55 protein-coding genes and 1 tRNA gene (1 of these 56 only partly in view) are annotated in these 55,076 nt (G+C 62.9%); 23 read left to right on the plus strand and 33 right to left on the minus strand.

The genetic code is table 11. The features are described 5' to 3' along the window. Positions 1-26: the 3' portion of a PleD family two-component system response regulator gene (locus AC1DYJ_RS12665; RefSeq protein WP_477281235.1), read on the plus strand. 1,348 nt of this gene lie to the left of the window's left edge; the window shows 26 of its 1,374 coding nt (coding positions 1,349-1,374); its start codon lies off the left edge, out of view; it ends in the stop codon at positions 24-26. Positions 27-434: 408 nt separating this feature from the next. On the opposite strand, the gene rpmG is transcribed toward AC1DYJ_RS12665, so the two are convergent. From rpmG to AC1DYJ_RS12705, 8 genes are all read right to left on the minus strand, one after another. Then, entirely contained in the window at positions 435-602 is a 168-nt protein-coding gene (gene rpmG / locus AC1DYJ_RS12670; RefSeq protein ID WP_006201775.1) for a 50S ribosomal protein L33, read from the minus strand. Positions 603-756: 154 nt separating this feature from the next. Beyond that, positions 757-1,215, minus strand: a complete 459-nt coding sequence (locus tag AC1DYJ_RS12675; RefSeq protein ID WP_477281237.1) for a YqfO family protein — start codon at positions 1,213-1,215, stop codon at positions 757-759. A gap of 113 nt (positions 1,216-1,328) precedes the next feature. Next, on the minus strand, positions 1,329-2,507 hold the full coding sequence (locus AC1DYJ_RS12680) for an MFS transporter (RefSeq protein WP_477426091.1): 1,179 nt from the start codon (positions 2,505-2,507) through the stop codon (positions 1,329-1,331). 38 nt (positions 2,508-2,545) lie between these two features. Then, the gene (locus tag AC1DYJ_RS12685; RefSeq protein ID WP_477426093.1) at positions 2,546-3,286 is read right to left on the minus strand and encodes an NUDIX hydrolase; all 741 of its coding nucleotides are present in this window, start codon (positions 3,284-3,286) and stop codon (positions 2,546-2,548) included. An 86-nt stretch (positions 3,287-3,372) separates the two neighbouring features. Next, a complete protein-coding gene (locus tag AC1DYJ_RS12690; RefSeq protein WP_477281243.1) occupies positions 3,373-3,825 on the minus strand; it encodes a DUF983 domain-containing protein in 453 nt (150 codons plus the stop codon). Next, positions 3,825-6,131 (minus strand): ribonuclease R, encoded by a 2,307-nt coding sequence (rnr, locus tag AC1DYJ_RS12695; RefSeq protein ID WP_477281245.1) that lies wholly within the window; start codon positions 6,129-6,131, stop codon positions 3,825-3,827. Before rnr ends, AC1DYJ_RS12690 begins: the two co-directional genes overlap by 1 nt. Before the next feature lie 4 nt (positions 6,132-6,135). Then, positions 6,136-8,772 (minus strand): type I DNA topoisomerase, encoded by a 2,637-nt coding sequence (gene topA, locus AC1DYJ_RS12700; protein WP_477281247.1) that lies wholly within the window; start codon positions 8,770-8,772, stop codon positions 6,136-6,138. Between the two features lie 334 nt (positions 8,773-9,106). Beyond that, the gene (locus AC1DYJ_RS12705; RefSeq protein ID WP_477281249.1) at positions 9,107-9,484 is read right to left on the minus strand and encodes a COG4315 family predicted lipoprotein; all 378 of its coding nucleotides are present in this window, start codon (positions 9,482-9,484) and stop codon (positions 9,107-9,109) included. Positions 9,485-9,702: 218 nt separating this feature from the next. Here AC1DYJ_RS12705 and AC1DYJ_RS12710 point away from each other — a divergent pair, with 218 nt between their 5' ends. The 3 genes from AC1DYJ_RS12710 to glmU all read left to right on the plus strand — a co-directional run bounded on the left by AC1DYJ_RS12710 (position 9,703) and on the right by glmU (position 12,862). Next, positions 9,703-10,452, plus strand: a complete 750-nt coding sequence (locus tag AC1DYJ_RS12710) for a cytochrome c biogenesis CcdA family protein (RefSeq protein WP_477281251.1) — start codon at positions 9,703-9,705, stop codon at positions 10,450-10,452. Between the two features lie 545 nt (positions 10,453-10,997). Continuing rightward, positions 10,998-11,276, plus strand: a complete 279-nt coding sequence (locus AC1DYJ_RS12715) for a hypothetical protein (protein ID WP_477281253.1) — start codon at positions 10,998-11,000, stop codon at positions 11,274-11,276. Between the two features lie 212 nt (positions 11,277-11,488). After that, on the plus strand, positions 11,489-12,862 hold the full coding sequence (glmU, locus tag AC1DYJ_RS12720) for a bifunctional UDP-N-acetylglucosamine diphosphorylase/glucosamine-1-phosphate N-acetyltransferase GlmU (protein ID WP_477281254.1): 1,374 nt from the start codon (positions 11,489-11,491) through the stop codon (positions 12,860-12,862). Positions 12,863-12,874: 12 nt separating this feature from the next. On the opposite strand, the gene AC1DYJ_RS12725 is transcribed toward glmU, so the two are convergent. After that, positions 12,875-13,237, minus strand: a complete 363-nt coding sequence (locus AC1DYJ_RS12725) for an ADP-ribosylation/crystallin J1 (protein WP_477281256.1) — start codon at positions 13,235-13,237, stop codon at positions 12,875-12,877. 212 nt (positions 13,238-13,449) lie between these two features. Here AC1DYJ_RS12725 and glmS point away from each other — a divergent pair, with 212 nt between their 5' ends. Continuing rightward, positions 13,450-15,273 carry a glutamine--fructose-6-phosphate transaminase (isomerizing) gene (gene glmS / locus AC1DYJ_RS12730; protein WP_477426095.1) on the plus strand — a complete coding sequence of 608 codons (1,824 nt, stop codon included), beginning with the start codon at positions 13,450-13,452 and terminating at the stop codon, positions 15,271-15,273. Positions 15,274-15,416: 143 nt separating this feature from the next. Here the strand turns inward: glmS and AC1DYJ_RS12735 are convergent, their stop codons facing one another. Further along, positions 15,417-16,511 carry a hypothetical protein gene (locus AC1DYJ_RS12735; protein WP_477281260.1) on the minus strand — a complete coding sequence of 365 codons (1,095 nt, stop codon included), beginning with the start codon at positions 16,509-16,511 and terminating at the stop codon, positions 15,417-15,419. Between the two features lie 78 nt (positions 16,512-16,589). Here AC1DYJ_RS12735 and AC1DYJ_RS12740 point away from each other — a divergent pair, with 78 nt between their 5' ends. Continuing rightward, positions 16,590-17,348 carry a DUF502 domain-containing protein gene (locus tag AC1DYJ_RS12740; protein ID WP_477281262.1) on the plus strand — a complete coding sequence of 253 codons (759 nt, stop codon included), beginning with the start codon at positions 16,590-16,592 and terminating at the stop codon, positions 17,346-17,348. Here the strand turns inward: AC1DYJ_RS12740 and recG are convergent. Continuing rightward, positions 17,300-19,408, minus strand: coding sequence for an ATP-dependent DNA helicase RecG (gene recG / locus AC1DYJ_RS12745; RefSeq protein WP_477281264.1), 2,109 nt, complete (start codon positions 19,406-19,408; stop codon positions 17,300-17,302). The genes AC1DYJ_RS12740 and recG overlap by 49 nt on opposite strands. Positions 19,409-19,722: 314 nt before the next feature. Between recG and AC1DYJ_RS12750 the strand changes: the two genes are divergently transcribed. The 4 genes from AC1DYJ_RS12750 to AC1DYJ_RS12765 all read left to right on the plus strand — a co-directional run bounded on the left by AC1DYJ_RS12750 (position 19,723) and on the right by AC1DYJ_RS12765 (position 26,039). Further along, positions 19,723-20,010, plus strand: coding sequence for an FAD assembly factor SdhE (locus tag AC1DYJ_RS12750; protein WP_477281266.1), 288 nt, complete (start codon positions 19,723-19,725; stop codon positions 20,008-20,010). Between the two features lie 129 nt (positions 20,011-20,139). After that, entirely contained in the window at positions 20,140-23,634 is a 3,495-nt protein-coding gene (gene mfd, locus AC1DYJ_RS12755; RefSeq protein ID WP_477281268.1) for a transcription-repair coupling factor, read from the plus strand. A gap of 137 nt (positions 23,635-23,771) precedes the next feature. Continuing rightward, a complete protein-coding gene (locus AC1DYJ_RS12760) occupies positions 23,772-25,145 on the plus strand; it encodes a class II 3-deoxy-7-phosphoheptulonate synthase (protein WP_477281270.1) in 1,374 nt (457 codons plus the stop codon). Positions 25,146-25,334: 189 nt separating this feature from the next. Further along, positions 25,335-26,039 (plus strand): hypothetical protein, encoded by a 705-nt coding sequence (locus AC1DYJ_RS12765; RefSeq protein WP_477281272.1) that lies wholly within the window; start codon positions 25,335-25,337, stop codon positions 26,037-26,039. Between the two features lie 11 nt (positions 26,040-26,050). Here the strand turns inward: AC1DYJ_RS12765 and AC1DYJ_RS12770 are convergent, their stop codons facing one another. From AC1DYJ_RS12770 to AC1DYJ_RS12780, 3 genes are all read right to left on the minus strand, one after another. Beyond that, the gene (locus tag AC1DYJ_RS12770) at positions 26,051-26,815 is read right to left on the minus strand and encodes an RES family NAD+ phosphorylase (protein WP_477281274.1); all 765 of its coding nucleotides are present in this window, start codon (positions 26,813-26,815) and stop codon (positions 26,051-26,053) included. Further along, positions 26,775-27,158 carry an antitoxin Xre/MbcA/ParS toxin-binding domain-containing protein gene (locus tag AC1DYJ_RS12775; RefSeq protein WP_477281276.1) on the minus strand — a complete coding sequence of 128 codons (384 nt, stop codon included), beginning with the start codon at positions 27,156-27,158 and terminating at the stop codon, positions 26,775-26,777. The genes AC1DYJ_RS12770 and AC1DYJ_RS12775 overlap by 41 nt, the downstream gene beginning before the upstream one ends. A gap of 105 nt (positions 27,159-27,263) precedes the next feature. Then, positions 27,264-28,334 carry a GGDEF domain-containing protein gene (locus AC1DYJ_RS12780; RefSeq protein ID WP_477281278.1) on the minus strand — a complete coding sequence of 357 codons (1,071 nt, stop codon included), beginning with the start codon at positions 28,332-28,334 and terminating at the stop codon, positions 27,264-27,266. Positions 28,335-28,654: 320 nt separating this feature from the next. Between AC1DYJ_RS12780 and AC1DYJ_RS12785 the strand changes: the two genes are divergently transcribed. From AC1DYJ_RS12785 to AC1DYJ_RS12795, 3 genes are all read left to right on the plus strand, one after another. Further along, positions 28,655-29,074 (plus strand): GFA family protein, encoded by a 420-nt coding sequence (locus AC1DYJ_RS12785; protein WP_477281280.1) that lies wholly within the window; start codon positions 28,655-28,657, stop codon positions 29,072-29,074. Positions 29,075-29,153: 79 nt separating this feature from the next. Beyond that, on the plus strand, positions 29,154-29,513 hold the full coding sequence (locus AC1DYJ_RS12790; RefSeq protein WP_477281282.1) for a diacylglycerol kinase: 360 nt from the start codon (positions 29,154-29,156) through the stop codon (positions 29,511-29,513). A 40-nt stretch (positions 29,514-29,553) separates the two neighbouring features. Beyond that, positions 29,554-30,147, plus strand: coding sequence for a hemerythrin domain-containing protein (locus AC1DYJ_RS12795; protein WP_477281284.1), 594 nt, complete (start codon positions 29,554-29,556; stop codon positions 30,145-30,147). Between the two features lie 7 nt (positions 30,148-30,154). Here AC1DYJ_RS12795 and AC1DYJ_RS12800 read toward each other — a convergent pair whose 3' ends face one another. Beyond that, the gene (locus AC1DYJ_RS12800; RefSeq protein WP_477281286.1) at positions 30,155-30,760 is read right to left on the minus strand and encodes a DedA family protein; all 606 of its coding nucleotides are present in this window, start codon (positions 30,758-30,760) and stop codon (positions 30,155-30,157) included. Continuing rightward, the gene (locus AC1DYJ_RS12805) at positions 30,757-31,320 is read right to left on the minus strand and encodes a DUF1003 domain-containing protein (RefSeq protein WP_477281288.1); all 564 of its coding nucleotides are present in this window, start codon (positions 31,318-31,320) and stop codon (positions 30,757-30,759) included. The genes AC1DYJ_RS12800 and AC1DYJ_RS12805 overlap by 4 nt, the downstream gene beginning before the upstream one ends. 101 nt (positions 31,321-31,421) lie before the next feature. On the opposite strand from AC1DYJ_RS12805, the gene AC1DYJ_RS12810 reads away from it, so the two are divergent. The 6 genes from AC1DYJ_RS12810 to AC1DYJ_RS12835 all read left to right on the plus strand — a co-directional run bounded on the left by AC1DYJ_RS12810 (position 31,422) and on the right by AC1DYJ_RS12835 (position 38,476). Continuing rightward, positions 31,422-32,135, plus strand: a complete 714-nt coding sequence (locus tag AC1DYJ_RS12810) for a DNA-3-methyladenine glycosylase I (RefSeq protein WP_477281290.1) — start codon at positions 31,422-31,424, stop codon at positions 32,133-32,135. 99 nt (positions 32,136-32,234) lie between these two features. Next, positions 32,235-33,917: an NAD+ synthase gene (locus AC1DYJ_RS12815; RefSeq protein ID WP_477281292.1), complete on the plus strand. Its 1,683-nt coding sequence runs from the start codon at positions 32,235-32,237 to the stop codon at positions 33,915-33,917. 35 nt (positions 33,918-33,952) lie between these two features. Further along, positions 33,953-34,837 (plus strand): SPFH domain-containing protein, encoded by an 885-nt coding sequence (locus AC1DYJ_RS12820; protein ID WP_477281294.1) that lies wholly within the window; start codon positions 33,953-33,955, stop codon positions 34,835-34,837. 13 nt (positions 34,838-34,850) lie between these two features. Then, complete coding sequence (locus tag AC1DYJ_RS12825) at positions 34,851-35,801, plus strand: diacylglycerol kinase catalytic domain-containing protein (RefSeq protein WP_477281296.1); 951 nt, start codon at positions 34,851-34,853, stop codon at positions 35,799-35,801. Between the two features lie 70 nt (positions 35,802-35,871). Continuing rightward, on the plus strand, positions 35,872-36,282 hold the full coding sequence (locus AC1DYJ_RS12830) for a GNAT family N-acetyltransferase (protein ID WP_477281298.1): 411 nt from the start codon (positions 35,872-35,874) through the stop codon (positions 36,280-36,282). Positions 36,283-36,670: 388 nt separating this feature from the next. Next, positions 36,671-38,476 carry an ABC transporter ATP-binding protein gene (locus AC1DYJ_RS12835; RefSeq protein WP_477281300.1) on the plus strand — a complete coding sequence of 602 codons (1,806 nt, stop codon included), beginning with the start codon at positions 36,671-36,673 and terminating at the stop codon, positions 38,474-38,476. Positions 38,477-38,523: 47 nt separating this feature from the next. Here AC1DYJ_RS12835 and AC1DYJ_RS12840 read toward each other — a convergent pair whose 3' ends face one another. The 7 genes from AC1DYJ_RS12840 to AC1DYJ_RS12870 form a co-directional block, all read right to left on the minus strand. Then, complete coding sequence (locus tag AC1DYJ_RS12840) at positions 38,524-38,937, minus strand: GFA family protein (RefSeq protein ID WP_477281301.1); 414 nt, start codon at positions 38,935-38,937, stop codon at positions 38,524-38,526. Positions 38,938-38,963: 26 nt separating this feature from the next. After that, positions 38,964-39,428: an SRPBCC family protein gene (locus tag AC1DYJ_RS12845; RefSeq protein ID WP_477281303.1), complete on the minus strand. Its 465-nt coding sequence runs from the start codon at positions 39,426-39,428 to the stop codon at positions 38,964-38,966. Next, positions 39,425-39,745, minus strand: a complete 321-nt coding sequence (locus tag AC1DYJ_RS12850; RefSeq protein WP_477281305.1) for an ArsR/SmtB family transcription factor — start codon at positions 39,743-39,745, stop codon at positions 39,425-39,427. The genes AC1DYJ_RS12845 and AC1DYJ_RS12850 overlap by 4 nt, the downstream gene beginning before the upstream one ends. A gap of 1,075 nt (positions 39,746-40,820) precedes the next feature. After that, positions 40,821-41,318: an NUDIX hydrolase gene (locus AC1DYJ_RS12855; RefSeq protein WP_477281307.1), complete on the minus strand. Its 498-nt coding sequence runs from the start codon at positions 41,316-41,318 to the stop codon at positions 40,821-40,823. A gap of 208 nt (positions 41,319-41,526) precedes the next feature. After that, on the minus strand, positions 41,527-42,027 hold the full coding sequence (gene gpt / locus AC1DYJ_RS12860; RefSeq protein WP_181061551.1) for a xanthine phosphoribosyltransferase: 501 nt from the start codon (positions 42,025-42,027) through the stop codon (positions 41,527-41,529). Positions 42,028-42,113: 86 nt separating this feature from the next. Further along, on the minus strand, positions 42,114-42,947 hold the full coding sequence (locus AC1DYJ_RS12865) for a universal stress protein (RefSeq protein WP_477281309.1): 834 nt from the start codon (positions 42,945-42,947) through the stop codon (positions 42,114-42,116). Positions 42,948-43,046: 99 nt separating this feature from the next. Continuing rightward, positions 43,047-43,787 carry a competence/damage-inducible protein A gene (locus AC1DYJ_RS12870; RefSeq protein ID WP_477281311.1) on the minus strand — a complete coding sequence of 247 codons (741 nt, stop codon included), beginning with the start codon at positions 43,785-43,787 and terminating at the stop codon, positions 43,047-43,049. A 164-nt stretch (positions 43,788-43,951) separates the two neighbouring features. On the opposite strand from AC1DYJ_RS12870, the gene AC1DYJ_RS12875 reads away from it, so the two are divergent. Continuing rightward, the gene (locus AC1DYJ_RS12875) at positions 43,952-44,920 is read left to right on the plus strand and encodes an alpha/beta fold hydrolase (protein WP_477281313.1); all 969 of its coding nucleotides are present in this window, start codon (positions 43,952-43,954) and stop codon (positions 44,918-44,920) included. Between the two features lie 98 nt (positions 44,921-45,018). Continuing rightward, positions 45,019-45,288 (plus strand): hypothetical protein, encoded by a 270-nt coding sequence (locus AC1DYJ_RS12880; RefSeq protein ID WP_477281315.1) that lies wholly within the window; start codon positions 45,019-45,021, stop codon positions 45,286-45,288. Between the two features lie 75 nt (positions 45,289-45,363). Here the strand turns inward: AC1DYJ_RS12880 and AC1DYJ_RS12885 are convergent, their stop codons facing one another. From AC1DYJ_RS12885 to AC1DYJ_RS12900, 4 genes are all read right to left on the minus strand, one after another. Then, positions 45,364-45,603, minus strand: a complete 240-nt coding sequence (locus AC1DYJ_RS12885; protein ID WP_097575240.1) for a DUF2188 domain-containing protein — start codon at positions 45,601-45,603, stop codon at positions 45,364-45,366. 42 nt (positions 45,604-45,645) lie between these two features. Beyond that, positions 45,646-45,924 carry a DUF982 domain-containing protein gene (locus tag AC1DYJ_RS12890; RefSeq protein ID WP_477281745.1) on the minus strand — a complete coding sequence of 93 codons (279 nt, stop codon included), beginning with the start codon at positions 45,922-45,924 and terminating at the stop codon, positions 45,646-45,648. Positions 45,925-45,997: 73 nt separating this feature from the next. Beyond that, positions 45,998-46,312 (minus strand): SH3 domain-containing protein, encoded by a 315-nt coding sequence (locus AC1DYJ_RS12895; protein WP_477281318.1) that lies wholly within the window; start codon positions 46,310-46,312, stop codon positions 45,998-46,000. Positions 46,313-46,436: 124 nt separating this feature from the next. After that, positions 46,437-47,534 carry an NADH:flavin oxidoreductase/NADH oxidase gene (locus tag AC1DYJ_RS12900; RefSeq protein WP_477281320.1) on the minus strand — a complete coding sequence of 366 codons (1,098 nt, stop codon included), beginning with the start codon at positions 47,532-47,534 and terminating at the stop codon, positions 46,437-46,439. A 145-nt stretch (positions 47,535-47,679) separates the two neighbouring features. Here AC1DYJ_RS12900 and AC1DYJ_RS12905 point away from each other — a divergent pair, with 145 nt between their 5' ends. Next, positions 47,680-48,258: an NUDIX domain-containing protein gene (locus tag AC1DYJ_RS12905; protein ID WP_477281322.1), complete on the plus strand. Its 579-nt coding sequence runs from the start codon at positions 47,680-47,682 to the stop codon at positions 48,256-48,258. An 18-nt stretch (positions 48,259-48,276) separates the two neighbouring features. Here AC1DYJ_RS12905 and AC1DYJ_RS12910 read toward each other — a convergent pair whose 3' ends face one another. Then, positions 48,277-49,725 (minus strand): aromatic amino acid ammonia-lyase, encoded by a 1,449-nt coding sequence (locus AC1DYJ_RS12910; protein WP_477426097.1) that lies wholly within the window; start codon positions 49,723-49,725, stop codon positions 48,277-48,279. 289 nt (positions 49,726-50,014) lie between these two features. Between AC1DYJ_RS12910 and AC1DYJ_RS12915 the strand changes: the two genes are divergently transcribed. Continuing rightward, the gene (locus AC1DYJ_RS12915; protein WP_477281326.1) at positions 50,015-50,989 is read left to right on the plus strand and encodes an ATP-grasp fold amidoligase family protein; all 975 of its coding nucleotides are present in this window, start codon (positions 50,015-50,017) and stop codon (positions 50,987-50,989) included. Positions 50,990-51,056: 67 nt separating this feature from the next. Here AC1DYJ_RS12915 and AC1DYJ_RS12920 read toward each other — a convergent pair whose 3' ends face one another. From AC1DYJ_RS12920 to AC1DYJ_RS12940, 5 genes are all read right to left on the minus strand, one after another. Beyond that, positions 51,057-51,263, minus strand: coding sequence for a hypothetical protein (locus AC1DYJ_RS12920; protein ID WP_477281328.1), 207 nt, complete (start codon positions 51,261-51,263; stop codon positions 51,057-51,059). Between the two features lie 1,122 nt (positions 51,264-52,385). After that, complete coding sequence (locus AC1DYJ_RS12925) at positions 52,386-52,895, minus strand: hypothetical protein (protein WP_477281329.1); 510 nt, start codon at positions 52,893-52,895, stop codon at positions 52,386-52,388. A gap of 245 nt (positions 52,896-53,140) precedes the next feature. Beyond that, a tRNA-Leu gene (locus AC1DYJ_RS12930) sits at positions 53,141-53,226 on the minus strand. Positions 53,227-53,361: 135 nt separating this feature from the next. Beyond that, complete coding sequence (locus tag AC1DYJ_RS12935) at positions 53,362-54,021, minus strand: outer membrane protein (RefSeq protein WP_477281331.1); 660 nt, start codon at positions 54,019-54,021, stop codon at positions 53,362-53,364. Positions 54,022-54,134: 113 nt separating this feature from the next. After that, on the minus strand, positions 54,135-54,986 hold the full coding sequence (locus tag AC1DYJ_RS12940; RefSeq protein WP_477281333.1) for an alpha/beta fold hydrolase: 852 nt from the start codon (positions 54,984-54,986) through the stop codon (positions 54,135-54,137). Between the last annotated feature and the right edge of the window lie 90 nt (positions 54,987-55,076).

Raw genomic sequence — 55,076 nt, forward strand, 5'->3', positions numbered from 1 at the left:
ACCGCGTCGTCGCCAGGGCGGCGTAGGCTAGACCCCCGATTATGCAGTCAATCAGACAGGGTTAGGAATTTACCTTAATCCAAGCGATTCGGGAGGCTTGGTTAAGAAACTATTGATTTTCAACCATTGTTGCGCAAATGTGCAGTGCAAGAAACAGAGGCGATGCGGGCACGAGGGTAGACAGCCGCATCGCTCCGCCGAATACCCCATGATGCTCAGGTCCGCCGCATCTCCTGGGTCCGTGGGGTCGGCCGGCCGGCGCTGGCACATAGTGGCCTCCTCGTACCGCTGCCATACGCCGACCGGCCCCCTTTTTTGCCAAAAATCACTTGAACCCTCCGCATCAGGCTGCGGAGGCTTCTGGCTTTTTAAGAGCCCCAAAACAAAAACGCCGCCCCAAAGGACGGCGTTTTAAAGACGTGTAGAAAACCAGATTACTTGATCTTGGTTTCCTTGAATTCGACATGCTTCTTGGCGACCGGGTCGTACTTGCGGAACGACAGCTTGTCGGTCTTGGTACGGCTGTTCTTGCTGGTCACGTAGAAGAAACCGGTGTCGGCGGTCGACAGAAGCTTGATCTTGATGTTTGCGGCTTTGGCCATTTTCTCAGTCCGTTATGTTCGTGGGGTTTTGGCCGCTGGAGCGGGGGAAAACACCCGGACGCGGGAAACTTGGCGCGACACATAAAGAACGTGCCCGGAAAGTCAAGCCCGGCGCGCTCGCTGCGACCCACCCCAGCCGCCCTTTGGCTTGAAATCACGCGCTTTGCGCTATCGGCGCTGCCGCTTTCTTCCAGTCGCCGGTGGTGTTCCACCAGCGATTCGGATTGGTGCGGTCGTCCAGGCCCTTGGAGCGGCTGGCGAGGATCGGCTGGATGCGGATGACCGGCTCCTCGTAGGAATGCGCCTGGAAAATCGCCTCGACGACGCGGGCGGCGAGCATCTGGTCATCGGGCAGTTCGAACGAAACCTCGACCGTGCCGGGGCGGCGGCGCAATTCGGTCTCGGAACCGGCGGCAGCACCTTCAACTGGCCGGTAGCGTTCTATGCCGTGCGCCGTTTGATAGGCGTTACGGTCGTATTTGCCCATGGCGAGCGGGGCGATCGCGACCACGGCGTCCATGATGCGGTCGACGTCGGCCGCCGGGGCCTGGAAGCTGACAAGCAGCAGAAGCGTCATGCGCAGAGATGTGGTTTCAAAGCCGCTGTCGATCATCGCCGTATCCTCAAACTCGGGTGTTTTGGGACACCCTTTTAGCTGAGGCCTGCTGACACGGTTCTGTCAGCAGCCATGTCTTTGCGTCGTGAAAAGGGGCTTGCCGCCGCGGGCTACAGCAGGAGCTTGCGGATCAGCCTGACGCTGACCAGGGCGATGTAGGCGCCGAAGAACAGGCCGAGCGACCAGCCGAAGCCGGAGGGCCCGAAAGCATCCATGCCGATGCCGATCGCCTGTGGTCCGAGCACCATGCCGACGCCGTAGCAAAGCACGAAGGCGGCGTTGGCCGAAGCCAGTTCATGGCCGGAAAGCTGCGAGCCGAGATGGGCAAGGCCGATCGTGTACATGGCGGCGACGACACCGCCCCAGACGAACAGAAGGGCCGCCATCAGGTGCCAATTCTGGGCGAAGAACGGCATGAAGATGGTGCCGGCAAGCCCAACGGTGGCGCAGGCCAAAAGCAGATAGCGGCGGTCGCTGACGCGGTCGCTGATCATGCCGATCGGGATCTGCAGCAGCACGTTGCCTAGACCGATCATGGTGAGCAGCAGGGCTGCATCCGCCTCGGAATAGCCGATGCGGCTGCCGTAGACCGGGAACAGCGCAAAGCCGCCGGTTTCGACCGCGCCGAACACCAGCACGGCGGCGGTAGCTGTCGGCACCAGCCAGATGTAGCGCAGGAAGTGGCTTGTCTCGCCGTCGACCACAATCGTGGGGCTCTCGTTGCGCGCCGCCAGCACCGGAATCGCTGCCAGCGCCACCAGGACGATGATGACGCCGAACGGCCTGAAGCCGGTGCTGCCGATATGGGCGAAGATCCACGGCCCGGCGGCAAAACCGAGCGACAGCACGGTGGCGTAGATGCCGAGCACCAGGCCACGCCGGCGCGGCGGCGCCGAGGTGCTGATCCAGAATTCCGACAGGATGAACAGCACCGTGAGCGCAATGTGCAGCACGATGCGCAGCGGGAACCACATCCAGAAATCGGGTGCGAAATGGAAGCCGACAAAGGCGAGCGCGCCGGCGGCGATCATGGCAACCATCGTCCAGGCGACGCCGAAGCGCATGGCCAGCGGGGTGGCCAGCGGGGCGCCGGCGATCGAGGCGAGGCCGGCGACCGCGGTGTTGAGGCCGATCATCGAAGCCGAATGGCCGCGCGACTCCAGAATGACGCTGAGCAGCGGCATGCCGAGGCCGATGGCGATGCCGACGACGCTGATGGACGAGATCGCAGCCACCATCGGTAGCCAGTGTACGCGTTCGTCGCCCTCTTCTTGGGTATCGACCGTCATGGGATGCCTAAATACTCGATGCTACAGAATTTCGGGGGCTAAAGAATTTCGCGAACGAAGCGGTTGCGGACAAGCCGATAGAACGGCACGGTCCCACCGGGGTGCAGGCGCGGATCGTCGGCAAGCCGCTTTTCCAGATCCTGCAGGATCGTCCGGGTTATGTCGGGAATATCGGCCTCTCTGGCCTTGGTCAACGGCAACCAGACCAGCTCTTCCAGCTCATTGGTCGGGCCGCCATCCGGCAGTTCGACGGCGACGGCGCTGCGCCAGGCGCTGAAGAAGCGGGTGTCGAAACGACGCACCCGATTGGGCGGGGTGATGGCGCGGGCAATGAAGCGTAGTGGCGCCAGCGAAGGCTGCACGCCATGTTCGACAAAGCCCTGCCAGTCGCGCTTGTCGGTGGCGAAGACGCCTTTCTTGCCGATGAGCAGGCCGGCTTCCTCATAGGTCTCGCGGATGGCAGAGAGCGCGATGGCGCGGGCCCGCGACGGGCTGATGCGGCCGACGCTGGCGGTGAGTTTGGTTTCTTCCTCGGGATAAAGCGGGGTGGCGACGGCGATGCGGCTGTCGGCCGGATCGGTGCGGCCGCCGGGGAAGACGAATTTGCCGGGCATGAAGGCGTGGCCGGCATGGCGCCGGCCCATCAGCACCAGAATCTCGTCGCCCTTGCGGTCGAGCAGGATCAAGGTGGCGGCATCGCGAGGACGTATGGGCTGGCCGCTATGGGCGGCCGCGCCACGGTCCATCCTGCTGACTTCCGCCTTGGTCATACCTTCCATGCGCTGGACCTAGCGGAAACTTCTGGCAAACGAAAGTGGCCTTTCACGGTCGGCATGTTGCGCCAGGCGGCGTTGCCCGACGTGGGTCAGGTTCCGGGACGTGACTCGGTCCCGTCCTTTTCGCCGCCGAAGCCGTGCATATAGAGCGCCCATTGCAGTCCGATGACGGCGCCCTTGACCGGTTGCAGCAAGACGAGAGACAAAACGATGGTCAGCGGCACCCAGATGGCGATGTGCTGCCACATAGAGAGCGTCGAGGTCGCCTCGACAGCCATGAAGGCGCCAAGCACGATGTGGCCGACGATGACGATGACGAGATAGGCGGGCAGGTCGTCGGCGCGGTGGTGGTAGAGCTCCTCGCCGCAGACGCTGCATTTGTCGACGCTCTTGGTGAAGCCGATAAACAATTTGCCTTCGCCGCAATGCGGACAGCGGCCAAGCGCACCGCGCTTCATCGCCGTCCACAGCGGGCGGGCGACCCGGCCCGAATGATGCTCGCCGCCGAAAACCTGTTCCTGGATACCCAGTTTGGTTGCCATTATCGTCTCCTGCCGCGCGACCCCGGGCGCGATTGCGACGCGCGGGCGCGGCCTTTTGCCTTGTGAAACGACCTCTTGGAGCCGGGCAGGGGCTTCGGGTCGGTCAGCATTTCGAAACGCATCGCGCCGGCCATCGGCGCCACCTCGATCAGGCGAACCTCGACGCGGTCGGCAAGCTGATATCCCTTGCCGGTGCGCTCTCCGAACAGCGATCGCGCGGTTTCGTCGTATATATAGTAATCGCCGTTCAGACTTGACACCGGGATGAAACCATCCGCGCCAAACTGCGGCAATTGGACAAATAGTCCTGATTTGGTGACACCGGAGATGCGCGCGTCAAACCGGTCGTCGATGCGCTCGGCGAGATAGGCGGCGATCAGCCGGTCGACCGTGTCGCGCTCCGCCGCCATGGCGCGGCGCTCGGTGCCGGAGATCAGCACCGCCACGTCTTCCAGCCGCGCCTCTTCATCCTGCGTCAAGCCGCCCGGGCCAAGCCCGAGTGCGGCAATCAGTCCGCGATGCACGATCAGATCGGCATAGCGGCGGATGGGTGAGGTGAAATGCGCGTAGCGCTTCAGGTTGAGGCCGAAATGGCCGATGTTCTTGGGCGAATATTCAGCCTGGCTCTGCGAACGCAGCACCACTTCGTTGACCAGGGCCTCATTGTCGCCGCCGCGCACGCGATCGAGAATGCCGTTGAACTGGGCGGGCCGCATCTGCGCGCCGCGCGCCAGCGACAGGCCGAGCGTTTGCAGGAATTCGCGCAGCGATTCCTGCTTGGCCAGCGATGGTGCATCGTGGACGCGGTAGACCAGCGCCTGTTTTTTCGCCTCCAGCGTCTCCGCGGCGGCGACATTGGCCTGGATCATGAACTCTTCGATCAGCTTGTGGGCTTCGAGCCGTTCTGGGACGATGACGCGGTCGACCGTGCCGTCCGGCTTGAGCATGATCTTGCGCTCCGGCAGATCGAGCTCCAGCGGCTGGCGCCCGTCGCGGCCGCGCTTGAGGATCGCGTAGGCGTCCCACAGCGGCTTCAGAACGGTGTCGAGGATTGGGCCGGTCTTGTCGTCGGGCACGCCGTCGATAGCGGCCTGCGCCTGCGGGTAGGCGAGTTTGGCCGCCGACTTCATCATGATGCGGTGGAAAGTGTGGCGCAGCTTGCGGCCGTCGGCCGAAAAAGTCATGCGCACGGCAAGCGCCGGCCGGTCCTGGCCTTCGCGCAGCGAACAGAGATCATTGGAGATGCGCTCGGGCAGCATCGGCACGACGCGGTCGGGGAAATAGACCGAATTGCCGCGCTTCAGCGCCTCGCGGTCGAGCGCGGTGCCATAGCGGACATAGGCCGCGACATCGGCGATAGCGACGGTGGCAATTACGCCACCGGGGTTCTTCTCGTCGAGGTCGGCCGTGGCGAACACAGCATCGTCATGGTCCTTGGCGTCGGCCGGGTCGATGGTGACCAGCGGCAGGTCGCGCCAGTCCTCGCGGTGATCCATCGTGGCCGGCTTGACCGCTTCGGACTCGGCGATGACGTCGGCCGGAAAGATGTGCGGAATGTCGTGGGCATGGATGGCGATCATCGAGACCGCCTTTTCGCTGGTCAGCGAGCCCAGCACCGCCAGCACTTTCGCGCGCGGCAAACCGTAGCGGGAGGCCCGCGCCGGTTCGACCTCGACGAGGTCGCCATTCCTGGCGCCGTTCTGGAATTCCTTGTCGACGATCAGTTCGGGCTGGCGGCGTTCGACCGGCTCGATGAGGAAGGTGCCATCCTGGAGGATGCGAAAGACGCCGAGCACGGCATCGGTCCGCTTCTCGAAAATCTTCATCACCCGGCCGGTATAGGCGGGGCCGGTCGGCTCATCGGTCGGGAAGGTTTTTGCCAGCACGCGGTCGCCGATGCCGGGCTGCGGGCCATTGCCGCCGCGCGAGACGCGGATCGAGACGACGGGCGGTTCGCCCGGGCCGACGGCCTCGGCCGGGTGCGCCAGCAGAATGCCATCGCCGTCGCGGCCGAAAATGTCGAGTACGGCGACATGCGGCAAGGCGCCGACGCGGGCGAGCCGCTTGCGCTCCTTGGTCAACACACCTTCGTCCTGCAGGTCGCGCAAAATGTCCTTCAGCCAGATGCGGTCGTCGCCGCGCAGCGCGAACGCCTTGGCGATGTCGCGCTTGCCCGCGCGGTCGGGATTCTCGGCGATGTAGCGCAGGATTTCGTCACGCGAGGGCCGGTAGTCGTCCTTGACCTTGGCCCTGGTGTCGGCGGTACGCGGATCGCCGTGGCTTCTACCGGTGATCCTGCGCGCCACGCTGCTATCCCTTTTTCTTCGCCGCCGGCTTTTTGGTTGCCGACTTCTTGGCTGTGGTTTTCTTGGCTGCAGGCGCCTTGGCCGCTGCGGCCTTACGGAACGGCTTCTTGCCGCCACCGCCCTTCGCTTCCTTCTCGGCGATCAGCGCCAGCGCGTCCTCGACGGTCACCGACTGCGGATCCTTGCCCTTGGGCAGCGTCGCATTGACCTTGCCGTAGTTGACGTAGGGTCCGTATTTGCCGTCGCGCACGACGATCTTGCCGCCGCCATCGGGATGGTCACCGAGCTCCTTAAGCGCTGCGGCCGTGCCGCCATTGCGGCCGCCCTTGCCCTTCAGCTGCTTCTCGGCGATGACCGAGACAGCGCGGTTGAGGCCGATCGAGAACACGTCCTCGATGCTCTCGACATTGGCGTAGGTGCCGTCATGCAGCACGAACGGACCGTAGCGGCCGAGCCCGGCCGAAATCATCTTGCCCGACTCCGGATGCTTGCCGACATCGCGCGGCAAAGAGAGCAGGGCAAGTGCCTTCTCGTGGTCGATCGAGTCCGGCGTCCAGCCCTTGGGTAGGCTGGAACGTTTCGCTTCCTTGCCGTCGCCGCGCTGGATGTAAGGGCCGAAGCGGCCAGAGCGCAGCGTGATTTCCTCCGCGGTGTAAGGGTCCTTGCCCAGCACCTTGGTACCGTCCTCGCCGCCGCCATTCTCGCCATTCGGGTTGGCGGCGTCGCCGAGCTGGCGGGTGAAGGAGCATTCCGGATAGTTCGAGCAGCCGACAAAGGCGCCGAACTTGCCGAGCTTCAGCGACAGATTGCCGGTGCCGCATTTCGGGCAGATGCGCGGGTTGGAACCGTCTTCACGCGCCGGGAACACCAGCGGCGCCAGTTCCTCGTTCAGCGCATCGAGCACGTCGGTGACGCGCAGTTCCTTGATGTCGGCGACTGCGCCGGAAAAGTCCTTCCAGAAGTCGCGCAGCACGTCCTTCCAGGCGAGCTTGCCGTCGGAAATCTCGTCGAGCTTTTCTTCCAGCGAGGCGGTGAAGTCATATTCGACATAGCGCTCGAAGAAGCTTTCGAGGAAGGCCGACAGCAGCCGGCCCTTGGCCTGCGGCACCAGCCGGCGCTTGTCGATGGTGACGTAGTCACGGTCTTCCAGCGTCTTCAGGATCGCGGTGTAGGTGGAAGGACGACCGATGCCGAGCTCTTCCAGCTTCTTGATCAGCGACGCCTCGGAATAGCGCGGCGGCGGCTCGGTGGTGTGCTGGGTGGCGTTGATGGCCTGTCGCGCAAGCTGCTCGCCGGCGCGAATCTCGGGCAGACGGCGGTTTTCCTCGTCCTCAGCGTCGTCGTCCTTCTGGTCGGTGTAGGCGGCGATGAAGCCGTCGAAGCGCACGACCGAGCCGACGGCGCGAAGTTCCGCCGTGCGGGCGCCGTTGACCGCCTCGATCTCAACCGTGGTGCGCTCGATCTCGGCCGACTGCATCTGGCTGGCGATAGCGCGCCTCCAGATCAGCTCGTAAAGCCGCAGCTGGTCGGAATCGAGATACTGCCTGACCGAAGCCGGCGTGCGCATGAAATCGGTCGGGCGGATCGCCTCGTGCGCTTCCTGGGCGTTCTTGGCCTTGGTGGTGTACTGACGCGGCTTTTCCGGCAGATATCGTGCGCCGAATTCCTTAGCGATGGCGTCACGTGCGGCATCGATCGCCTCCGGCGCCATCTGCACGCCGTCGGTTCGCATATAGGTGATCAGGCCGGTGGTCTCGCCGCCGATCTCCATGCCTTCATAGAGGCGCTGCGCCACCTGCATGGTGCGCGTGGCCGAAAAGCCGAGGCCAGAGGAGGCCGCCTGCTGCAGCGTCGAGGTGGTGAAGGGCGGGCCGGGATTACGCCTTGTCGGCTTGGCTTCCACCGACAGCGCCTTGAAGGTCGCGCCCTCGAGCATGCCCTTGATGTCGTCGGCCTGCGCCTTGTTGGCGATGTCGAGCTTCTGCAGCTTTTTGCGCTCGAAAGCGGTCAGCCTCGCCTCGAAAGTGTCGTTGCGCGGCGTGCCGAGCAGAGCGGCGATCTGCCAGTATTCCTCGCGGATGAAGCGTTCAATTTCGGATTCGCGGTCGCAGACCAGGCGCAGCGCCACCGACTGGACGCGGCCGGCCGAACGGGCGCCCGGCAATTTGCGCCACAGCACCGGCGACAGCGTGAAGCCGACGAGATAGTCGAGCGCCCGGCGGGCCAGATAGGCATCGACCAGCGGTCCATCGATCTGGCGCGGATTGGCCATCGCTTCCAGCACCGACGATTTGGTGATGGCGTTGAAGACGACGCGGCTGACTGGCTTGTCCTTCAGCGCGCGCTTCTGCTTCAGCACTTCCAGCACGTGCCAGGAAATGGCTTCGCCCTCGCGATCCGGGTCGGTGGCGAGGATCAGGCCGTCGGCGTCCTTGACCGCCTTGGCGATGTCGGCGAGGCGCTTGCCCGATGCGGTGTCGACCGCCCAGGACATGGCGAAATCCTCGTCCGGACGCACCGAGCCATCCTTGGCCGGCAGATCGCGGACATGGCCGAACGAGGCCAGAACCTTATAGTTCTTGCCGAGGTATTTGTTGATTGTCTTTGCCTTGGCCGGCGATTCGACGACGACGACGTCCATGAGTTCTCATATCAGCTGTGGTGCGGCAGAAGGATTCCGCTGCGCGCGACGAAATCTCGTTCTATTTGCCGCTCACATGGCCGCGCTTTTGCATCCGGTCAAGGGGAGGCGGCCAAATTGCCGGCACGTCGGCAGCAATACACTCTAAGAGTGTATGGAGAAAATCACAGAATTCGAGGACATGCGGTTTGGGCGCCAAGTGTTGCGCAAACGACTCGGGATGGCGCGCTTGTCGGTCCTTGCGAGGTGCGGCAAAACGAAACCGGCTGCCGGGTCGTTTGGAGCCGGCAGCCAGCTGAGTCCCACCGATCGGCGGGAGCAGAGGTTCGAAAGATCAGTCGGCCTTGACGATATGCCAGACTTCGCCGACGCCGTCGCCGGTGACGTCACCAGCCTTCTTGTCCTTGATGAAGGTGTAGACCGGCTTGCCGTCATAGGCCCACATCTTGGTGCCGTCGGTGCGGTCGACGATGGTCCATTCGTCGTCCGCCTTCGCGCCGTCCTCGGCCTTCAGCGGCGGCCAGTTGGTGGCGCATTTGTCGTAGCAGTTGGTCTTGCCCTTCTCGTCCTTGTCATAGGTGTAGAGCGTCATGCCATTGGCATCGGTGTAGATCTTGGTGCCGTTGACTTCGGCTTCCTTCCACGCTTCGGCGGCAAAGGATGCGGCGGTGCTGAGCAAAAGCGCGGCCAGGCCAACAGTGATCGTTTTCATGGAAATCTCCCTGGGCTATCCGAAGAAGCGCGCAGAAATCGCGGCTTCGCTCTGTGAACGCTTGGCGAGGGACGTTTCTTCCCTGGCCTGGTCATCTGACGATCGGCCGGTAACAATTCCTCCGGCGGGGTCGTACCTGTAGCCAAATGCCACACGATGGTGATTGGCGAACATGGTTTTGCGTCGCTATATCGGCGCAACGAATCTGGAGTTTCGGGATGGCATTGGACATCGGCTATGTCAGCGCGGTCGGGGCGGGGGCGCTTTCGTTCCTGTCGCCTTGCGTGCTGCCGCTGGTGCCACCCTACCTCTGCTACATGGCCGGTGTGTCGGTCGACGATTTTCGCGGCGATGATGCCGGCGTCACCGCCAAGGCCGGCGCGCGCGGGGCATTGCTCTATTCCTCGATCGCCTTCGTGCTCGGCTTTTCCACGGTCTTCGTAGCACTCGGCGCCGGCGCCTCGACAATCGGCCACTGGCTGCGCGTCTGGCAGGAGCAACTGGCGATGGCCGCCGGCGTGCTGATCATCCTGATGGGGCTGAATTTTCTCGGCATCCTGCGCATTCCGTTGCTGTCGCGCGAGGCGCGCTTCCAGTCACAGGGCAAGCCGGCCAGCATGGTCGCCGCCTATGTCATGGGCTTGGCCTTCGCCTTCGGCTGGACGCCCTGCATCGGCCCAGTGCTCGGGCCGATCCTGACGCTGGCGGGCGGCAGCGAGACGGTGGGCGAGGGCGCCCTTCTGCTTGCCGCCTATTCGCTTGGCCTCGGCATCCCGTTCCTGATCGCCGCCTTGTTCTCCGGCGCTTTTATGCGCTTCCTCGGCAAATTCCGCGTCCATCTCGGCCGTGTGGAAAAGGCAATCGGCGCTCTGCTGGTCGTCGCCGGCGTGTTTTTTCTCACCGGTGGAGTGCAGACGGTGTCCTACTGGCTCTTGGAGAATTTTCCGGTGCTGGGACGGCTGGGATGATTTTTGTCTGATGCCGAGCCAATTTTCGTGTTCGAAGTCGTTGCAAATCAAAGCGTTGTAGTCGGCAGGTACGAGGTTGGCGCCTGGTCGCGCCTCTAGATTCGCGCCGAGCGCATTGCGGCCTGAACCAGGATCCGCCCTGGCATTCGGTTGCGGGGATGATGATGCATCGCTCGAAGGGTTGGCGCAGGACGCGCGGGCACTTTCCCACAGTGGAACAACGGCCAAAACGAAACGCGCCCGTATGAAACGCCTGAGGCCGGGTGTGCCTCGTAATAGGTCGGATTTTGCCGGCACGACGCTTGCACTGTGGTGGTCGACGCAGACTGCGGGGGCAACATTGTTGGGATGTGCTCCAAGCCCGCGTCGACCGAGGCGGCTGATGCCGCCTCGGTGCCCCGTACAGCACAATGGACGGGGGCCGGAACCTACCAGAACGGGCAATCGATGTTATGCGCGTCCTTATGTTTCGCACGCCTGAATGAAAAGGAAAGATTTTCAGTTGGATTTGATTCAAATTAATGCGGCGAGCCATTAGGGCCGGTGTGAAAGCCTTCTACTTCGCCAGAACGTTGGGTGCTGAGCAGGCTATGTACTTTCCGCAATTTCTGGTGGGCATGTTTGCGACGTCGCTCGGCGTGGCGATCTGGGCTTACATAGTGACCGGTTCCATCTGGAGTGCGTTCGGTTGGACTTTGCTCGCCCTGATTATCCTACAGGTCGGGTACATCGGTCTGGTATTTCGCCTGATCTACCAGCGGGTTTCACCACGCGGCGAGGCAAGCCCCGCGCCGCCGTACTATGGAGACCGTGTCCGGCACTAGCCGCTCTCGCCGTCACAAGAGCTTGTCGAGTGCCGGTATCCTGATCCGGCCGGTGTCGGGACGATGATGAGCACCGGGATACGAACCCATGACCTGCTGAATTGAAACTCAGCTGCCCTACCGTCTCACCGGAATTTAACCGCATTGGTGCAGCATGGCGCCAGATGCTACCACTCTCCGATTCCTGATCCCTTCCATACGGTTGTCCTTCCATGAGCCAGAGATCCTGCCTGTCCGTCATCCTCGCCGCCGGCGAAGGCACGCGCATGAAGAGTGCGCTGCCGAAGGTGCTGCACCAGATTGCCGGGCTGCCGATGGTGGCGCATGTGGTGAAGGCGGCGGAAGCCGCCGGCGCTACCAGCCAGGCGCTGGTGATTGGCCATGGCGCCGACGAGATGCGCAAGGCAGCCGCGAAATTCGCGCCCACGGCCGAAACGTTCGTGCAGGAGAAGCGCCTTGGCACCGCGCATGCCGTGCTGGCCGCGCGCGAAGCGATATCAAAGGGTTATGACGATGTGCTCGTGATGTTCGGCGACACGCCGCTGATCGATGCCGAAGCGCTGACGAATGCGCGGCAAAAGCTGGCCGACGGTGCCGCTGTGGTCGTCGTCGGCTTTCGTCCGCCCAATCCGACCGGCTATGGCCGATTGATCGAAAAGGACGGCAAGCTCACCGCCATCCGTGAGGAAAAGGATTGTTCCGCGGAGGAGAAAAAGATCGGCTTCTGCAATGCCGGCATGATGGCGGTGGCCGGCGCTCATGCGCTGAAACTGCTCGATGAAGTCGGCAACAAGAACGCCAAGGGCGAATATTATCTCACCGACATCGTCGAGATCGCCAGCGCGAAAGGCCTGGATGTCGTCGCCACCGAAGCTAGCTTCGAGAGCGCGCTCGGCATCAACAACCGTGCTGAACTGGCGCAGGCGGAAGGCATCTGGCAGCAGCGCCGCCGGCATGAGGCGATGCTGTCCGGCGTCACGCTGATCGCGCCGGAGACTGTCTATTTCTCGCACGACACCGAGATCGGCGCCGATACGGTGGTCGAGCCGAATGTCTGGTTCGGTGCCGGCGTCAAGATTTCTACCGGCTCCACCATCCATGCCTTCAGCCACCTCACCGGTGCCACCATTGCCTCGAATTGCGAGGTCGGCCCGTTTGCACGGTTGCGGCCGGGCGCGGATCTCCGGAACAAGGCCAAGGTCGGCAATTTCTGCGAGGTCAAGCAGGCGACGGTCGAGGAAGGCGCCAAGGTCAACCATCTGACCTATATCGGCGATGCCCGTGTGGGTGCGGGCGCCAATATCGGCGCCGGCACCATCACCTGCAACTATGACGGCTATTCGAAGTTCTTCACCGACATCGGCGAGGGTGCTTTTGTCGGCTCGAATTCGTCACTGGTTGCGCCGGTCACCATCGGCAAGGGCGGCTACATCGCCTCGGGCTCCGTCATCACCGAAAGCGTGCCCGACGACGCACTGGCCTTCGGCCGCGCCCGCCAGAAGACGATCCCCGGCAAGGGCAAGGAAATACGCGAGCGCTTTGCGTCAGCTGCGGCGGCGAAAAAGAAGGCCGCCGCCGACCACTAGGGACCTTGGCAATCAGTCGTCCGCTTCTTTGCCGAAGCTGGCCGTCACTTCGATCTTCCCGACGATCGCCTTGTTGAAATCGGCGAGGTCTTCGGCCGGAATCCAGTATTCCAGATGCGCCCTGCTGCCGGCATGTTCGACCTTGTAACGGTCGAGGAAGCTTTTCAGCACGTCGAACCGGGTAACGAAGCCCGAGCCGCTCGCCGGCACGTTCCAGTCGCGCGCGATCTGCGTCGCATAGGCCTCGGTCAGAACCGGATAGAAGATCGGCTGATCGGGCAGGCGCGGCGGGAATTCGCGCATCCCCGACGCCTCGATCAGTTCCAGTTCCTTCGGTCCAACAGGACGCCAGAGTGTGACGGTGGCTTGGCTCATCATGGCCGGACCTTAGCCAGATATTGCGAAAACGAGAACCAGACGCCTGAAAAATCGAGCAATTGCAGTAACCGGATTGCAAGAGCGGCCTGTCATGGTGCATCGGGTTGAGAAGCGTTCCGTTACATCGGACGAAACGCAAAGTGACTTTCGCGGCGGGCCGGCAATCCCTAGATAGCGCTGGTTTTCCATCGGGAATCGGGGGCAGGCGCATGTGCGGTATCGTCGGAATTGTCGGCCAGCAACAGGTCGCGCCGCTCATTGTCGACGCGCTGAAGCGGCTGGAGTATCGCGGTTATGACTCGGCAGGCGTCGCCACGGTCGAGAAAGGCGCGCTCGGCCGCCGCCGCGCCGAAGGCAAGCTGATCAACCTCGAACGCCGGCTGAAGGACGAGCCGCTCGACGGCACGATCGGCATCGGCCACACACGCTGGGCAACGCATGGCGTGCCCAACGAGATCAACGCGCATCCGCATTTTTCCGACGGCGTTGCCATCGTCCATAACGGCATCATCGAGAATTTCGCCGAGCTGCGCGACGAACTGATCCGCGACGGCTACGCCTTCTCGTCGCAGACCGACACCGAGGTGGTGGCGCATCTGGTGGCGCGGGAACTCGCCAAAGGGTTGAAGCCGATCGAGGCCGCGCACCAGGCGCTGAAGCGGCTCGAAGGCGCCTTTGCGCTGGCGATCATGTTCACGGGCGATGAAGACCTCATTGTCGGCGCCCGCAACGGCCCGCCGCTGGCCGTCGGCCATGGCGATGGCGAGATGTTTCTGGGCTCGGACGCCATCGCGCTCGCGCCCTTCACCAATTCCATCACCTATCTCGAAGACGGTGACTGGGCGGTGGTGCGCCGCGGCGGCGTGACCATTTTCGACATTGACGGCAACAAGGTAGCCCGCAAGCGCCAGCAGTCGCTGTCGACCAGTTTCATGGTCGACAAGGGCAACCGCCGCCACTTCATGGAAAAGGAAATCCATGAGCAGCCGGAAGTGATCTCGCACACGCTGGCGCATTACGTCGATTTCGTCTCCGGCGTTTCGAAGCCGTTGGAGCTGCCGTTCGACTTCGCCAAGATCGGCCGGCTGGCGATCTCGGCTTGCGGCACCGCCTATCTCGCCGGGCTGATCTCGAAATACTGGTTCGAGCGCTATGCGCGGCTGCCGGTCGACATCGATGTCGCCTCGGAGTTCCGCTACCGTGAAATGCCGCTGTCGGACAAAGATGCCGCCTTCTTCATCTCGCAATCGGGCGAAACCGCCGACACGCTGGCCTCGCTGCGCTACTGCCGCAAGGCCGGGATGAAGATCGGCGCCATCGTCAATGTTCGCGAATCGACCATGGCGCGCGAATCCGATGTCGTGTTGCCGACATTGGCCGGCCCGGAAATCGGCGTCGCCTCGACCAAGGCGTTCACCTGCCAGCTTTCGGTGCTGGCTTCGCTTGCGGTGCGTGCCGGCGTGGCGCGCGGCACGATCTCGAAGGACGAGGAAAAGGCGCTGGTGCGCGCGCTTTCGGAGGCGCCGCGCTACGCCAACCAGGTGCTGAAGCTCGAAGAGCAGATAGAGCGCATTGCGCGCGAAATCTCGCGCTACAAGGACGTGCTCTATCTCGGCCGCGACACCAACTTCCCGCTGGCCATGGAAGGCGCGCTAAAGCTCAAGGAAATCTCCTACATCCACGCCGAAGGCTACGCCGCGGGCGAGCTGAAGCACGGGCCGATTGCGCTGATCGACGAGAATATGCCGGTCATCGTCATTGCGCCGCATGACCGCATTTTCGAAAAGACCGTGTCGAACATGCAGGAAGTGGCAGCGCGCGGCGGCAAGATCATTCTGATCACCGACGCCAAGGGCGCGGCGCAGGTCAGCGTCAAGACGATGGAGACGATCATCCTGCCCGACGTGCCCGAAATCATCTCGCCGATCATCTACGCACTGCCGATCCAGATGCTGGCCTACTACGCCGCCGTCTTCATGGGCACCGACGTCGACCAGCCGCGCAATCTGGCGAAATCGGTGACGGTGGAATAGCTTTTCGGCACGGTGACAAGGTTGCGGATGACGCCAACGCTTCCTCTTCGTCATCCTCGGGTCTGCGCCGCGTCGCTTCGCTCCTTGCTCCGCCCGTGGATGACGAAGGGGGAGGTATGCTCACCCGCCAGTAGAAATTCGGCTCAATCGGGCTGGTGCCAATGGGCTTGGTCGCACTGGGCGCCGTAGCCGACGACCGGGGGGAAACCGTCCTCGCCGGTCGTGCTGACCGAGAGTTCCATGGCGTCCTTGCGATAGTAGAAATTGCAGAAATTGAAGCCTGTTCCCGAACAGATGTCGATCTCGACGATGCCTTGCTTGCTGAGTTCCAGTTCCAGGCCGTATCGCCCCTCGTCGGTGGCGAGATTCTTGGGATTCTTGAAGGGAGCCCAGCCTGCCGAGATCAAGGACTGGCGCGCCTGGTCGATCGGTTTGCCATAGACATTGGGCACCTTGCCCAGGCCCTGGCAAACCGCATCTTCAGCGGCGACCGGAACGACCTCGAGGCTTTTGCCGTCGACATGGATATCCGCGACGGGCATGGCAACCAATCCGCCATCCAAGATGCGCAAGCCCTCCTGCAGCACCGCTATGCTGCCGATGGTCTGTTTGGCGCCCTTGGCGGCGTAGGCCAGAGCGATCAACTGCCGGTCCGAGAAGATGGCAACATTGCCCTTGTCGATCTCGCAGGCGCCACTGGTGGAGGGGGCGAACTGACCGGCGAAACTCACGGCCTGATAGGCGCCGAGCGGCACTTCCGCCGTGACGCCCCAGCCCAGCGCTGCAACAGCCTGTCCGCCCGCCGTCTTTGGCTCGGTCAACTTCCAGTCGCAGCCCTTTTGCGATGCGGCGGAGGCCGGCGCCTTTGGAAGGTGATCAAGCGTGACGAACTCGATGCCGGCAACGTTCGACTTGGCCGAAACGCCATCATTAGGCTGTTGCTGGGCATGGGTAATACCCGCCATGCCAGTCAGAGCGAACACAAGAATCAATCTGAGCATGGGCTTCCCCGTTTCCTGTCCCGGACTGACCGTCGCTCCGGATTTTGTCAACGGCGCGCCCGAAACAGGGTGAATTTCCGCAGGCCCGTGGCCTGAAACCGGGCGCTGAGGCTGGAAAATCGGACCGCTCCAGCGCCGCGGCACAATTAAAAACTTCGCAGTTCCAAAGCGCCTTCGGGTTCGAAGAGCCGCTGTGATGCAAATGCAATCACCGCGGCTCTTTTTCTGCCTGGGCATGATCTTTTTCCGAAAACCAGTTCCCACTTTTCGGGATCATGCTCTAATGTTGCGCTGCAACCCGCGCGCCGGTGAACCATGTCCGATGCTCCCAGAACTTCCGGCATGACCCGGCTGAGGAATTATTTCCTCACAGGTTTTATCGTCTGCGCGCCGCTGGCGATCACCGCCTATATCGCCTGGTCGTTCATCGGCTGGGTCGATTCCTGGGTAAAGCCGTACATTCCGGCACGCTACAGCCCCGACACCTATCTGCCGTTTACGGTTCCCGGTTTCGGCCTGATCGTGGCGCTCATCCTGATCACGCTGATCGGCTTCATGACGGCCAACATTGTCGGCCGCGCCATCGTCAATTTCGGTGAGCGGCTGCTTGGCCGCATGCCGCTGGTGCGCGGCATCTATGGCTCGCTGAAGCAGATTTTCCAGACGGTGCTGTCGAACAAGGGCGACATGTTCCGCCAGGTCGGCCTCGTGGAATATCCGCGCAAGGGCGTCTGGTCGCTGGTCTTCGTCGCCAGCGAGAAGGAGACCGAGATCAACCAGAAGCTCGACCAGGAGGGCGACCCGATGATCGCCGTGTTCATGCCGTGCACGCCGAACCCGACCACTGGTTTCCTGATGTATGTGCTGAAATCCGACATCGTGCTGCTCGACATGACGATCGAGGACGGTGCCAGGCTGATCGTCTCGGCCGGGCTGGTGGCGCCCGAGGTCAAGCCGAAAATGGTGACGGTGAACGGTGAGCCGATCGACGGAGACCTCGCCAACCCGCCGCTTGGCGCCCTGGCTCAGCCGGCGCGTAAAAGCCGCACAGCCTCGTCGCGGCCGAACAAATAGAGCAGCAGGCGCAGCGCTTCGCCGCGTTCGGATTGCAGCTCCGGATCGCGCGACAGCACCAGCCTTGCATCGTCGCGGGCCGCTTCGAGCAGGTCCGCATGCGCCTCGATGCGCGCCACCTGGAAGCCCGGCGTGCCGGACTGGCGGGTGCCCAGCAACTCGCCTTCGCCGCGCAGCTTCAGATCTTCTTCGGCGATCAAAAAGCCGTCCTCGGTCTCGCGCATCACCGACAGCCGGCGCTTTGCCGTTTCGCCGAGCGGGTCCTTGTAGAGCAATACGCAAGATGAGGGTTTATCGCCGCGCCCGACGCGGCCGCGCAGCTGGTGTAGTTGTGCGAGGCCAAAGCGCTCGGCGTGCTCGATGACCATGATCGTGGCATCGGGCACATCGACGCCGACCTCGATTACCGTGGTGGCGATCAGGATGCGGGTTTCGCCGGCCTTGAAGGCGCGCATCGCCTCGTCCTTTTCCGCGCCCTTCATGCGGCCGTGGACGAGGCCGATGCGGTCGCCGAACAAGGGTTGCAGCGAGGCAAAACGGTCCTCGGCCGACATCAGCTTGATCTCTTCGGATTCCTCGACCAGCGGGCAGATCCAGTAGATTTTCTGGCCGTCAGCGACGGCGTCGAGCATGCGGCCGACCAGTTCGTCGAGCCGTTCGAGCGGCAAAGTGACGGTGCGGATCGGCTGGCGGCCGACCGGCTTTTCCGTCAGCTTGGAGACGTCCATGTCACCGAACGCGGTTAGCACCAGCGTGCGCGGAATCGGTGTTGCCGTCATCACCAACATGTCGGGGGCGTCGCCCTTGGCGGTGATGGCAAGCCGCTGGTGGACGCCGAAGCGATGTTGCTCATCGACCACGGCAAAGACGAGGTCGTGGTAGGCCACCGTTTCCTGGAACAGCGCATGGGTGCCGACGACGATGTCGATCTCGCCGCTGGCCAGACCGGCCAGCGTTTCGGTGCGCTCGCGGCCCTTCTCGCGGCCGGTGAGGATGGCGACGCGCAGGCCGGCCTGTTCGGCCAGCGGCGTGATCGTCGCCAGATGCTGGCGCGCCAGGATTTCGGTCGGCGCCATCAACGCCGCCTGGCCGCCGGCCTCGACAGCGCGCGCCATGGCCAGCAGCGCCACCACCGTCTTGCCGGAGCCGACATCGCCCTGCAGCAGCCGCAGCATGCGTTCGGGGTCGGCGAGATCGGCGTTGATTTCGGCGAGCGCGAATTCCTGGCTGCCGGTCAATGAATAGGGCAGGGCCGCGCGTAACTTCTCGACAATGCGGCCGTCGCCGATCAGCGGCCGGCCCGACAGGCGGCGCACCTTTGTCCGCACCAGCGCCAGTGAGACCTGGCCTGCCAGCAACTCGTCATAGGCAAGGCGGCGCCATGCCGATCCCTCGATGGCGACATCGATCGGGTCCGCGGGATAGTGGATGCGGGCAAGCGCATCGGCGAAGGCTGGAAACGTCTGCTTGCGCATGAAGGCGTCGTCCTGCCATTCCGGCAATTCCGGCAACCTTCCGAGCGCCTGGCCGATGGCGCGCCGCAACACTTTGCCGGACAGGCCGGCGGTGAGCGGATAGACCGGCTCGACCAGCGGCAAGCTCTCCGTGTCGCCGGCGAGCGCAATATGGTCGGGATGGACCATGGTCGGGCGGCCGTTGAACCACTCCATGCGGCCGGAGACGGTGACGTGTTCGCCCACCGGCATCGCCTTTTCGAGATAGGCTGCATGGGCATGGAAGAAGGTCAGGCCGATCTCGCCGGTGTCGTCATGGGCGTAGACGCGGTAGGGCACCGAGCGGTTGCCGCGCGGCGGCGGCTGGTGGCGATCGATGCGAACGTCGAGCGTGACGATGGCGCCGGCAGGCGCAAGCGCGATACCGGGACGGTTGCGGCGATCGATGACGGTGTGCGGCAACACGAACAACAGGTCGCCGGCGCGCGCCGGCCGATCGCCGAGATCGGCCGCCACCACCTTCTCGATCAGCGCGCCGACTTTGGGGCCGACACCGGCAAGGGAGGTGATGGGGACGAAGAGTGGGTCGAGGAGAGAAGGGCGCATTTCCTTACCCTCCCCCCTGTGGGGAGGGTCGATCCGCGAAGCGGATCGGGGTGGGGGTCGGTGCGCGCCTATCTTCGGAAGAAAGAGGCGCACCAGCGCCGCACCCCCACCCCGTCTCACCCGCTTCGCTTCGCGAAGCGTGCTCGCCGACCCTCCCCATAGGGGGGAGGGTAAAGCGCGGGCGATGTCCGCCACCGATCTTGTCAGGAATGTTCTTCACACCCGGGATGTTTAGCCGCCCACCGGCCTGTTGCAAGGCTGACACCGCCCTCTATCCACGCTATATGCGCCGCACCAAGTGAGGATGCGGCATCATGACCGGGACGAAACGATCAAGCGAGGGGCTGGATGTCAGGCGTCGCAAGCTGTTGTTTCGCTCCTGGCATCGCGGCATGCGCGAGATGGACCTTATCCTCGGCACCTTTGCCGACAACGAGATCGGCGCCTTGACCGGCGATGAAATCGACCAATATGAGAGGCTCCTCGACATTCCCGACACCGAATTCCTGCCCATGGTGACCGGCGAACGCCCGGTTCCCGGGGATATCGACTGTGCCGTCCTGCAAAAGATCCTGGCGTCGCGCCGGACCATGACATTCTGAACACAAGCAATTCCAGGAAAAGTGCGAAGCGGTTTTCCGTTCGGAATTGCGACAACTTAAACAAGCAATTCCAGGAAAAGTGCGAAGCGGTTTTCCCACGGGAATTGCGACAACCAAGACCGTGCAATTATGAGCCTCATCCCAAAAATCGGTCTGCCGAAAGGCCGCGCCGGCCAATTCATCGTCGACGGCGTCGCCGACGGCTACGAAGCCTTTGCGCTGGTACAGGCGATCCATGAGATTGCCCCGGACAAGCCGGTGCTGTTCGTGGCGCGTGATGGCCAGCGCCTGCCGGCAATCACGGAGGCGCTGACCTTTGCCTCGCCCGGCCTGCCGGTGCTGGAATTGCCGGCCTGGGACTGTCTGCCTTACGACCGCGTCTCACCCGGCTCGGACGCCGCCGCCAAGCGGCTCGATGCGCTCACCGCAATGATAGCGCTGGCCAAAAAGCCGCATCGCGCCGTCATCCTGACCACCGCCAATGCGCTGCTGCAGCGCATTCCGCCGGCGGACCTTGTCGAGGCGCAGACTTTCCACGCCAGGCCCGGCAACCAGATCGACATGAACGCGCTGGTGTCGCGGCTTGAGATTTCCGGCTTCGAGCGGGTGCCGACGGTGCGCGGCGTCGGCGAATTCGCGGTGCGCGGCGGCATCCTCGACCTTTACGCGCCCGGCTGGACGGAAGCGCTCAGGCTCGATTTCTTCGGCGACACGCTGGAATCGATCCGCGTCTTCGACGCCGCTACGCAGCGCACCACCGGCCAGCGCAAGTCGATGGCGCTGCAGGCGATGAGCGAAGTGGCGCTGACGCCGGAAACCATCAGCCGCTTCCGCCGCTCCTATATCGAGGCCTTTGGCGCGCCGCAGCGCGATGATGGGCTTTATGCGGCGGTGAGCGAGGGGCGCCGTTTCGCCGGCATGGAGCACTGGCTGCCGCTGTTCTACGAGCGGCTGGAGACGGTGTTCGACTATCTGCCGGACGCGCCTGTGATCTTCGATCATCTGGCGCATGAGGCGCTGGCCGAGCGCCATACGCTGATCCTCGACCACTACGAGGCGCGCCGCAAACAGGCCGACGCCGCCTTGAAGGACGCCGTGCCCTACAAGCCGGTGGCGCCGGACCTGCTCTATCTCTCGCCGGAAAACCTCGTGGCGTCGCTCGGGCCGCGCGAGGCCATCGACTTCACCGCCTTCGATGCGCCCGATGTCGGGGCCAGGAAAGTCTTCCATGGCGGTTCGCGCCATGGCCGCAGCTTTGCCGAGGAACGCGCCGACCCCAACGCCAACGTCTTCGACGTCGTCGTAAAACACATTGCCAACGAGCGCGCGGCGCGCCGCCGCGTCATTGTCGCCGGCTGGACCGAGGGATCACTCGACCGGCTCGGCCAGATTCTCGCCGAACATCATCTCGGCAATCTGGTGCCGGTGGCAACGCTGGCAGAGGCGGAAAAGCTCGAGCCGGGGCAGGCGGCGCTTGCCGTGCTGCCGCTGGAATCCGGCTTCGAGACCGAACAGCTGGTCGTCGTCGCTGAGCAGGACATTCTGGGCGACCGGCTGATCCGGCGCTCAAAGCGCAAGAAGCGCGCGTCCGACTTTATTGCCGAGGCATCGTCGCTTTCGGCGGGCGACATCGTCGTCCATGCCGATCATGGCATCGGCCGCTTCATCGGCCTGCGCACCATCGAGGCGGTCGGCGCGCCGCATGATTGCCTGGAAATCCACTATGCCGGCGACGACCGGCTGTTCCTGCCGGTGGAAAATATCGAGCTTCTGTCGCGCTATGGTTCGGATTCAGCCGAAGCCTCGCTGGACAAGCTTGGCGGCGGCGCCTGGCAGTCGCGCAAGGCACGGCTGAAGAAGCGCCTGCTCGACATGGCGGGACAGCTGATCCGCATCGCCGCCGAGCGGCAGATGCGCTCGGCCCCCACCATGGTGCCGGCGGAAGGGCTCTACGGCGAATTCTCGGCCCGCTTCCCCTATGAGGAGACCGAGGACCAGCAGGGCGCGATCGATTCCGTCATGGACGATCTCGGCGCCGGCAAGCCGATGGACCGGCTGATCTGTGGCGATGTCGGCTTCGGCAAGACGGAAGTGGCGCTGCGCGCCGCCTTCATCGCGGCGATGGAAGGGTTCCAGGTCGCAGTGGTGGTGCCCACGACGCTGTTGTCGCGCCAGCATTTCAAGACGTTTTCGCAGCGCTTCTCCGGCCTGCCGATCCGCGTCGGCCAGGCCTCGCGGCTGGTCGGCGCCAAGGAACTGGCCGAAACCAAGAAAGGCATCGCCGAGGGTCAGGTCGACATCGTCATCGGCACCCACGCGCTGCTGGGGTCGGCGATCTCGTTCAAGAATCTCGGCCTGCTGATCATCGACGAGGAGCAGCACTTTGGCGTCAAGCACAAGGAGCGGCTGAAGGACCTCAAGACCGATGTCCATGTGCTGACGCTGTCGGCGACGCCGATCCCGCGCACCTTGCAGCTTGCCCTGACGGGTGTGCGCGAACTGTCGCTGATCGCTACGCCGCCGGTCGACCGCATGGCGGTGCGCACCTTCATCTCGCCCTTCGATCCGTTGGTCATCCGCGAGACGCTGCTGCGCGAGCGTTATCGCGGCGGCCACTCCTTCTATGTCGTGCCGCGCATCAGCGATCTCGCCGAAATCCATGATTTCCTGCGCGAATCCGTGCCGGAGCTGAAGGTGGCGGTGGCCCATGGCCAGATGCCGCCGGGCGAACTCGACGATATCATGAACGCCTTCTATGACGGCCAGTACGACGTGCTGTTGTCGACCACCATCGTCGAGTCCGGGCTCGATATCCCGACCGCCAACACGCTGATCATCCATCGCGCCGACATGTTCGGCCTGTCGCAGCTCTACCAGCTGCGCGGCCGTGTCGGCCGCTCCAAGGTGCGGGCGTATGCGCTGTTCACGCTGCCGGCCAACCGCAAGCTCACCGACACCGCCGAGCGCCGGCTGAAAGTGCTGCAGTCGCTGGACACGCTTGGCGCCGGCTTCCAGCTCGCCAGCCACGACCTCGATATAAGAGGCGCCGGCAATCTTCTCGGCGAAGAGCAATCCGGCCACATCAAGGAGGTCGGCTTCGAGCTCTACCAGCAGATGCTGGAGGAGGCGGTGGCTGAGGTCAAGGATTCCGGCGAGGTCCAGGATGGCGGCTGGTCCCCGCAGATCGCTGTCGGCACCGCTGTCATGATCCCGGAAAGCTATGTGCCGGACCTGCAGCTGAGGCTGGCGCTCTATCGGCGTCTTGGCGACCTCGAAAACACCGAGGAGATCGATGCCTTCGGCGCCGAACTGATCGACCGTTTCGGGCCGCTGCCGGAGGAAGTAAAACATCTGCTCAAGATCGTCTTCATCAAGGCACTCTGCCGCAAGGCCAATGTCGAGAAGCTCGATGCCGGGCCAAAGGGTGTCGTCATCCACTTCCGCAAGCGCGAGTTTTCGAACCCGGTCGGGCTGGTCAAGTTCATCGGCGAGCAAGGTTCGCTGGCCAAGATCCGGCCCGACCACAGTGTCGTCTTTACCCGCGACTGGCCGACGGCGGAGAAGCGGCTGGCAGGTTCGGCGGTCGTCATGACGCAGCTGGCGCGGCTGGTGGAGAAGGCCTAGGTGCCGCCGGCCGGCATTCGCCAGCGCTTGAATTCCGGTCTAGAATAGGAAATCGGCTTCGTGTATGGAGCCGCAAACCCCATATGGGGCGGGAATGGCGGGCAAAGCCCCGCTGGAAAGAGCGTTTGGGTGCAGCGATGACGAAATGGTCGCCGAATTCTTGGAGAGCAAAGCCGATCAAGCAGGTCCCTGCCTATCCGGACCTTGCGGCGCTGAAGAACACGGAAGCCCAGCTCGCCACCTTTCCGCCGCTGGTTTTTGCCGGCGAAGCACGCAAGCTGAAGAAGCAGCTTGCGGCCGTGGCAAACGGCGAGGCCTTCCTGCTCCAGGGTGGCGATTGCGCCGAGAGTTTCGCCGAGCATGGCGCGGACAACATCCGCGACTTCTTCCGCGTCTTCCTGCAGATGTCGGTGGTGCTGACCTTTGCCGGCGCGCAGCCGGTGGTGAAGGTCGGCCGCGTCGCCGGCCAGTTCGCCAAGCCGCGCTCGTCCGACAATGAGACCAAGGGCGAAGTGACGCTGCCGAGCTACCGCGGCGACATCATCAACGGCATCGAGTTCGACGCCAAGTCGCGCATTCCCGACCCGGCCCGCCAGGAGATGGCTTACCGCCAGTCGGCGGCGACGCTCAACCTTTTGCGCGCCTTCGCCCAGGGCGGCTATGCCAGCCTGGAGAATGTGCATCGCTGGATGCTCGGCTTCGTCTCCGATAGCCCGCAGGGTGAAAAATACGAGTCGCTTGCCAACCGCATCACCGAGACGATGGACTTCATGAAGGCTGTCGGCATCACCTCGGAGACCAACTATGCGCTGCGCGAGACCGATTTCTACACCAGCCACGAAGCGCTGCTGCTCGGCTACGAAGAGGCGCTGACCCGCGTAGATTCGACCTCGGGCGACTGGTACGCCACCTCGGGCCACATGATCTGGATCGGCGACCGCACCCGCCAGCCCGACCATGCGCATGTCGAATATTGCCGCGGCATCAAGAACCCGCTCGGCCTCAAGTGCGGTCCGTCGCTGACGGCTGACGGCTTGCTGGAGCTGATCGATCTGCTCAACCCGGAGAACGAGCCGGGCCGGCTGACGCTGATCGCGCGCTTTGGCTCCGACAAGGTCGCCGACCATCTGCCGAAGCTGGTGCGCGCGGTGCAGAAGGAAGGCCGCAGTGTGGTGTGGTCGTCAGACCCGATGCATGGCAACACGATCGAGGCGGCCGGCTACAAGACGCGGCCATTCGACCGCATCCTCAAGGAAGTGCAGACCTTCTTCGAGGTGCATCGCGCCGAAGGCACGCATCCGGGCGGCATCCATGTCGAGATGACCGGCAAGAACGTCACCGAATGCACCGGCGGCGCCCGCGCCATCACCGCCGAGGAACTGCAGGACCGCTATCACACCCATTGCGACCCGCGCCTCAATGCCGACCAGGCGATCGAGCTGGCATTCCTGGTCTCGGACCTCTTGAAGAAGAGCCATCCGGTGCAGCACAAGCAGGTAGCCAACGGCTAGGCTTGTTTGCTGGCTGACTTGATCAAAAGCGCCGGAGAAATCCGGCGCTTTTTTTCGTTTTTTGACGATGAATGACGGGCTGTCATCACATCCGAACTTACGAAAATGTGTTCGCGCCCGACCATTGCAAGACCACGATTGAGGCGGAACGCGGAAGCTCCGAGCCCTCTGCATCCGGTCGCCAGCACCATGCGCCACGAGCACGCCATCATTCACCACCGCGCGCTTGACTTCTGGTCGGCGCGCGCCGCGGTCCTCGTCATCATCTGCCTCCAGCTTCTGGTCATCAACAACCTGTCGTTCGGGCCGCGTTGGCTGGCGCCCGTGATCGAGGCGACGCTGCTTGTGCCGCTGTCGATCGCGACCGCCTGGACACAGATGGCGACGCAAAAGGCTGTCGACCACGAGCATTGGTATGCGATCGGCCGGTTTCGCGTCTACATCCGCCGGACGGCGCTGGTCACGACCGGCGTCATCAGCATCATGAATTGCGGGGCACTGGCTCTGCTGGTCAAGGCGCTGCTCGAAGGCCATGCGGGCGCCGGAACGACGCTGCTTGTCGATGCGCTGAACATCTGGGTCACCAACGTCATCGTATTTGCCTTGTGGTTCTGGAGCACCGACCGGGGCGGGCCGCCGACCTGCGGTTTGGTCAAGCGTGCCCAGGCCGACTTCCTGTTTCCGCAAATGACGCTGCCCGACCGTGAAACCCATGGCTGGCTGCCGGGTTTCATCGACTATGTGTTCCTGGCCTTCACCAATGCGACGGCGTTCTCGCCCACCGACACCTTGCCGCTCAGCCAGCGTGCCAAGCTGCTGATGATGGCGGAGGCGATGATCTCGCTGCTGACTATCGCGCTGGTGGCGGCGCGTGCCGTGAACATCCTCGCCTAGCGGGAGGCGATTTAGCGCCCGCGCTCCCAGCGCAGTCCATTCAGCCGGGGATCATTGGCGAAGGCGGTTCTGGAAAACTCGATGCGCCTTTCCGGAAATTCGCAGATCGCCTGGACGCCGAACGAGCCGAGCCGGATGCGCCAGGTGTGCGGCTCCAGCGGCTTGGCCTTGGTAAATCCGCGGCATGCCAGCAGTGCAATATTGGCGCCTTTGGGGTCGCGCGCCGAGCGGTAGCGGATCACCTCCATCCCGGCCTCGCGCGCGACATCGGCAATCGCTTGGCAGGCGGCATAATCGGTCGGGTGCGTCCACTGGGCCTCATCGCGGTCAAGCGGCGGTCGCGTCAGGTCGATGGCTTTGTCGGTGTGGATCGCGGCGGCGAAGGCAGTGTATTCGGCGGCGTCGTGCGGCCACGGTGTGTCGGGCGAATCCGCAAAGAACAGCAGGCGGTAGAAAGCCATTTCGGCGACTGCGGTCATGATCGTCTCCGCCGCGTAATAGACGCCAAGGGTGCGGCCGGCGCGGCGGAAGCGCGATCCGTAGGGATAGACCGAGCCGTAGCGGAAGGGCGTCGCCAGGAGATAGTGGAGATGCCGGCATTCCATGGGGATCTGCGGCTTGGTCTCCTCGATCAGGTCCTCGAGCAGCGCCTGTTCGTCGAGCGTGTCGACGACTTTCAGCGTCGAGACGCGGTGCTGCGCCTCGACCATGCGCCAGTATTTGCCGTCGAGCCGCTCAGACGAGAGCGCGTCGGGAGTCCAGATAGGCAATGACATCGACAAGCCCGGTGATGGTGAGGATCTTTTCAAGAGGGCTGCCGTCGAACGCCGTGTTGGCGTTCTTCAGCCATGCACGGGCTATCGTCTCGTCACCACCGACGATGGCATCGAGCGAACGGAACAGCCGCACGAACAGCACCGCAAGTTCGAACGGCTTGGTGCCGCGCTCCAGCAGGAATTCCTGCCTGCGCATGCGCGAAACCGTGGCTTCCGAGACGCCGATGATCGACGCCAGCATCCGGGAGGTTATGTCAAGGAGTTCGGCGGCGCGCAGTGTTGCCTTGGTCAGAACCGCATTTTCGGCCGCCTTGGCGGCTATGTTGGGTTGTGTCGTCGACATGGCCTCTCTCTTTCCATGGAAAATATAGTCCACGAAAATTCATATGGAAAGAGGCGACGTTCGACAAATATGCACAAGCCAGCGCACAGGCTGTGCGCCGAAGCGTCAGTCTTTCTTGTAGAGCAGCCAGTTCTTGCCGGTGCGGCCGGCCATCGTCGAATGCCGGGTGACGCGGTTGCGCCCACCGACCTTGGAGCGGTAGAGCGCCCGGTCCGCCTTGGTGTAGAGATCCTCCGGGCTTTCGGCCTCGGAGGCCATGCAGATGCCCATGGAGACGGTCACGGTGCCGTAATTGGTGCCGGTCTGGCTGCTGGTGAACGGCGTCTGTTCGATCAGCACGCGGATGCGTTCGGCGATCTCGTAGGTGGTATCCTCGCTGGCGCCTTCGATGATCAGCGCGAATTCCTCGCCGCCGGTGCGGGCAACGAACATGTCTTCGCGGATGCTGGTCTGGAAGATTTCGGCGACGATCTGAATGATCTTGTCACCGACCGGATGGCCGTAGCGGTCGTTGACATCCTTGAAATGGTCGATGTCGGCAAGGATCAGCGCGTTGAACAGGATACCCTTGTTGGAGGTGTAGATTTTGGTGATTTCCTTGTCGAAGGCGCGCCGGTTCCAGATATGGGTCAAGGGGTCGGTGTCGGCGAGCCGCTTGTACTCCTCGAGTTTCGACTTGACGCTTTCCAGTTCAGCCGTCTTGTCGCTGAGCGTGGTGGCAACCTGCTTGCCATGGTCGAGCGTCGAATTGGTGGCCACCGCCATGGCGCTGGCGACCTTCTGCAAGAGATCCTGTGAAAGCAGGCTGCGATTGGCCAGCCCTCTCGACGTCTCGTCGAGGATCTTGCCGTATTTCTCGATATGGCTGCGTTCGCTGCGCAGCAGCAAGGCGATTTCCTCGAGTTCCCTGGCCAGAACATCGCGCGCATGCTCGACAATGCCAGGCCCGTGATGCTGGGCAAAGAAGGCGCGGCCGATGCGGTCGAGATCGTCCTGTGTCGGCCGGTTGCCGAGCGCGACGACGGCAAGGCCGAGTTCGCGATTGGTGCCCTTCAGCGCTTCATAGAAGATTTCGTAATTGCGCGGCAGGCCGAGCACGCCGAGCTGGCGCATGGTCGTCACAACGGCCGTTGCAATGTCGCTGTTTCGGTCGGTCTGGGCGGCTGCCGGCTGCATCTTCTGTTCACTCTACCCCTGGGAACCATCGCAGACCTGCGCGTGCGAGATGTCGCCGACCGGGGGAGAACCAGCCGTATTTCGGATCATCTTACGAAAGACGCGTCCCCAATCGCGACCTTCGCTTGGCAACGACCATAAATGCGCCGGCGCTAAAGTTTCCTTAATGTGCCGCTAGGGAACGCGACAATTCTACTTCAGGCTGCAGTGGGGGAAAGCGCGAACACGCCTATCTCATGTCGCATTTGCTGGTGCCCGGCTTTCGCAAAACTGAAATCCTCTCCGGCGAAGCCGTGAACGATGGCAGGTGGAGGGCAGGGATGAGTGATATCAGCAGCGGGTCTTGCCTGTGCGGGGCGGTGCGTTTCCAGACGCAAGGGCCGTTGCGCGGCGTGATCTATTGCCACTGCTCGCAGTGCCGCAAGCAGAGCGGGCATTTTTACGCCGCAACCAACGTCGCCGATGACAACATCACCATAACGGGGACTGAGAACATCACCTGGTACGAAGCGTCTTCTTTCGCCAGGCGCGGCTTCTGCAAAACATGTGGCTCGGTGCTGTTCTGGAAGCCCGGCCAGGACGCCTATGTATCGGTTCTGGCCGGATCGTTCGATGCGCCGACAAGGCTCGAGGGCGAATGCCATATCTTCGTCGGCGACAAGGGCGATTACTACACGATCGACGATGGGCTGCCGCAGTTCGAGAGGTCGACGCCGACGATCAAGGTTGCGGACGAGTGATTTTTGGCATGGCTGCCTTATTCCCTTGATCCAGCCATTGCGATATCCCCTCCCGGTGATTCGAAGGGGATGCGCGGGCATGCAGCGGCTGATCGATGCTTTCTTCAATTCGGTGCGGGCTTTTCGCAAGCTCGCCGCCAGCGAAAAGGCGTTCCAGCAGGAACTGATGCTGCTCGTCCTGGCGCTGCCGCTCGGCTGGTTCGTCTCGGTGTCGTGGCGCGGCTACGCGCTGTTGATCGGCGCCGTGCTGCTTTTGATCATGGTAGAGGTGCTGAACACCGGCATCGAGGCGGCCTGCGATGCCTTCAGCCGCGAGTTCAACATCGACATCCAGCTCGCCAAGGACTGCGGCTCGCTGGCGGTGCTGATTTCGGTGATCATCGTCGTCGGTGTCTGGGGCATCGCCATCATCGAGCGCATCACAGGGCTACCGATCTGACATTCTGATCCCTACATGACGGTTACCAAAGGAGACTGTCATGGTGGAAGGCACCAATTTGCTGCTGCTTGAACGTGCAGGCCTGCCGGACGATCTGCGCTGGCTGGCGCAAAAATATCCGCGCGAAAACTGGCAGGGTCACGCCAACGTCCATGGCCTGGCCAATATGTGGCTGCAGCGGCACGACATGTTCCGTGAGCTCGGCGGCATGCTCACCACCGGAATTGGCGACTATCGTGAAGGCAAGCTGACGGCGCCGGATTTCGCGCGCTGGTTCGCGCCGCGGCTCAACCATTTCCTCGGCAATCTCGACGGCCACCACAATGTCGAGGACTATCAATATTTCCCGGCTTTCGCCAAGGCGGAGCCCCGGTTGAAGCGAGGTTTCGAGATCCTCGACGCCGATCATCACACCATCCATGAAGGGCTGGAGCGCAATGCCGAGACGGCGAATGCCTTCATTCGCACGCTGGAGGAGAGTGAGGATCGGCGGCGCTTCGCCGCCGACGCCTATGCCGGCGAGAACAGCCGGCTGATCGCCATGCTGAAACGGCATCTTGCCGACGAGGAAGATCTGATCATCCCGCTGATCCTTGACCGCGGCGACCGCGCTTTGGTCGAGGACGACGACTGAGCGGGAGCTATCCGGCTTCGCTCTGACGAGCGTCCTTGGCGCGCTCCTTGCCAGCGACGTTGCGGGCGATGAGCCAGGCAAGGATGGCGACGGCCAGCCCGATGGCAAGCGCGATCAGCAGCCTTTCGTGATGGAGCAGTGCCTTGCCGATCATCTGCTCCGCACCAAGGCCGAAGACATAGCCGATGCCGCAGAACAAGGCTGCCCAGACCAGCGACGAGATGGCGTTGAGGATGACGAAGCGCGGCACCGATATGCTGGCAAAGCCGGCCGCGACGCCGCCGACCAGGCGCAGACCGTAGAAGTAGCGGTTGGCCAGGACGAAGATGTTTGGGTGTGACGAGACGAGAGCGTAGGCGTGGTTGAAGCCGGGCCTCGCCTTCAGTTTCAGAACCCTGGGATGGTCGGCAAAGCTGCGGCCGAGGACGAAGAAAAAAGTGTCGCCGACGAAGGCGCCGAAAGCAGCCGCGAGAAAGGCTTGCCACGGCACGAAGACGTGCTGATGGGCGAAGAAGCCGCCAAGGATGGCGGCACTTTCGCCTTCGGCGACACAACCCAGGAAAACCGCGATCAGCCCGTATTGTTCGATGAGGTGATGAACGATCTCGGTCATTGAGACGTTTGCCGGCCGGACAGTTTTTCGTCGATGCGGCCCACCTGTTCGACCAGGCGCGCGATCTCCTCGCGCATGCCGATGATCTGGCTGTGGCGCAGTTCGTCCAGCTTTTCGTGCAGCGCCATGATCTCGATCTCGGCCTTGAGATTGACCTCGTAGTCATGAGCGGCGTCGATGCGATCGCGCGCGGCTTGGCGGTTCTGCGACATCATGATCACCGGCGCCTGCAAGGCAGCGATCATCGACAGAACCAGATTGAGGAAGATGAAGGGGTAGGGGTCGAACGAGTCTCGCCCCAGCAGCCACCAATTGGCGCCGATCCACAGGACCAGGAAGGCGATGAAGGACAGGATGAACGTCCAAGAGCCGCCGATGCGGGCGATGGCATCCGCGATCCGGTCGCCGGCGCCCTGAAGACCGGCGAGACTGTCGTTGATATCCTGCGAGATCGGTTTGCGGTCGACAGTGCTCTGCAACACCCGCCGCTCGAGCTCGCTGAGGGCCTCAGGCGTTCGTCTCAGCCAGCGGTTGGCCAGTTCTGGCACGGTCTTGTGCATGGTCGCCTCCATGGTCAGCGTCTGGCCTAGACCTAGAGGCTGCCGGCCCGGACGGGAAGTGGTAGATTGCCGCGTCTACCCGAAGTGAAACAGGGGAGCCAATGGCTGATTTCCACAGGATTCGTGCCCGTGCTGCAAAACGCAAAGGCGGCGATGCGGTGCTGACGTCGCTGCTTGGGCCTTCGCCCGACAACGCCGCCGTGGCCAAGATCACCGACGACCGCATCCTGTCGACCATGGCCGAACGGGTGTTTGCCGCCGGTTTCGTCTGGCGCGTCATCGAGCAGAAATGGCCGGGCTTCGAAGAAGCGTTCCTGCATTTCGAGCCGAAGCGGCTGTTGTTCCAGCCCGACGATTTCTGGCACGATCTGACAGCCGACAAGCGTATCGTGCGCAATCCGCAGAAGATCAAATCGGTGCGCGACAACGCCGCCTTCGTCGAGCGCGTGTCGAAGGAGCATGGCGGCTTCGGCAAGTTTCTGGCCGAGTGGCCGGCGGACGACCAGGTCGGGCTGATGGCGTATCTCGGCAAGCATGGCAGCCGGCTCGGCGGCAATACCGGCCAGTATTTCCTGCGCTGGCTGGAATGGGACGCCTTCGTCATATCGGCCGACATGGCGGCCGCACTGCGTGACGCCGGCCTCGACATGGCTGAAAGCCCGACGTCGAAGAGGGATCTCGACAAGATCCAGGCGCAGATCAACAAATGGGCTGAGGAAACGGGTCTGCCGCGCCGGCACATCTCGCGCATCCTGGCGATGTCGATTGGCGAGAACCATTCACCCGAAGCGCTGCGCGAATATATGGGCGAATAGACCATCACTGTTCAGTCCGGACACGATCGAATCGATCGGTCCGGATTGGCACAAACGAACGCCATTGCCGGGGCAATTTTGCCGCGCTAAACCGCAGGCATGACCAAGAAGACCGCTCCCGATATTCTGCGCATCGCTGTCGCCCAGCTCAACCCGACGGTCGGCGATGTCGTCGGCAACCTTGCCAAGGCGCGCGAGGCGAGGGCGGATGCCGCTCGCCAGGGCGCCGACATCGTGCTCTTCACCGAGCTTTTCCTTGCCGGTTATCCGCCGGAGGACCTGGTGCTGAAACCGGCCTTCCTCAAGATTTGCGAAAAGGCTGCGCAAGACTTCGCCGGGGATACCGCCGATGGCGGGCCGGGCGTCATCATCGGCACGCCGCTGAAGCGCAAGAGCGGCACCCACAATTCGATCATTTTCGCTGATGGCGGCAAGATCCTGGCCGAGCGCTACAAGCTCGATTTGCCCAACTATGGCGAGTTCGACGAAAAGCGCGTCTTCCAGGCCGGACCCGAGGCTCAGGGACCCGTCAACTTCCGTGGCGTGCGCATCGGAATTCCGATCTGCGAGGACATCTGGGGCGACGTCGGCATCTGTGAGACGTTGGCCGAAAGCGGCGCAGAAATCCTGCTGGTGCCGAACGGCTCACCCTATTACCGCGCCAAGATGGACGTACGCCACCAGGTCGTTATCCGCCAGGTCATCGAAACCGGTTTGCCGATGATCTACGCCAATCAGATCGGCGGCCAGGACGAACTGATCTTCGACGGCGCGTCCTTTGCCATCGGCGCCGATAAGACGCTGGCTTTCCAGATGAGCCAGTTCGAGGAGACGCTCGACGTCACCACCTGGAAGCGCACGGATGCCGGCTGGGTCTGCTCGGAAGGGCCGATGTCGAAAATCCCTGGGCGGGAGGAAGCGGATTACCGCGCCTGCATGCTGGGGCTACGCGACTACGTCAACAAGAACGGTTTCAAGAACGTCGTGCTCGGTCTCTCCGGCGGCATCGATTCGGCGATCTGTGCCGCATTGGCCGTCGATGCGCTGGGCGAAGAGCGGCTGCGCGCGGTGATGATGCCCTACCGCTATACCTCGAAGGATTCGCTGAAGGACGCCGAGGATTGCGCCCGCGCGCTCGGCTGCCGCTATGACATCGTGCCGATCTTCGAGCCAGTCGAAGGCTTTTTGCATGCGCTGACGCAGCTTTTCGAAGGCACCAAGGAAGGCATCACCGAGGAAAACCTGCAAAGCCGCGCGCGCGGCACCATCCTGATGGCGATCTCCAACAAGTTCGGCTCGATGGTCGTCACCACCGGCAACAAGAGCGAGATGTCGGTGGGTTACGCCACGCTCTATGGCGACATGAATGGCGGCTTCAATCCGATCAAGGACCTTTACAAGATGCAGGTCTATGCGCTGTCGCGCTGGCGCAACAGCCATGTGCCGCCGGGCGCGCTAGGGCCGTCGGGCGAGGTGATCCCGAAAAACATCATCGACAAGGCGCCGTCGGCGGAACTGCGCGAAAACCAAACCGACCAGGATTCGCTGCCGCCCTATCCGGTGCTGGACGACATTCTGGAATGCCTGGTCGAGAACGAGATGGGCGTCGATGCCATCGTCGCGCGCGGCCATGACCGGGCGACGGTGACGCGGGTCGAACATTTGCTCTACATTGCCGAGTACAAACGCCGGCAAGCGGCGCCGGGCGTGAAGATCACCCGCAAGAATTTCGGCCGCGACCGCCGCTATCCCATCACCAACCGTTTCAGGGATCGCGGCTAAACGTCTGATTCAATTGATGAACCTTGGGGGCTCGTATGTTTGTCAGCTATTTCAAGGGAACGCCTGAATATCACATCCTTTGCTTCAAGAACGGCAAGATAAGGCAGCAGGGGCGTGGCATCTCCTTCTGGTACGGCACGTTCGGCACCACCATCGCCATGGTGCCGGTGACGTCGCTCGACAACCCGTTCATCTTCACCGAGACGACGGCGAATTTCCAGGATCTGGCGATCCAGGGGTCGGTCAGCTACCGCATCGTCGATCCGCTCAAGGCGGCCGAAGGTTTTGACTTCAGCGCCAAGCTCAGCCGTTCCGACGTCGCCGGCGACGGTCGCGAGAAGATCGCCGAACGCCTGGTGCTGGCCATCCAGAGCCGGGCGCGTGCGGTGGTCTCGAACATGACGCTGGAACAGGCGCTGGCCGAGGTGACTAAGCTCGGGGGCAATCTCGCCGAACTGCTGCGCGGTGATCCGATCGCCGCGACTGCCGGCCTGTCGATCGAGGAGGTCCACATCACCTCGGTCCAGCCGACGCCGGAAATCCGCAAGGCGCTGCAGACCGAATATCGCGAGGCGCTGCAGCGCCAGGCCGATGCCGCGATCTACGGGCGCCGGGCCTGGGGGGTCGAGAAGGAGCGCGAGATCAAGCAGAGCGAACTGGCGACCGAGATCGAGCTTGCCGAACGCAACAAGCTGCTGGTCGACACCGAAGCGCGCAACAAGCTGACGCTGGCCGAGGCGGAAGCCAAGGCGCAGCAGCTGGAGCTCACCGTCTATTCGTCGGCGCCGGCGCATGTGCTGACGGCGATGGCCTTCAAGGCCTGGGCGGAAAAGGGCGGTTCGGTCGGCAATCTGTCGATCACGCCGGATATGCTGACCAGCGCGCTCAGCCAGCTTTCCACGCCGAAAGCTGGGTCGTAGAAGGCAAGCCAGAGTGGCCGGCGACCAGAACGACAGGCCGATCGACCGGGTGATCGTCGTCACCCGCAAGACCGAGCTCGAGGAGCTGACGACGCGCTTCAACACGCAGGGCCAGGCGCGTTTTTATCTCAAACAGGCCGGCATGAATTTCGACCCGGTCAAGGCGGCGCATGATGTCTACCATCAGGCGCTCGACCGGGTGATGGGTTCGCTGCCCCAAGGCCTCAAGCAGTTGCGGCTCGACCGGGAACTGGTGCCGCAGTTCGAGTTCGGCACCGATGTGGTGATCGCGCTCGGCCAGGACGGGCTGGTCTCCAACACCGCCAAATATCTGCCGTATCAGCCTCTGATCGGCATCAACCCGAATCCGGCGCTTTTCGACGGCGCCCTGCTGCCGTGGCGCGCCGAGGATACCGAAAAGGTCCTCGGCCTGACACTCTCCGGCAGGGCAAAGCGCCAGGCCGTGGTGATGGCGGAAGCGCGTTCCAATGACGGCCGCCGGCTGATCGCCTTCAACGACCTTTTCGTTGGCGCCTCGACGCATGTGTCGGCCCGCTACGAACTGACCTATGGCGGCAGGACCGAGCTCCAGTCGTCGAGCGGCATCATCATTTCGACCGGCGCGGGGTCCACCGGCTGGCTGCGCTCGGTCATGGCGGGTGCGGCCGGTCTGGCCGCGGCCTATGGCGACTCCGCGGTGCCGACCGTGCCGCCGCAAGGCTACGACCGCGAAGGCGAGCAGCTGTTCTTTTCGGTGCGCGAACCGTTTCCGAGCAACACGACTGGCGTGTCGCTCGTTCATGGCGTCATCACCCGCGACCGGCCGCTGGTGATTTCGTCGCGGCAGAGCAGGGGCGGCGTCATCTTCAGCGACGGGATGGAGGTCGATTTCGTCGAGTTCAATTCCGGCACGGACGTGACGATCGCGATCGCCGACCAGAAAGCCTATCTCGTGGTGCCGTAAGCGTACTGCGTGGCAACCCAATCCCCGACCGGACCGAAGGTTCGGCCGCCCTCATTTCTTGCGAGACACCATGCCCGACAGTGAAATCAGCTTCGACATGTCACGGATCGATTTTCGGGCGACCTCCGACCTGTTGATGGCGAGCTACTGGGGCGCCGGACGCAGCGACGAGTTTCATCGCCGCGCCTTCGCCAACTCGTTCTGCGCCGCGGCCTATATCGATGGGGATCAAGTGGGCTTTGGCCGGGCCATCACCGACCGTGCGGTGTTTGCCTATCTCGCCGACATCATCATCTGGCCGCAGCATCGCGGCCGGGGCATTGGCTTGCAACTGGTGCAGGCGCTCATCGATCACCCTGAACTCAGCACGGTCTCGCATTGGAGCCTGTCGACCGGTGACGCGCATGGCGTTTATGAGAAGCTGGGCTTCAAGGCATCTACCGATGGCCGCTATATGCGCCTCGATCGCAACCCTGATTGAGGCGCAGGCAAGGGCTTGGCCGTCTGTTGTTGCAAAATAACCTCACTGGTTAGACCAGATTAGTTTTGCCGCGCACTTGGTCTTGGCGATCCGTCGGGGCGTCTCTATAACGACCGCTCCGCAATTGTCTTGCGGGAGGTCCGAATGGCAGTATTTCACATGGTGATGCGAGGCCGCGAAGCTTAGGTCTCACCTGGTGTCCGGCGAAGGTTTACCCTTCGCGCCGATGCCGGGTCGAGTACAGGCTTCTGCCGATGCCGGTCGCCCCCTGATATCTCGGGCGCGCCGCCACCTATGCCGAACCTCCGCAGCCCCGGGCGAATTGCCCAGCGCGGTTTTCAATTTTCGACCTTACCGGGACCGGGCACGTTTGCGCCCGGATGACATCATGGCTCGTTTTCGAATCGATCTGCGCGCAAGTGCCTTTCGCAGCGTTTTAGGCTTCACATTCAGCCACTGGCGGCGCCAGCCGTGGCGGCTATCGCTGGTCATGGGCGGTTTTCTGCTCTCCACATTTGCAGAGGTGTTGGCGCCGCTCTATTCCGGCCGGCTTGTCGATGCCGTCGCCAGCGGCGGCGCAGCCGACGACGCTGCGTGGAGTGCAGCGATGGCGGCTTTCTTCGCGCTGGTCGCTCTGGCCTTGTCCGGCCTGGTGGTGCGCAACCTGGCGTTCATGGGGCTTGTCGAGCTGACATTGAAGATGATGTCGGATATCGCGGCCGACGCTTTTCACCGTGTCCAACGCTTTTCCACCGACTGGCACGCCAACAGCTTCGCCGGATCGACGGTGCGCAAGGTCACGCGCGGCATGTGGGCGCTCGACCTGCTCAACGACACGATCCTGATCGCGCTTTTGCCTTCGGTCGCCATGCTGGTCGGTTCGACGCTGCTGCTTGGCTGGTTCTGGCCGCTGATGGGGCTGGTGATAGCCGTTGGCCCGGTGGTGTTCATCATGGTCACGGCGACGCTGTCGCTTGCCTATGTCGCGCCTGCGGCAAGGCTCGCCAACAGCTGGGATACACGGCTTGGCGGCTCGCTCGCCGACGCGGTGAGCTGCAATGCCGTGGTCAAGGGTTTTGGCGCCGAGACGCGCGAGGAAACGCGTCTTGCCAAGGTCGTCGCCAAATGGCGGGCGCGGACGAGCCGCACCTGGGTGCGCGGCACCATCAACGGTGGTGTGCAGGGCGTGATGTTGCTGGTACTGCGGACGGCGGTCATAGGCCTGTCGCTGATGCTGTGGGCCTGGGGCCAGGCGAGCGCCGGCGATGTCGCTTTCGTGCTGACGTCGTTTTTCGTGCTGCAGGGCTATCTCAGGGATATCGGTACGCACATCCGCAATTTGCAGCGCTCGATCAACGACATGGAGGAAATGGTCGATTTCCAGTCGCAACCGCTGGGCATCGTCGACCGGCCTGGTGCTCAACCGATCCGCATCAAGCAGGGCGCCATCAGCTTCGACAATGTCACCTTCCACTATGGCAGCCATCGGCTGCCGCTCTACCGCGACTTTTCGGTGGACATTGCGGCCGGTGAACGCGTTGGGCTGGTCGGTCATTCCGGCTCGGGCAAGACGACCTTCGTCAAGCTGATCCAGCGTCTCTATGACGTCAGCGGCGGCAGGATCCTGATCGATGGGCAGGACATCTCGCAGGTGCGCCAAGCGTCGCTGCGGGCGCAGATCGCCATCGTCCAGCAGGAGCCGATCCTGTTTCACCGCTCGCTGGCGGAAAACATCGCCTATGCCCGGCCGAACGCCACGCAGGCCGAGATCGAGCATGCCGCGAAGCTCGCCAGCGCGCATGACTTCATCACCAGCCTGCCCAAGGGGTACGGCACGCTGGTCGGTGAGCGCGGCGTGAAACTGTCGGGCGGCGAACGCCAGCGCGTGGCGATCGCGCGCGCCTTCCTGGCGGATGCGCGCATCCTGATCCTGGACGAGGCGACATCGAGCCTCGATTCGGAATCGGAAGTGCTGATCCAGCAGGCGATGGAGAGGCTGATGGTCGGCCGCACGACGCTGGTCATCGCGCACCGTCTGTCGACGGTGCGGGCGCTCGACAGGCTGCTGGTGTTCGACCGCGGCAAGATCGTCGAGGAGGGCTCGCATGACGAGCTGATCCGGCTCAAGGGCGGCATCTACCGCCGCCTGTTCGAGCGCCAGGCGCTGGAACTGACCAAGGGCCTGGTGATCTAACGAGTGCGGAACCCATCCCGAGGCGATCGGGATGGGTTCTGCCTGGTCTATCCAGGCATTCTCTCGAATGGCTGGAGCGCGGGATCGATCGTGTCCCAGGCGTGGCCCCGGATCTTGTAAGTGACCGCCTGCGGATTGAACTGGCCGGGATCGTCAAGGCTGGTGGCGTGGATTGCCGTCACCTCCGGCATGGCGACGAAGGTCACGTATACCGGCGTGCCGCAGGTCGGGCAAAAGGCCTGGACCTTTTCATTGCCGCTGTCAGCGATCATCCGCCAGGAACTCGGCTGGCCCGTGACCTTTACGTCAGCGCGGCGGCCGAAGGTCACATAGGAGCCGTGGCCCGTGCCGCTGCGCTTCTGGCAGTCGAGGCATTGGCAGTGGTTCTGAAAGATTGGCTCGCCGCTCGCCTCATAGCGGATCGCGCCGCAGGCGCAGCCGCCTGCAAAATGTCTGGTCATTATCGTTCTCCCGCTGGAAGCTTGCTTCAGGCCGATTTCGGCTTGGCGAAAAGGTCGATGCCGGTGCCGGTTTCGAGGAAGGATTTCATGCTGGACAGCACGGCCGGCCAGCCCTGGCTGATGCCCTTGGCCATGCCGCTGCCGGCCTCGAGTTCGTCATGGGTGACGGTGAGCCGGACCATGGCGTCATATTCCTCGATGGCGAAGGTCACCCGGCTCTGCTTGGTCGGATCGTCGGCCTGCGAGGCGTTGGCCCAGGTTATGACCAGACGGGTCGGCGGCGAGATTTCGACCACCTTGCCGACGAGTTCGACTGTGCGCTCGTCATTGGCGCGGATGTGTTCCCATTTCGAACCCGGCTTCCAGTCGGAGACATTCTCGTGGGCCCAGTAGCGCTTGGCGATATCGGGCCTGGTTATGGCCTCGAACACCTTTTGCGGCGTCGAACGGATGTAGGTCACGTAGACAAAACTGGTGGTTTCTCTGCTCATTGGTCGTCTCCTTCGAGTTCCTGTTTCAGGTCGTGCATCAGGCTCAGCCGCTGCCGTTCGAATTTGCGCACCCACCGCTCGTAGACTTCGTGCAGCGGCACAGGGTTGATGAAATGCAGCTTTTCGCGGCCGCGTTTGACCGTGCTGATCAGATTGGCAGCCTCCAAAAGATCGATGTGCTGTGTCGCGGATTGCCTGGCCATATCGAGGTTTTCGCAAAGCTGGCCCAGCGTCTGCCCATTCTTCTCACACAGAAGATCGAGCAGCTTTCTGCGTGTCGGGTCGCCCAGCGCTTTGAAAACCTTGTCGGCGTCCATCGGTCTCACTCATCACTTGAGGCCATAATATGCAGGTAACTACCTGCATGTCAACTCGCGACCAATCGTAACTCCGATGGGGGGAGGGGTCTGTCGATGTCAGATGGAAGTCGGATCGATGGCGCCGCGGGCGAAACATTGAATGGAATCAATGTCGAGGCCCGATGCGAGCGCTACGGCGCGATCGCGGCTCCAGACGCTCAGGGAACACGGTCGCAAGCCGAAGATGGTCGGCATCGCCAGCTTACGCGTCAGCGTTCCGGTATCTCGGGCTGTCATGGCGAGAGGAAATCGTTGCCAAGGTCAAGCCGGCGGAGAACAAGGGGACCTACCAGGCAATGCCGGACGGCTCGATACGGCGCAACCAGACCGTCAAAGAGGCGGTTGACGCGATGGCAAGGCGGCGTCGGGCGCGCGGATAAGTCTAGTCCGCCTTTACGTCAGGTATCGAAACGTGTGGCAGATAGAACCAACGCCTGGTGTACTCGAATGGACCCTCACAGATCGATTGGAGGGGCCTGTAGTTCGGCGTCTCGACCCACATCTTGCAGCGATAGTGCTGCCGGCCTTCGCCCAGTGTTTTGTCATGTTCGAAGACAACCGACCTGACTCCATTCAACACGGCGTCGTAAAGGCGACGGCAGTTATCGGGCTCAAACAATCTGGGATCTATCGGCTGCCTCTTTTGCGCTCGCCAAGGCTCGAAGGGTTGGTCTCGCGTATACGCCATCTCTGAGGTGTAGATCATCTCGCGAACGTGCAACTCCGGATCGTCGCCAAGGCCGAACCTAGCAAACCGGGAAGTCATCTGAACGGATGGAGCATTGCTAACCCATTCGTTCGCCTGCTTAACTGGGCTACATTCTTCGGGAAAGACTTTGGATTCGGTACTCGCCTGGACCATAGAGGGAAAGCAGGCCAAAACCGCACCGATCAACAATGCTCTGGAAATCCTGATCACAATTCACCTCAGGTTTGGTCGGCTGCGGCCGTGATTGGGGACGGGCGGCACAACCCTATAACACCTATCCCAGCCCCACAGCCGCCAATAGGCACGGTCGCTGTGGAGTTGTGTCTAGGTCCTGGCGACGAATTTGTCGGGATCGGCGCAGAAATGGGCGATGATCTGGCAAAGGTCGGGCTCGTTGACCATGCGCACGGCCTCGGCCGAATTGACCCATTTGCGGGTGCGCGCGCGCTTTTCCTTCCAGCGGTCGGAGACGCGCTCGACCTGCATTGGAAATACCAGTACCTCGCAAGGCACTTCCTCGCCGGAAGCCAAGGCCTTGGCGTAGAAATAGCGGCCGGCTTCGAAATGCGAAATCTTGCCACGCAATCCGGCTTCCTCGCCGGCCTCGCGCGCTGCAGCCTCGCAGAGCGGCTCCCTGGCTTCGGGCCAGCCCTTGGGCAGCACCCAGCGGCCGGTGTCACGGCTGGTGATCAGCATGATTTCGACACCGTTTTCGGTGGTGCGCCAGGGCAGTGCAGCAACCTGCAGACGACACGGCGCGGTGCCGAAGAGTCGCCGGACCCTTTCGGCCATATGGTTGTGCGTCGTTGGTTTCGTCAACATCGCAGAAAGCTACCCCAGCCCTCAGAATCGTTTGCCGCCAAACGAATCTTACGGCGAAGTGTAAGTCATAAAAGTAAAAAACGTCACACCAACCCGTCAGATTCCGCCAACAGGGGGCAATTCAACAGAATATTGTGCCTTGCGCCGCCCGTTTCCATAGCAAACGGAGCCGGTCCGGCCGCTTGGACAGAAAAAGGGCGGCTGCGACTCAGCCGGCGTGATCGTCGGCGATCGGCTTCTGGTAGGTAAAACCCATGTCCCAGGGAAAATAGATCCAGGTGTCCTGGCTGACTTCGGTGACGAAGGTGTCGACCAGCGGCCGGCCTTTCGGCTTGGCGTAGACGGTGGCGAAATGCGCCTTGGGCATCATGGCGCGCACGATGCCCGCAGTCTTGCCGGTGTCGGTGAGGTCGTCGATGATCAGCACGCCGGCGCCGTCATCGGTGAGCAGGGCGGGCGTGATCTCCTTCAGCACCTGCAACTGCCCCTGGCTGGTGTAGTCGTGATAGGAGGCGACGCAGACCGTCTCGATGACGCGGATACCGAGTTCGCGCGAGATGATGGCGGCGGGAACCAGGCCGCCGCGGGTGATACAGACGATGGCCTTCCATTGACCCTTGTTGGCGCCGGCTAGCCGCCAGGCGAGCGCACGAGCATCGCGATGGAACTGGTCCCAGGAGACCGGAAAGGCTTTTTCAGGAAGGGACATTGTTGCTGCACTCCGCGCGCCAAGGGAATGCGCGCGGAATTAGCCGGAAAGCCTTGGCCTTGGCAAGGGCCGGATAGATTGTAGGTTCAGCGCGACAGAAAAGCCGCCACGGGCACGGTGCGCAACACGGTGCGCGTGACGCCGCCGAACAGAAGCTGGCGCAGCCAGGAATGGCTGTAGGCGCCGAGCACAAGAAGGTCGGCGCCTGTTTCAGCGATCCTGGTCTGGATGACGTCATCGACCGAGGCATTGCCCGACTTCTGCACCGAAACGCTGACGGTTGCGCCATGTCGGGAGAGTGCGGCGGCGATCTCCGCGCCGGCGGCTTCCGGGTTATCGTCCAGCGTGTCCGGCGGATCGATGACCAGAATGTCGGTCTTCTCGGCCTCGATGATGAAGGGCAGGGCGTCGAAGGCGGCGCGAGCTGCCTCCTTGCTGCCGTTCCAGGCCAGGAGCACATGCTTGTATGTGGTGACCAGCGGTCCCTCATGCGGCACCACAAGCACCGGGCGGCCGGCATCGTAGACCAGCGTGTCGACATCGGCGCTCGGATCGCCGCCGGTCTCGCGCTGGGCGGCGATGATCAGGTCGGCGGCGCGAACGCTGGAAATGCCGGTCAGCGCACTGTCGCCGGAAAAGCTCTCAAGGCTGCGCCATTCAAAGGAAAGACCGGATTTTTCGATCTGCCCGAGGAAAAGCGCCTGCAGCTTTTCGGCGCGCTCGCGGTTCATGTCGGCGGACACCTGCAGGAATTCGGTGTCGGGAAAACCCGTGGCCGAGGTGTAGGGAACGGGCAGCGCTTCGGCATGGATGCCGATGAGATGGCTCTCAAACCGGTCGGCAAGCGGAATGGCGCAGTCGAGCACGCGCTCGGCATCCTGTTCGTTCTGCAATATCGCGACGATGGTCTTGAAGCGCATGGGAATCCCTCAAATCTGCCGGCGCCGGGTGCGCCCGAGGGAAAACGTCAGAGTACGGCGCTTGGTTCCGGGTCGGCGATAGGCCTCTAAACCCCAAGGTCAATTGGCGGCAGTGAAGCCGGCCACCATCGCCTCGACATCGCTGCGCGCCGCATCCAGCGCCTCCTGGCTGCGGGCACGGACGACCAGCTCGGTCCAGAATTTGCCGTCGCCATATTTCGGATAAGAGCCGATGATCGTGTCAGGATGCGCCTTCTGGATGTCGCCCAGGGGACCGCCGATCAGGCCTTCGCCGAACGGGCAATGGACGGTGGCCGACAGCATTTTTGTGCCGGCCTTCAGCGTCGGCACGACATTGTCGAGCATGGCCTGGAAGATTGACGGCACACCGGCCATGACATGGACATTGCCGATGCGAAAGCCGGGCGCGACGGAGACCGGGTTGTCGATATGGTCGGCGCCGCGCGGCATGCGCGCCATGCGCTTGCGCGCCTCGGTGTATTCGATGCCGCGCGCGGCATAGCTCTCGCCCAGCATGGCATAGGCCTTGGCGTCGTATTCGCAGGGCACGCCAAAGGCCTTGGAGATCGAATCCGCGGTGATGTCGTCATGCGTCGGGCCGATGCCGCCGGTGGTGAAGACGTAGGTGTAGCGGGCACGCACGGCATTCACCGCCGCTATGATCTCGTCTTCCTCGTCGGGAACGATGCGCACCTCCTTCAGGTCGATGCCGATGGCCGTCATGATGTCGGCGAGGTGGCCGATATTTTTATCCTTCGTGCGGCCGGACAGAATCTCGTCGCCGATGACGAGCATGGCGGCAGTGACGATTTCAGGCATGGAAGGCTCCGGCGGAAGGCGCCTCAGGGCAGGCCCTGGGCAGACAAGGTTGCCTGAGATAGCGCGACATGCGACGGGCGGCAATGCCGGCAGAAGCCGCCACCTGCCTTGCCGTGCGCCTGGCAGTGGGTGATGGTGCGCGCCGGTCCGCTCCCGGGTGAAACATGCTGGTATCGATTCTGCTGTGGCTGCTTGGCGGTCTGCTCCTGCTGGCTCTCGTCATCGTCGCCTGCCTGGTGGCGGCAACGCTGTGGATCGCAGCCAAGGCCGAAAGACTGGTGCCGGCCAGCGGAAAATTCGTCGATATTGACGGCAACCGCATCCACTATGTCGAAACGGGCAAGGGGCGGCCGATCGTGTTCGTGCACGGACTTGGCGCCCAGCTCCACCAGTTCCGGCACACGCTGTTCAATCGCTTCGGTCCAGGTTACCGGCTGATCGCGCTCGACCGGCCGGGATCGGGCTATTCGGTGCGGGCGAGGGGCGCCACCGGCCGCTTGCCTGAGCAGGCCGAGATCGTCAGGCGTTTCATCGAAACGCTCGGACTGGAAAGGCCGCTTGTGGTCGGTCACTCGCTGGGCGGGGCCGTCACGCTGACCCTGGCGGTGGAACACCCCGAAGCGATTTCCGGCATCGCCTTGCTGGCGCCATTGACGCATCTGGAAGCCGGTGCGCGCGAAAAGGCGGGCCTGCTCTATATCCGTTCGCGGCTTTGGCGCGGGATCATGGCCTATACCATCGCGACCCCAACCAGTCTCAGATATGCGCGGCAGACCCTGGAGTTCATCTTTTCGCCGCAGGGGGTTCCCACCGACTATATGGTCAATGGCGGCGGCTGGCTCGGGCTGCGGCCAACCCATTTCCATGCGACCTCCACCGATTTCGTGGCAGTCGAAGAGGATCTTGCCCGCATCGAGCAGCGCTACGGCGAGATCGCCATGCCGGCCGGCATTTTCTTCGGCACCGCCGATCGCGTCATCGATATGCGCATCCACGGCGAGCCGATGAAGGACAGGATCGGCGGGCTGGATTTCGAGATGGTCGACGGCCTTGGCCACATGCCGCAATTTGCCGAACCGGACCGCGTCATCGCCTTCATCAAGCGCATCGCCGAGCGGGCATTTTTGCCATAGGCATCACCGCGGCCTCACGACAATTTCACTGAACCATTCGGCGGATGTCCGGGTTTACTCCCGTGTCGCACCCAAGGCGGCAGATACGGAGTAATTCAATGTACAGGAAACTTTTCGCGGCATCCGTTCTGACGATCGGTCTTGCCACATCGGCGATGGCCGAGTCATCCGACGGCACCTCTTCCAACCATCGCAGCTGGTGGCCGTTCGGCAACGAGCAGTCCTCGACCGTCGACCACAGCACCACCGGCAGCATCAATGCCAGCGGTCAGGCCAATGGCGGTGCCGGCGGCCCGTGCGCCTCCGACCCTGCAGGACCCTACGGAAATGTGAGGCCTAACGTGAACGATCAATATTGCGGCAAGTGATCGAGCCGCTGTTTCGACTGACCGGCAGGATGCCCAAAAAAGGCATCCACGGCCGGCAGCGGGCGGAGTAAATGATCAGTCGGAAACTTCCGTTTGCGGCCGATCGCGGCCGTCGGCCAGTTCGTCGTGCCACTTGCCGTCGGCATCCTCATACTGGATGCCGTCCGTAGTGCCGGCGACCTGCTGCTCGGCCGAGGCAATCTCGGCGGCGCGCAGCGCGTCCTGGTGGCTTGGGAATGTTTCCGAGAATGTCGAACCGACCTTGTAGGCCCAGCCCCCGTCATGCTCGACGATCTTGTAAGTCAGCTTCGCCATGAAATCCTCCGGTTCGTCCGTTCGTTCGATGCAGCCGGTTCGTCAATGCAATTTGGCGTCGGGCAGCCGGTCTTCGGGAACCAGCACTTCCGATTCCTTGGCCGCTTCGATCAAAGCCCTGCGTGCATCGGCCGTCGAACGATAACCTTCCAGCACTTTGAGGCAAGTGTCGAGAGCATCACGATGGCGCGGGCCGCGATTGAGCGGCCAGACCGTCATCAGACACTCCGCTGCTTCCTGGGTGCTGCGGATCTGGCGATATTTGCCGACATGGCCGAGTTCGACCACGACGGGCGTTTCAAAAGGTTTGCTATCCATGATGGCCGCAACGCAAAGCAGCCAATTTGGTTGCAAAAGTGGCAATCACCCTGCGCCCAAACGTCTCAGCGGCCTCTCAGTAGCCGCAGTCGTTGCGCAGCCAGCGCGCGTTGGCCCAGCCGGTCCGGCCCTTGAAGTCGATCTGGTACCAGTTGCCGCGGCGGTCGAAGATTTCGGTGTGATCGCCGTTGAACAGTTGGCCGATCATGCGCGACGACGAACTCGGCCGCGTCCGCACGGCGAGGAAGCCGCTGCCCGTATCCAGATCGTAGTGTCTGGACAGGCCGTGCACCGTGCCCTCGCAATATTGCGCCCCAACCGGAGACGGCGCGGCGAACGACAGCGCGACCACCAGAGCGGCGGCCGCGGGATAGATTGCCCTTGATGCCATGACTTTGCTCCCAACCCGGCCGCCAAGGCGGCCTTGCCCCAGGGGAATGTGCGAGTGGATTAAAGCGAAGCTTCGGCTGCCTGTCCAGCAAATGCGTTTTTGCGCAGCCGACGGTGCAGGCCGCTCAGTCCTTCATCCAGTGCTGCATCGTCGTTACCGAGCGGGCGAGCTGCGGCGCCGGATGGATTGTCTCGCCAAAGGTGGCGGCGGCGCGCCAGCCCCAGCGCGGATCGGCGAGGAAGGCGCGGGCCAGCGCCACCATATCGGCGCGGCCGTCGGCGACGATAGCCTCGGCCTGGGCGGGATCGTCGATCAGGCCGACAGCCCGCGTCGGAATGCCGGCGCCCTTGCGCACCGCTTCCGCCAGATGCACCTGGTAGCCGGGGCCGGTCGGCAGCTTCTGCAAGGGCGAATTGCCGCCGCTCGAGCAGCAGAGATAGGCAATGCCCAGCGCTTTCAGCGCCTTGGCCACCTCGATCGCGTCCTCGACCTCGAAACCGCCATCGACCCATTCTTTCACCGACAGGCGCGTGCCCAGCATCAGCTTGGGAACCGCCTTGCGCACCGCCTTGACGATTTCGAGCAGGAAACGCATGCGGTTTTCCAGCGAGCCGCCCCAGCGGTCGGTGCGCTGGTTGGAAAGCGGCGACAGGAACTGGAAGATCAGGTAGCCGTGTGCGGCGTGCAGTTCGAGGAAGTCGAAGCCGGCGCGCTCGGCCCGTCTTGCGGCTTGAGCGAAGCGTTCGACGAGCTGCAGGATTTCATCCTCCTCCAGCGCATGCGGCACGTTCCAGCCGGTGTCGTAGGGAACAGCCGAGGCCGAGACGGTCTGCCAGGGATCCTCACCCGGCTGCAATGGACCGCCGCCTTCCCAAGGCTTTCTGTTGGACGCCTTGCGCCCGGCATGGGCGAGCTGGATGCCGAATTTCGTCTCCGGAGCAGCGACGCGCCTGGCGGCATCCAGCGTGCGCCGGGCGGCGGCTTCGTTGTCGTCGTTATAGAGGCCGTGGCAGCCATGGGTGATGCGGCCGCGCCGTTCGACGTCGGTCATCTCGACGGTGACCATGCCGGCGCCCGACATGGCCAGGTTCATCCAGTGATAGAGGTGCCAGTCGCTGGCCGAGCCGTCGTCGGCGGAATATTGGCACATCGGCGCCACCGCAATGCGGTTCGGGAAGGTCAGGCCGTCGAGGGTGATCGGCTGGAAAAGCGCTGCGGTCATCAAAAAACTCCGGGGACGGGGGCTTGAGCTATGTAGGCGCTGGCAGTTGCCGGCACCAGACACGAGGCAGTGAAAGCTTCGCCGTTTCGGTTGCGCGCAAAACAGTTCGCGGTTACGCCATGGCGCCGACAGCATGGAGTTCGTCATGGAAGATCGCATCCGTATCCGCTCGGAGGAAGTCCTGTCCGATGACTGGGCAGTCCTTAAGAAGACCGTCCTCGACTATCGCCGGCGCGACGGCCAGTGGGAGACGCAGATCCGCCAGACCTACGATCGCGGCGACGGCGCCGTGATCCTGCCTTTCGATCCCGAGCGCCAGACGGTGCTGCTGGTGCGGCAGTTCCGCTACCCCGCCTATGTCACCGGCCACCGCGAACCGCTGATCGAGGCCTGCGCCGGCCTGCTCGACGAAAACGATCCCGAAACCGCCATCCTCAAGGAGGCCGAGGAAGAGCTCGGCTATCACCTGAAGAACATCGAACGGCTGTTTTCGCCCTATATGAGCCCGGGCAGCGTGACCGAACGGCTGTGGTTCTTCGTGGCGCGCTACTCACCCGCCGACCGCATCTCGGCCGGCGGCGGCGCACCGGAAGAGGGCGAGGACATCGAGGTTCTCGAGATGCCGCTCGACGAGGCGCTGGCCGGCATCGCCGACGGTCGCATCATCGACGCCAAGACGATCATCCTGATCCAGCACCTGAAACTGTACCCGATGAAGGCCTAAGGTGTGTTGAGATTAAGGTCAGGGCGAGTCGAAAACGCGAGGCCGATCGTCGGAATAGTGCGCGATATTGTCCCGGACCATGCGGTAGATGGTGTCGGTGCCGGGTGCACGCGCACCGCGCTCCGCCAGAAAATCATGGGCCTGCGCGGCGGCCATGAGCTCGATCGCCAAAATGTATTCGGCGTTGTCGATCACGGCGAGCAGCTTGTTGGCTGCCACCGTTGGATGCGCCAGAAAATCCTCTTGCAGCCCGGATGTGACGCCGCCGTCGGTCGCCGCCGGTGCGGCCAGGCGCCGATTGACGTTGCTCAGCGACGTCGCGGTGTACTGGGCAATCATGAAGCCGGAATTGCTGCCGTCCTCATCGGCAAGGAAGGCCGGCAGATTGTTGACCAGAGGATTGACGAGACGGTCGATGCGACGCTCGCTCATGCCGGCCACCTGCGCCAAAGCAATGGTCAGACCGTCGGCGGCCTGCCCGAGCGCCGGCGCCACCGCATGCGCCTCCGAGACAACCTGAGGATCGTTCAACGTCCCGAACACAGCGGGGTTGTCGGTGACGGCAGCCAGTTCACGGTCGACCAGCTCAGCGGACCGGTCCAACACCTCGCGGGCGGCACCATGAACATGCGGCACGGCGCGAAGACTGAGTGCGTCCTGCGTGCGAGTGCCATGGGCAAGCGCGATAAGCGCGCTGCCGTGAAGCCAGCCGCGCAGCGATTTGCCCACATCCTGAATGCCGGGCGAGGGCCGCATCGCCAGGATGGCTTCGCCAAAGGCCGGCATTTGTGCGCCCGCGGCTTCAAGCGTCAAAGCCGCCGCCGCGTCGGCCCATCCCAGCAAGCGCTCGGCGCGCTGCACGGCGATGCTGATCAGGCCGGTCGCGCACGCCGTGCCATTGACGAGGCTCAAGCCTTCTTTTGCGCCGAGCTCCACGGGCTCCAGACCCATTTCAGCAAGCGCTTCCAATCCGCTCATCGAGCGACCCGCCACGGTTGCGCTGCCTTCACCGATCAAGACCAGGGCCACATGCGCGTTGTGCGTCAGATACCCGGCCGATCCCCTGGATGGCACGTCGGGAACGCAGTCGCGCTCGATAAAGGTGAGCAGATTGCGGACGATTTTGGGGCTTACACCCGAATGGCCATGCGCGAAATTCGCCACCTGGGCGGCAATGATGGCGCGCACGCCGCGTCTCGGCACCAGGTCGCCGACGCCGCATGCGTGGCTGCGAATGATGTTGCGCGACAGCTTCTTGTGCAGGGCAGGCGCCACCACCTTGCTTGCCAGTGCGCCGACCCCGGTATTGACGCCATAGGCGCGGATGCCTTTTTCGACGATGGAAGCGACGAGCTGGTTCGCAAAAGCGATCCGCTCCCATGCTGCTTCGCTCAGCGCCAGGGATTCGCCTTCGCTCACCTGCGCGATGTCGCGCCAGCTTGCGTTTTTGTCGATCGTTACTGTCATTGGTCGTTCCGAAAGAGCGCTGCGGATGCGCAAGCGCGGTTGGGTCGCGCGGAGGCGGCTGAGAAACTTGCTCTCGGCTCCGTACCGCACAACCGCCATGCATAATGGCGATGGAACCGGCGATTGATGCGACTGCAGCGACGTCGTGGGAAACAAAATGCTGATCCGGCACCCGAAACTCTACCCCGCTGTCCAGCACAGCCGCGGCCGCGTTTCGGTGGATGCGTGATCGGGGCTTGACCCGTGAATCCCGGTCGCCTAGTCGTCCGCAAGTTGTAAGGACACCGGAATGGCGCGTGGCGCAAAGGCATGGCTGAAGCGAAGCAGCGCGCGAGCATCTCTCCTGTTGCTGAACGCCGCGCTGCTTGTCCGCTACCGCCGGTTGACCCAGCGTTTCCTCGAGCGGATGCGGCATCTGCCGAATTTCGCGGCCCCTGTGACCTTCACGGAGAAGATCCACTGGCGCAAGATTTTCGATGACGATCCTCGCTTTGTCGGTCTTCTCGACAAGCTCAAGTCCAAGGAAATCGTCCGCGAGCAGCTTCCCTGGCTCGCCATCCCGGAGGTGTTGTGGCGGGGCGACGACCCACGCCAGATCCCCTTCGATGACCTGAAAATTCCCTACGCCGTCAAATGCAATCACGGTTGCGCCATGAACGTCATCGTTCGCGATCCGGCAAGCGCCGACCGGGAAGCGATCATTGCCGAGATGACGGGACATCTTGCTCAGACCTATGGCGCCCGCAAGCTTGAACGCAGCTATGCGCACATCGAGCGGCGGGTTTTCGTCGAAGCGCTGGTCGGCAAGGACCAGGATTATGACCCGGTCGACTACAAGCTCTGCGTGCTGGCCGGCCGCGTCGAATACATCGTCGTCGTCGCCTTCCGGTCCACCGTCAAGAATACCGGCCACCTGGATCGCGACTGGCGCCCGCTGAACATCGTCCAGGGCGCGATCGACTCGAGCCTGGAAATTCCTCCGCCAAAAAGCCTCGGCCGGATGATCGAGGCTGCCGAGGCGCTTGGCCGCGAGTTCGACATGGTGCGTGTCGACTTCTACGAGGAACAGGGGGAGCCGATCTTCGGAGAATTCACCATCTATCCGCGCAGCGGGCTGCTGCAATTCGACCCGGCTGCCTTCGACCGCGAACTGGGCGCGCATTGGGATATTGGCGCCTCAGGCTATCTCAGCCGTTTGCCCAGCCGATTTGCCCAACGATACAAGGCAATGCTCGTTGCCGCCGGCTATCTCGACATCAACTGATGCGCAGCTGCCGGTCGCACCTGGCGATCGATGAGCCACTTCTCGCGATTTCGGGATTCAGGGTCGGTCAATTTGTCCTGCCGGGATCGATCTTGGTGAGCCGCTTCTTCGCCTCGATCACGCGCCGTTGCGCATACCGGATTCGGCAGCACAAGGCGAGGTTCAGGGCAACGCCGCCGTCTTCATCGAGCAGGTTTTCAGCGCGTTCGAGATCCAGCTTTGCCCGGCCGACGCTCTGTCGTGCCCTGGCCAGTTCCAGGTTCATCAGGTCCATTGTTCCGCTTCCTTTGGGTTGCGGTCCCTTCGCAACACCAACCCCTGCCGAAAGCTTTGGTTCCTGCGGCGTATTGGCCGCTCAAGGCCGCGAACAACCTCTCCCGCACATTCCGCGGTGGAGCGCGATTATTGTGCGAACTGGTTCAGGGCTGTGGGGTCGATTTTCGTCAGAAGCCCTTCGGACTTTACGACCCGCTGCCGCGCAGATCGTATCCTGCTGGACAAAGCGAGGTTCTCAGCCACCATTCTCTCGCTGAGTACAAGCGCAAGCTCGGTTTGCCTGATGCGCTGCTGCTGGGCATCGGCGAGCTGCCTCGTCAGAGGATCGGCTGCCATTCTGGGTCCGGGGTTCGCGGGATTCATGAGCTCCTAACACATAGCGGGCGAAATCGTTCCCTATTGTCGGGCGAAACCGGCGCTGCATCAAGGGGGCTGGGGTTGGGATTCAGTCTTTGTGCGGCACGATGTAGCGACTGCTCTCCGCATTCGCCCCTACGCCCCGCGTGACGATGACCGTCCTATATCCGGCAGGAAGGGAGCCCGTAGTGGTTGGGTCGACCGGACTGCATCGCCCGACGATCTCGCCGTTGGGGGCGCCTGCGAGCCTGTTGGCTAATGCAACCTGGCATTCGTCAAGGGATGCGAACATCATGGCCGGTGACGTATCGAGCGGTTTGCAGACAGCCTGGCCTGGGCTGCACGACAGCAGAACCATCATTGCGGCAGTTGCCGGATCCATTTTCGCGTTTCTCCCCATGTTGACGAAATCTCAACGCGGGAACGGGGGCTTTGTTTCGCGGTTGCTAAAATATCAGAGCGTGCCTGGGAACAAGAGAGTGGCTATGTCGGTTCTCTAGGCATGCGCCCCAAACTCAAAGATCCGCCGCCGAGGCCCAGTCCGAGAAAGACGCCTGTCCGTCCAGACGAGGACGCATCGCCAGTTCCTCAACATGTCGACCCGCCACCGCGAGATGTGCGCGAGGCGCCGGCGCCAAATCCAAACGGCGATAAAAAGCCCTGACGGGCCGGCCTACCGCTGGCTGAGCCTTCCCGAGATCCTAGGCGTTGAGTCCTTGTGCGAGATCGCCAAAGGGTCGATCAAAATTAGCAGTCGCTAAAATTAATCCTTTGCGTTTAAGCGCACTGTAATCTGCCTCCAACGATAAAAGCCGGAACCGTCACATGGCTGGTAAGCCGACTGTTGGAGAAAACGATGCAAAAGCTTCCCTTGCTGATAGCGACTTCTGTCGGTGCGCTGGGCATTTTCATGACAGCGAATGCATTCGCAGGTCAGTTCTCCGATCACGCTGGAGCGACAACAGTCACCGCGCCAAGCGATGATGACCAGGTTGCCGCTGCCGGCGACCATGATGATGCGGTCGAAACCGACGCCAGCAATGGCCACCAGAATGACGACGATGCCGCCGCCGGCGCGCAAAAGGGTGGCGACGACCAGGGCGAGGATTCCGATGATGACAGCGGTAAGCACCAGGCCGGCGAGCACCATAACGGCGAGCATCAGAATGGCGAGCACCAGAGCGGTGAGCATGCTGGTGGCGAGGGTGGCGGTGGCGAGGGTGGTGGCAGCGGTGGCGAGGGTGGTGGCGAAGGCGGCGGTGACGACTGACACAGGCGGCTTAGCCGGAAACCCTGAGGAATAGCCTTAGTAACGCCGTCGCCACTTCCATGAAGCTGCACGCAGGCTTGTGCGGGAACGTCGCCTGGTCCCGGATCGGGTCGGTCCCGCTGCCACGCTGCCTCTAATGTCACCAAGTCGGTCATAGGGTGGCACGTTTACCGGGGAGGGGTGCGCTCAAGTCCGGCAGATGGTGCGGGGTCGCGGACAAAAAGAGTGGTCGCTGATCGATTTCAACCTGGTGCGGACGACGGGAATCGAACCCGTACGATCAGAGATCGAGGGATTTTAAGTCCCTTGCGTCTACCAATTCCGCCACGTCCGCAGGCCAGTCCTTTTCAGACGCCAGCGAAAACCCGTCAAGCCATCTTTTGCCGGGGATCGTCGCCCGGACTCGCAAAAGATGCTTCGCCATTTCAAAACAACAGGTTGTGAGGAAAATCTCAGTCGCCGAGGACGCTCAGAACTTGTAGCTGAGGTTGATGCCGACCGTGTTCAGCTTGACGTCCTGGTTGCGGCCGACGAATTCGTCGGACCCGTCATGGTGCTCGGAGCCGAAATCGTAGTAGCGATATTGGGCGCCGACGACGAACTTGTCGGTCAGCGCGTAGTCGACGCCGGCGCCGACCGTCCAGCCGACATGCGTGCTTGTGCTGGAAAAGTCGGGGGCTTGCGAGGTCTCGATGCCGCCGAAAGCGACGCCGCCAATGCCGTAGACCAGCAGCCGGTCCATGGCGAAGCCGGCCTTGGCGTTGACCGACCCGAACCACTTGATGTCGGTACCGAAATCATTTCCCGGGGGGCCTAGCACCGTCGTGCCTTTGATACGGGCATAGTTGAGCTCGGCCTCGGCGCCGATCACCGCCTGGTCGAACTGCCACAGGCCAGCGACGTGGCCGCCGACAAAACCGCCATCGATGTCGGGCGAGGTGGAAAACGGCTCGCCCTCCGTTCCCGTGATGTCGGACTGACCCCAGCCGTAGCCGCCCTGCAGACCGGCATAGTAGCCGGTCCAGTCGAAGCCCGGTTCGGTCATCGGCACCGCCATCGGGTCGGCGGCAAAAGCCGGCGCGGCCAGAGCGGTCAGAAATCCGGCAGTTGCGAGCGTCAGATGACGCATCGGGCTCCCCGAAATGGCGGTTCAGAAGACTCCTTGACGCAAGGTAGCCCTATTCGCAGTAAAACGAAACCCATTGTTCAGCGAACGAAATATGCCGTCGCTGCATGTGCTCGCTATTTGGCGTCGATGAAGTCCAGCGCCGCCTGGCTATATTCGTCCGGCGCCTGAAGCATGGCGAAATGGCTGGCATTGGGCAGGATGATAAGCTTGGCGCCCGGAATGACGGAGGCCATATATTCGGTGTGTTCGCGCTTGATCGCCTCGTCGTGGTCGCCGGCAACGATTGCGGTCGGCGTGGTGATCTTGCCGAGCTGTTCCTTGGTCCAGGCCGGCTCCGACTCCCACATGTGGCTGATCTGCGCCACGAAGGCATCGTACTGATCGGGCGTCTTCGACATCTTCTTGTAGTCGCGGCCCGAGCGGTCGATGTAGGCGGCAAAGGTCTTGTTGGTCATCACGCCGGGATCGACGCCATCGGTGGTGACATTGGCGGCTTGCGCAAAGAGCCGGGTCAGCCGCTCCGGATGATGCAGGGCGATGTCGATGCCGATAATGCCGCCGTCGCTCCAGCCGACAAGAGCGGTCTTGTCGATCTTGAGGTAGTCGAGCAGGGCCAGATAGTCGGACGCCATCAGGTCATAGCCGTAAGGCTGCTCGGTGCGGGTGGATCGGCCATGGCCGCGGCTGTCGGCGACGATCACCTTGTGGGTCTTGGACATCGTCGCCACCTGGCTCGCCCAGATGTCGGCGTGGCCAAGGCCGCCATGGATCAGAAGGATCGGATCGCCGGCGCCGAAAACGGCGTAGTACATCTGGATGCCGTTGACCGGCGCATAGCCGCTCTGATCCGGTTTGGGCATCGCCGCCGGCTCCGGCAAGGTCTGCCAACGTTCCTCGGCGGATGCAAAGCCGGCCGAGATCAGGAACAGGGTGACGAAGACAAACGCTTTCAGGAACCGGGTCATGACTTCACCTCAGGAGGGTTTCGTCCTTGGGTCGTTTCGCCCTTGGACGATAGCGAAGGCCGATTTAACAGTCTCCGCCTGTGCGGAGTC

It is taken from the genome of Mesorhizobium sp. P2_B11, from assembly GCF_056404855.1.

Excerpts from the sequence above, each read along its gene's own strand:
- AC1DYJ_RS12815 (WP_477281292.1), top strand. The coding sequence starts at position 32,235 with ATGACCAAGAAGACCGCTCCCGATATTCTGCGCATCGCTGTCGCCCAG.
- AC1DYJ_RS12765 (WP_477281272.1), top strand. The coding sequence starts at position 25,335 with ATGCGCCACGAGCACGCCATCATTCACCACCGCGCGCTTGACTTCTGG.
- glmU (WP_477281254.1), top strand. The coding sequence starts at position 11,489 with ATGAGCCAGAGATCCTGCCTGTCCGTCATCCTCGCCGCCGGCGAAGGC.
- AC1DYJ_RS12940 (WP_477281333.1), bottom strand. The coding sequence starts at position 54,986 with ATGACCCGGTTCCTGAAAGCGTTTGTCTTCGTCACCCTGTTCCTGATC.
- AC1DYJ_RS12705 (WP_477281249.1), bottom strand. The coding sequence starts at position 9,484 with ATGAAAACGATCACTGTTGGCCTGGCCGCGCTTTTGCTCAGCACCGCC.
- AC1DYJ_RS12740 (WP_477281262.1), top strand. The coding sequence starts at position 16,590 with ATGTCCGATGCTCCCAGAACTTCCGGCATGACCCGGCTGAGGAATTAT.
- AC1DYJ_RS12750 (WP_477281266.1), top strand. The coding sequence starts at position 19,723 with ATGACCGGGACGAAACGATCAAGCGAGGGGCTGGATGTCAGGCGTCGC.
- AC1DYJ_RS12885 (WP_097575240.1), bottom strand. The coding sequence starts at position 45,603 with ATGGCGAAGCTGACTTACAAGATCGTCGAGCATGACGGGGGCTGGGCC.
- AC1DYJ_RS12865 (WP_477281309.1), bottom strand. The coding sequence starts at position 42,947 with ATGCGCTTCAAGACCATCGTCGCGATATTGCAGAACGAACAGGATGCC.
- mfd (WP_477281268.1), top strand. The coding sequence starts at position 20,140 with ATGAGCCTCATCCCAAAAATCGGTCTGCCGAAAGGCCGCGCCGGCCAA.
- AC1DYJ_RS12855 (WP_477281307.1), bottom strand. The coding sequence starts at position 41,318 with ATGTTGACGAAACCAACGACGCACAACCATATGGCCGAAAGGGTCCGG.
- topA (WP_477281247.1), bottom strand. The coding sequence starts at position 8,772 with ATGGACGTCGTCGTCGTCGAATCGCCGGCCAAGGCAAAGACAATCAAC.
- AC1DYJ_RS12775 (WP_477281276.1), bottom strand. The coding sequence starts at position 27,158 with ATGTCGACGACACAACCCAACATAGCCGCCAAGGCGGCCGAAAATGCG.
- AC1DYJ_RS12910 (WP_477426097.1), bottom strand. The coding sequence starts at position 49,725 with ATGACAGTAACGATCGACAAAAACGCAAGCTGGCGCGACATCGCGCAG.
- AC1DYJ_RS12870 (WP_477281311.1), bottom strand. The coding sequence starts at position 43,787 with ATGCCTGAAATCGTCACTGCCGCCATGCTCGTCATCGGCGACGAGATT.
- AC1DYJ_RS12725 (WP_477281256.1), bottom strand. The coding sequence starts at position 13,237 with ATGAGCCAAGCCACCGTCACACTCTGGCGTCCTGTTGGACCGAAGGAA.
- AC1DYJ_RS12915 (WP_477281326.1), top strand. The coding sequence starts at position 50,015 with ATGGCGCGTGGCGCAAAGGCATGGCTGAAGCGAAGCAGCGCGCGAGCA.
- AC1DYJ_RS12845 (WP_477281303.1), bottom strand. The coding sequence starts at position 39,428 with ATGAGCAGAGAAACCACCAGTTTTGTCTACGTGACCTACATCCGTTCG.
- AC1DYJ_RS12905 (WP_477281322.1), top strand. The coding sequence starts at position 47,680 with ATGGAAGATCGCATCCGTATCCGCTCGGAGGAAGTCCTGTCCGATGAC.
- AC1DYJ_RS12675 (WP_477281237.1), bottom strand. The coding sequence starts at position 1,215 with ATGATCGACAGCGGCTTTGAAACCACATCTCTGCGCATGACGCTTCTG.
- AC1DYJ_RS12920 (WP_477281328.1), bottom strand. The coding sequence starts at position 51,263 with ATGGACCTGATGAACCTGGAACTGGCCAGGGCACGACAGAGCGTCGGC.
- AC1DYJ_RS12935 (WP_477281331.1), bottom strand. The coding sequence starts at position 54,021 with ATGCGTCATCTGACGCTCGCAACTGCCGGATTTCTGACCGCTCTGGCC.
- AC1DYJ_RS12850 (WP_477281305.1), bottom strand. The coding sequence starts at position 39,745 with ATGGACGCCGACAAGGTTTTCAAAGCGCTGGGCGACCCGACACGCAGA.
- AC1DYJ_RS12820 (WP_477281294.1), top strand. The coding sequence starts at position 33,953 with ATGTTTGTCAGCTATTTCAAGGGAACGCCTGAATATCACATCCTTTGC.
- AC1DYJ_RS12760 (WP_477281270.1), top strand. The coding sequence starts at position 23,772 with ATGACGAAATGGTCGCCGAATTCTTGGAGAGCAAAGCCGATCAAGCAG.
- AC1DYJ_RS12800 (WP_477281286.1), bottom strand. The coding sequence starts at position 30,760 with ATGACCGAGATCGTTCATCACCTCATCGAACAATACGGGCTGATCGCG.
- AC1DYJ_RS12840 (WP_477281301.1), bottom strand. The coding sequence starts at position 38,937 with ATGACCAGACATTTTGCAGGCGGCTGCGCCTGCGGCGCGATCCGCTAT.
- AC1DYJ_RS12835 (WP_477281300.1), top strand. The coding sequence starts at position 36,671 with ATGGCTCGTTTTCGAATCGATCTGCGCGCAAGTGCCTTTCGCAGCGTT.
- AC1DYJ_RS12785 (WP_477281280.1), top strand. The coding sequence starts at position 28,655 with ATGAGTGATATCAGCAGCGGGTCTTGCCTGTGCGGGGCGGTGCGTTTC.
- AC1DYJ_RS12780 (WP_477281278.1), bottom strand. The coding sequence starts at position 28,334 with ATGCAGCCGGCAGCCGCCCAGACCGACCGAAACAGCGACATTGCAACG.
- AC1DYJ_RS12735 (WP_477281260.1), bottom strand. The coding sequence starts at position 16,511 with ATGCCCAGGCAGAAAAAGAGCCGCGGTGATTGCATTTGCATCACAGCG.
- AC1DYJ_RS12790 (WP_477281282.1), top strand. The coding sequence starts at position 29,154 with ATGCAGCGGCTGATCGATGCTTTCTTCAATTCGGTGCGGGCTTTTCGC.
- AC1DYJ_RS12900 (WP_477281320.1), bottom strand. The coding sequence starts at position 47,534 with ATGACCGCAGCGCTTTTCCAGCCGATCACCCTCGACGGCCTGACCTTC.
- AC1DYJ_RS12680 (WP_477426091.1), bottom strand. The coding sequence starts at position 2,507 with ATGACGGTCGATACCCAAGAAGAGGGCGACGAACGCGTACACTGGCTA.
- AC1DYJ_RS12830 (WP_477281298.1), top strand. The coding sequence starts at position 35,872 with ATGCCCGACAGTGAAATCAGCTTCGACATGTCACGGATCGATTTTCGG.
- AC1DYJ_RS12770 (WP_477281274.1), bottom strand. The coding sequence starts at position 26,815 with ATGTCATTGCCTATCTGGACTCCCGACGCGCTCTCGTCTGAGCGGCTC.
- glmS (WP_477426095.1), top strand. The coding sequence starts at position 13,450 with ATGTGCGGTATCGTCGGAATTGTCGGCCAGCAACAGGTCGCGCCGCTC.
- AC1DYJ_RS12805 (WP_477281288.1), bottom strand. The coding sequence starts at position 31,320 with ATGCACAAGACCGTGCCAGAACTGGCCAACCGCTGGCTGAGACGAACG.
- AC1DYJ_RS12685 (WP_477426093.1), bottom strand. The coding sequence starts at position 3,286 with ATGGAAGGTATGACCAAGGCGGAAGTCAGCAGGATGGACCGTGGCGCG.
- AC1DYJ_RS12710 (WP_477281251.1), top strand. The coding sequence starts at position 9,703 with ATGGCATTGGACATCGGCTATGTCAGCGCGGTCGGGGCGGGGGCGCTT.
- rpmG (WP_006201775.1), bottom strand. The coding sequence starts at position 602 with ATGGCCAAAGCCGCAAACATCAAGATCAAGCTTCTGTCGACCGCCGAC.
- AC1DYJ_RS12795 (WP_477281284.1), top strand. The coding sequence starts at position 29,554 with ATGGTGGAAGGCACCAATTTGCTGCTGCTTGAACGTGCAGGCCTGCCG.
- AC1DYJ_RS12895 (WP_477281318.1), bottom strand. The coding sequence starts at position 46,312 with ATGGCATCAAGGGCAATCTATCCCGCGGCCGCCGCTCTGGTGGTCGCG.
- AC1DYJ_RS12690 (WP_477281243.1), bottom strand. The coding sequence starts at position 3,825 with ATGGCAACCAAACTGGGTATCCAGGAACAGGTTTTCGGCGGCGAGCAT.
- AC1DYJ_RS12810 (WP_477281290.1), top strand. The coding sequence starts at position 31,422 with ATGGCTGATTTCCACAGGATTCGTGCCCGTGCTGCAAAACGCAAAGGC.
- gpt (WP_181061551.1), bottom strand. The coding sequence starts at position 42,027 with ATGTCCCTTCCTGAAAAAGCCTTTCCGGTCTCCTGGGACCAGTTCCAT.
- recG (WP_477281264.1), bottom strand. The coding sequence starts at position 19,408 with ATGCGCCCTTCTCTCCTCGACCCACTCTTCGTCCCCATCACCTCCCTT.
- AC1DYJ_RS12875 (WP_477281313.1), top strand. The coding sequence starts at position 43,952 with ATGCTGGTATCGATTCTGCTGTGGCTGCTTGGCGGTCTGCTCCTGCTG.
- AC1DYJ_RS12880 (WP_477281315.1), top strand. The coding sequence starts at position 45,019 with ATGTACAGGAAACTTTTCGCGGCATCCGTTCTGACGATCGGTCTTGCC.